We start from the raw sequence: 50,698 nt of genomic DNA on the forward strand, positions 1-50,698 counted from the left end.
TTCACATCAGCCGTGGTTGCAGTAGATTCAGTAGAAATCTGCTTAGCCACCTCTTCGGTAGTCAAAGTACCGTAACTAACAGGACGAACAGAATAAACAGTTTGACCCTTTTTCTCACCCATGGTAAGGGTACGAGGAAACACTTTGTAAGATTTACTCATAACTTAAAAATTTATTTAATTAATAATGTGTCATCAGTTCTTGGACTCTCTATGTCCTCGATTTCTGAATCACGATGCAAAGATACAACATCAGCTCAGGGGCATCTGTCGAAGTGTGTCGTTGAATGTCGTTCTTTAGAGCAACCTAACGATGCGCTTTTATGCACCTTAATGATGCGCATCATTAGCACTTATAAAAGCGCATCATTAGCATCTAACGATGCGCATCATGAGAGTTCATTAAAGCACATCTTCAATAGAGCATGCTGGTTCGCAGTCGGGGAAATACATCATCGCCAAGATACGGCGAGTATAAGTCGCTTTTAGCTTCATATACCTTATTATATTATATAGTAAAACATGTTTATCAGTCAACTGATTATGCTGCAAAGATATACTTCTTCGAAAATCACGTGATGCACCTATGAGTGCATCATTCTTAACTTCTGCTCACTGCTTTTAAAAGCTTTTAACAAAAACCATCGGAAAATCATACCCTCTGTTTTAGTCAGGACGCGATGTTCGATAATTCACGGTATGGAAGATGGAAAAGCAGGCGAATAGAGGGGCGAATAGGTGGATTGCCACCGCTGCCGAAGAAATTTGCCAGATAGAGAAGAGATGGGGTTTCACTTCCATCCGTCAGTTTTCCAAATTTCTACAGATGAATCCCCGTACTCTTTCGAAGTTACCCCATCACGATGGCACATTAACTTTGGAGAGCATTGCGAATATATACATGAGGCTCATACTATTACGGAATTTGAAATTTGTGGGCAACGAGCTAAAGGAAGAGGAGCAACTCTTAAAAGACTCCCTGTTACGCATCATGGCGAGTGCAGCCACAGTCCCTCAAACCCTGAGAGACGATGTAGTGGATGAACTTGAAAATCAGCTATAGCGCCCCTGCGTCCCATCCCCGCATAATCATTTTATAAGTATTCCCCCCTGCGGGTTCATCCCCGCTAAAACAATCCTGGCGAGGGCTCTGATGCCCCGCCAACCTTGGAGCGCAGCGGTTAAGAGCGACGGGGAGGAGCGGTTACATCCCTTGCCCTTTTGGAAAGGGCGAGGGCTTGGGAGTGGGTTAAGGACCCCCTCTTCGCAAGAGGGGGACAGGGGAGTCGAAAAATTTATGATAACAACCAGAATAGAACCACCATTACTGACCGAATCATTTAATACGGTCGTAACAGTAGATACAAAAGCAAACATGTTAATGGCAGCCAATATCTGGGGGTATGATTTGCCTAAGAGTTGGCGCAAGGACGAAATCGCACGTTCCATGACATACGGACATCTGTAAGCATCCCATCTATTTTTAGTGGCTTGAATGAAATATACTGATATACCAAACTCAGTGATAAATAGTTAGGACGCTGTATTGGTGATATACAGTATTTTCAAATAGAAAGATTTAAATTTATATAAATATAAAAACAAAAGAAACAGAAATACAAGGAAAAGTAGTATATTTGCAAAAATGAACATTTCATATCATAATTATGTGTCAGACAGCATTTATATCGCAAAGTATAGTAAGGTTGGGAACCAGATCTTACAGACATAGTTTGGAAGCTTTGGCTCCAAACGAATATGGAGTGTCACAACTCCGCCGTTTGAATCGAGATTTGGATGCTTTCTATAAGTTTCTTTATAGCCAGTGCAACACTGTTACAGAGCAGGACTATAATGTTTTCGGTCAGCAACTCACCTCAATGCTTAATACACTCAAAAATCTTTATATTTCATGTAAGCGAATGATTAAAGATTGTGGAGCAAGTGTAGAAGTGGAGAAACTGAAGATGAACTATAACGCTCTTTCAGAATTGAACAACGATATTAAGAATTATCGCATCAAGGCTTCCAAGGATGCAGAGTGGTCTTTACTATTGTCGGAAGCTAGTTTGGCTTTAAAGAAGATTGCAGCACATGATTAGTTTCAAGACCATTAGTTCGTTCCGTTCTCGCTTGTCCAGCTTGTTGAGTGTCAGGCGCAAGGTTTATGTCAATGTAGAGAATGAAATCAAGCGAGAATTTGCTGGCAAACCGATTGAGCAAATTCGCCAAAACAACGATATGATTTTGCTGGAGGGTGATTTGATTATTATCAAACTGCGCTTGCCAGACAAGAAACAGCATCTTTCTCGTAAGGATGGTTATCGTTTGATTTATTTGGTTTCTAAAACTGATGAGATTGTTGTCTTCTTGGATATTTATCCCAAGAATGGTCCACTTCAACAGTTAGATATTGCTGATGCTGAGTTGAAATTCTTGGTTAAGCAGTTCATCGATGAAGCTCAGTTGGACATCTTAGAGGATTATTTGTTGTAATTTTGCAAGTGAAGCACCGAAATTGATGATGGAATAAGCCTATAGTCATGCGTTCCCTTCCCGCACAACCTGGCGAGACCTCTGATGCCCCGCTTTCAGCAAGGCGGTCCCATCCCGCATAAGAAACCTGGCGAGGGCTCTGATGCCCCGCCAACCTTAAAGCGTAGCGGTTAAGAGCGACGAGTAGGAGCGGTTACATCCCTTGCCCCTTTGGAAAGGGCGAGGGCTTGGGAGTGAGTTAAGGCCCCCCTCTTCGCAAGAGGGGGACAGGGGAGTCGAAAAATTTATGATAACAACAAGAATAGAACCACCATTACTGACCGAATCATTTGATACGGTCGTAACAGTAGATACAAAAGCAAACATGTTAATGGCAGCCAATATCTGGGGGTATGATTTGCCTAAGAGTTGGCGCAAGGACGAAATCGCACGTTCCATGGCATACGGACTCAAACACGAGCCACAGTATATCTGGGACAATCTTGGTCAGGAAGCAATAGACCAGATAAGTGAGATTGTTTCGGCAGGAAAAGGAAGGAGCATAACAGTTCCACATAATCCAGAGAAGTTCAGTCGCTTGCAGAAATCCCTTCTTGTCATTTGTTCCGAACCGAAGAATGGCAAGTGCGATCTCTATATGCTGGATGAGGTATATGACATTTTCAAAAAACTGACAGATGGTCATTTGGAGATGCTGACAAATATAACAGAGCAATATGCAAAGGACAGACTGAAAGAGATGGAGGAGGCAAGCAAGGCTTCAGAAGCCAAATTACCACTCAATCTTCTTCCAGCTTTGACAAGCAATCCGCCAGAAATGCCACTTGAAGGCTCACAGGTAGCCTTCAAGTTAATCCGTTCGAGAGTTATGGAGCTAACCCTTCGCTTGTCTGCCAACCGCTATATGGTATGCTACTTCTTCATGCAAGAAGGCTATATTCATGCTGTATGCAATTGGGGAAATATCCTCGATTTTGTGTGGAATGGAGTGGAAGTCCCTTATCCTGGTGCAGACTACCATGAGGTAAAACGCCCATTCCGTAAGAAATATCCAACGATAGCAAGCGCTTTTGGACAAAAAACGGATGAATACGGCAAATGTCTTTCAGAACCCTATATTACGACCATAGGTTGGGAGGGACAACCAAAGACTTGGTTCATCAGTTATAAGATCTATGGCTTGGACTTCGCAGACTTAGTCATGATTGGTCCGATGGTAAATAATGAATATGCCACAGCCATAGGCAATTTCCGAGACCTCAGTATCAAGTTCTTCAAGGAAATTATGCGCAGTGATGCTAAGAGTCCGAAAGCAAGAATGAAGGAGTATTTCGGTTTCGATACATTGCCAGTTGATGAAGATTTCGAAGGTTTCGGTCTCATGCCTGATTCAGAAGAATGGGAGGATGGTGAAGACCAAGCCAATCCTTTACCCGAAGGAGTGGATATGGATAAGATAAAAGACATTATCTCCGAGCTCTATAAAAAGGGCTTGTAAAATGATGTATAATCTATAAGCATTCCAACCTATTTTTAGTGGCTTGAATGAAATATATTGGTATGCCTAACCCATTGATAAAAAGTTAGGACGCTGTATTGGTGATATACAGTCGAAGGGTCGCATACTCATTACCATCCAAACGGCGGATGGTTTATTTGTTAAGAAGGGTGGGCTTGACTATGCCGGCATGAAGGACTTTGTGTATAGATTGGAGGGATTATGACAGGAGAAGAACTACATAACTTTTGTAAATTCTTGTATTCTCAGATTCAGTCCAAGGATGAGGAGATAAGCCGCCTTACCGCCAATATTAAAGAGTTGACGGATGAAGTTCGTTTGTCTCGTCTTCAACAGCAAACATACAATGATGAGAACAAGGCATTAAGTGCCACCCATTCTCAAAAGTTGGATGTTGTGCTTCAGCAATTGCAAGAAACCAAACAAGAGCTTACCGATACAAAGAGAAAGCTGGAAACTGCTGAGATCTTGTTGGCAGATGCCAATGAGAAAAACCTTCAGTTGGAAGCAGAGCGAAAGAAGAATGACAAGGAACGTAAGGACTTGGAGAATGAGATAGCTCTCCTTCGTTCTGATCTTTACAGTGGAACAAAGAGTCAGCAGTAACTATCTCCATAAGTTTTGGAAGCAAGTCTTCGCCTATCGAAACGATGGTGAATATTCCATAGATAACTTGGCTGCAGAACGAGCGATACGTCCCCAGACTATACAGCGCAAGGGCTCGTTATTCTTCGGTAGTGTACAGGGTGCATTGAGATCGGCAATGTACAATACCTTTATCCAGACTTGCAAGCAAGTCGGAGTCTCGTTCAGGCAATATTTCAAGGCTTTGCTCAAAGCCGTGAAATCTGGTAGAACGGACTACGAAAACCTGCTTCCAATGACAATCTGCTTGGATTAATGAAATTTTTAGTGAAAGAAATTTAAAAATGAAATTTGCGGGCTTTGTAAAAAGCCCGCAAATAGGGGCGTTGTGACATTTTTGGACGCTTACCCTAATTGGTAGCTCTGGCAATAACAATTAATAACATGTTTTTTTGAAAAATGTTGGATGTGCTAACTGCTGAAAATCAGTAGTTACGTTCTAACGGTGATTTACCCAAGTCCAAGCTGCATGAGTGGTATGACAAGGTTGCCGCATCAACTTTGAGGGAAGTAAAAGCCGCTAGAGATACCATCAAGCTGAAGGAAGACCAAGTCCTCAACTATTTTGTTGAAAGATCAACTAATGCATCCGCAGAATCATTTAACTCTAAAGTCAAAAACTTCAGGGCGCAACTGCATGGAGTACTTGATGTAAAATTCTTTATGTATAGGCTATGCTGCATCTGTGGATAACCTCATCCACGGAACTATGCAGGTACGCCTATTAATTAATAATTTAAACAATATTATTATGGCAAATCCAAAATTAGATTTTTTCCGATTTAAATTGAAGCATAAATCTAGTGAATACAAGACATTTAGAGATTTTATGTTAGAATCAGGAAAATGCAAAAAGCAAGACTCAGACTTTACTATCTTCAATAAGTTGTATGGATATTTCATGAATGAGCTAAATAATGATTTTGCCAAAAGTGATTCTATCAAGAAAGTTATGACTCTCATAAGCAATAAGGGAAAGCGAATCATTAATAAACATTGGGATGAGCGTCCACAACCAAATTGTGCTAAAAATATAATTGCGGGAGTTGTTAATGGAGGCACATACGGAAAAGAGCGTATTTTGACAGAGTTAGGTCATAAAGATAATGCAAACAATTTGAATGCAAATCAACCTGTATTGCAGTATTATTATGTATTTGTATATCTTCCTCTGGACCACAACGAAGGTTTTGTGATGCTACATACAGATAGTGCCGAGGAATCGATTTCAAATTTTGCTAGAAAATATGTCGCGCAATTATTTACCCTTGGTGATTACCAGAAGCCAACAATGCAAATATTTGCTCCCAAATGTTTTCAAGATGAATATCGAAAAGGAGCCGTTTTGAAGAGTATGTCATTTCAGACGACATTTGTTGATTCTCAAATAGAGGAGGATAATCCAATAAAAGATGTTATGAGTGATTATGACGTTAAGATTAGTATAACTCCAAAAGGGGAAGGAGATAAAAGCTTACGTAGAATGGGAAACATTCGAAATTATCTTATGGAACGTGCTTTTGGAGTGGAAACATATAAAAAGGGTTTGGGTGAATTTGACAGATGTACAGTTAATACTATAAATAGAAATACGAAATCGAGTAAGACTTTTGAATGGGATATGAGAGATGCTGCATTAACACCAGTTGTTTATCTAAAAGATAAAGTAACACTCAATAGTGACGGTACAGTTAATCTTGTAGCATTGGATATATATTGCAAGGATTTGTTTGATAGCCAAGTATTAAAGGAGTTAAGACCAGATAAGTATGTTGACTGAATGGTTCAAAGCAATGGCGATATTTGTCAGAAAAGGATATCAAGTCATAACGAAGAACGTGAATAACGAACCTTATTCTCAAAAATCAATATGGTTATATCACATTTTCTTTGTGGTTATATCTTTGGTGTGTGTAATCTTGTTGCCTAAGGGAATAAATGATGATTTTATAGACTACATTAAGGATATTTTTGCTATATTTGTGGGATTCTTTGTGACAGCTTTGACTATGATTTATGACAAGTTAGATGTAACTAATGTTCCTTCGCAAGAAGAAAAAGATAGAATGCCAGCTGATAAAAGACCATCGGCTAAAGATATTCTAAGAATAAAACAAGAACATAATTATGTTGTTCGTTTCTTTTATTCAATAGGCTTCAATATCCTTTTTGCAACACTAACATTGATTTTGTTGATTCCTTTCATTTTTTGGAAAGACTTTTACACATTAGATATATTTGATAGTTGCATTATAAAGCAATTGTCTAGTTTGAGCGTAGAAACAATTTTGCTAGGAGGACATGTAGCTCTTATATTTCTGCATAGACTGTTTGTCATATATCTGATTGTCAATGTGTTCTTTTACACAGCCTATATGATAACAAGCCTTTTGCAAGTATTAATTTCAAAGAAAAAAATATAATATGGATTTTAAAGAAGCATATATAGATAAGATGATTTGTCATAGATTCAGCTTGGACAAGCAGAAAAGTTTGATAAATCATAAGGATATGGACATGAATAAGTTGGATCAGTCTTTTTTGAAAGACTTCTTTGTTAAGCCTTTTTCTCGTGAAAAGGTTCAGTATTCATTTGTTCATTCAATAGATTTGAAATACAATATAGTATATAATACTGTTGTAGATATTTTTCAAGGAGGCAACTTTGTGGAAAACTCCATATCTATATTTAAGTATTTAGATAGTGTTTCTACATTGCCGACCATAAAGGATGGTGACATCTTTATTGTAAAAATAGAAGATGTGCTAGATGGCGATAAATATTGTGATGCAGTTGGGATATTCAAAATCGAGACCAAGAATGAATTTATTGAAACTTCCATTGATTCTTATGGAAACATGGATGTTGCAGTAAAATCAGGTTATACTTCACAGAAAATAGACAAGGCTTGTTTGATAGTGTTTACAGAAGACATGCCAGCGGGTTTCATTATTGACAAATCAAAAGATTCTAAATTCTGGCGACAGAACTTTCTGGGAATGGAAACTAAGTCAACTCCTTACAGCCAGTCTAAAGCTCTTGTCGGCTTAATGGAAGGCTTTGTAAAGGATAAGTTGGCAAAGGAATCTGTTGTGTCAAAGTCGGAACAAGTCAATATTGTAAACAACTTTACAACTTTAATCTCAAAATCCGAAAAATTGGATATTTCTGAGTTACAATCAGAAGTCTTTCAAGATAAGAAAGTTTTGGATATGTTTGAGGATTACAGAAAAATCTACGAAGAGCGTGAGAATATAAACTTTGGTTCACATTTTGAAGTTGATAAAACTGCCTTGAATGTCTCTCGAAAGTTACGTAAAATTAAATTAGATGATACTGTGGAGTTGTGTTTGATGAAGACTGGTAATTTCATAGAGCGTGGCTATGATGAGCGTCGAGGACAAAATTATTATAAGATATATTTTACTAAAGAGAAATAAAGAACTTCTACGGAGTATTTGTCTTTAATAATATTTATTATGTCAGAAAATAAAAGTTTAATACAACAATTGTCTCATTGTGAGAAGTATGAATTTGATGAGGTAGTTAAATCTTATTTGAAAGAGATTTATAAACTCACAAATATCGTGTTTACTGATGGAAAAAACGATGGTGGAATTGATGTGAAAGTCTTGGACATTACAAAGGCTAAACTTCAATTTCAATTAACTGTCCAAAAATCTTCGACTTCAGCTGAGAAAAATGGATTAAGAAAAAAAATATTAGAAGATGTTCAAAAAGCTGAGCGAAACTTTCGAATTTATGGATATAGTCAGAGATTGGAATTCTTTTATTCTTATCCGCTAACGGAAACGTTTATTGATGATGTTCAGCAAACGGCTTTTGTTGATTTTGGGATAAGTTTAGTTGTTATTGATGCTAAACGTATTGCAGGTTGTGCACATAACTATCCTAATCTCTACAAAACTATCCTTCAACAAAGTGGCTATAACAAAATTATATTGAAAAATAGTACTATATCGGAAAAAGATAAATTGTTTTATGATTTAGTTGGGTTTGGTGAGGCTGCAGATGTTAAATTAAGAATTGTTGAAGCTTTTTTACTCCAATGTCTTTTTGACAATGGAAGTATGGAGAAAGAAGAACTCGTCCAACTTTGTATTAGTAAATTTAAATCATCAGAGAATACGCATTTCTATGATAAGATGTTAAGCAGAATGTACTCTCGTGAAGAAAGACTGACTTACAATAAAGAAACTAAGGAGTATTCTTTGGCTGAAAAAGAAAGAGAAAAAATAGCGAAAGCAACCCAAAATATAGAAGTTGATGAAAATTTATTTTATAGCAGGGTTAAATGTGTTTTGGATAATTATAATGAAGGGGATAATCTTTCTGAATATGTAAATTTGTTATATAAATTGTATATTAATAACATTCAGCAACGCATAGGGCAGCAAGGTTCTTGTGGCATTGAGGATACAAATAAAATACTTAGTTTTGCCATTCAAAATTTGAATAGTGAAGACTGTGCAAAGAAACTTGTTGAAGACTTGGTGAAAATTTGTGATGAGAACAAATATATCCAAAAGAATTGTGCAGGTAAAGTTTTTGGATCCACAATAGATATTGATATCTTGCAAAACTATGCTAATAGTGAAAAGAGAGTTTTTATAGATACAACTCTGGCTTTACATATGTTGTGCTATTATAACTATGAAACAAAGGGATATAATAATTACTATTATATTTTGTCTTGTTCTTTGCATGATTTCTGTAGAAAAAATAACATTCGTCTCTATTTGACTAGACCTTATTTTCAAGAAGTTCGTCAGCATATTTTGGAAGCTATGAATTTAAAGGCTTATATGAAGATTCCTGGTATTGAAAAATTGGGAGGTTCGAAGAACGTGTTTTACAATTATTATTGGTTTTTAAAAAAGAAGGGATTAGTTGGTGGATATGATGCATATTTAGATACCATGAAGTTTCGATTTTATCCAATAGATGAGACACTGATTCAAGAAATAGAAGTGCAATTGAACAATATGGGAGTAGAATTGGTCGACTTGAAGAAAACTTACAATACTAATGATGTAAAGCGCTTGATAGAAACAGAGTTAATTAATAAGAATAGAAATAAATCCTCTTTTGGTCTCAATCATGATTCTTTGATGATTTGTTATTTGGGTGATAAGGATGTTGAAGTCCATCCTGTTGATCCGATTTTTCTAACGTGGGACAGAACTTTATTCTCTGTAATGGAAGCTTATTTTAAAACTTTTCCAAAAGCACAGAGATGGATGCAATTTACTCCAAGCCAATTTATTGATAGGTATTCATTGTTGTCGTTTTCTGTTAATGAAGAAACGATTTCTAAGGAAATGCTTGCAATGCTGTCAGGTGATATAGAAGAAAAAACCAGTTCGTTGTTAGACTCACTTACATTGATATTAAACCCTGAGGACAAAACGGGTCGTCAATATATTGATAAGTTTACAAAAATGAAAGACGGTAGCATTTATATGACTGGAAGAAAGTCTGATGCGCCACAAGACGACTTACAAGATGATTCGTTAGATAGTTTAATTTTAGATTTAACAAAATATTATAAAAAGCAAGAAGGTGGATTACGAAAACTTCGTCAATTATTTGGCCGCTCTGAACTTGTTGATGAAGTTGTTGAGCTAATTTCTAAAAATTTAAGAAACTATATTGCTCATAATTGCTTCTTGGATGATATGATTCCAAATTTTGATAATTTGATAAATGCATAAGCGTTTTCATCTTTATGCAAAGAATTCTTCGTTCATTGTATATACCAATTGATTATAGCGAAGATTGCGGCACCAAAGTTCTTGGACCCACGCAGCAAGTATGCCTTGTTTTCGGGATGTAGCCTTCCTGAAAGTACAAAGAACAAAAAGACTCAAAATGTTTATATGCTTGAATGTGTCAGTAAGGGCTATTACCTATTGTGCAATGGACATATAGATGAACAGGAGTTTGGTAAGTTAGTGAAGAAATCGAGCATGACACGGAGAATATTAGAAGAGATTACTGATGGCTCTTGGGGGATATGTTTCTCTCACTATATATGACAGCATATATTAAGGCTAAAGGATTGTTGGAAGATAATGAAAATGTATAAGTAATTATTCCTTTTATTACAGAATATTATAGGAAGAAAAATTTATGTAGAAATATGGCACAATTTACTGATGAATTAATAAATAAAATATGGGAAAAGGGTCGTAAGGATCCTAAGTATCATCCTGATTTTGTCCGCAAGGATGCTTGTGGAGCTTGGATAATAAAGGGCAAATATAATGATCGAGACAGTATCTATGGCTGGGAAGTTGATCACATTTATCCAGAATCTAAGCTTAAGGAATTAGGCGTTCCGCAAGAATTAATTGATAATATTGCTAATTTACGCCCTCTGAATTGGAAAAACAATGTTTCGAAAAGTGTCGATTACCCCCATTATCAAGCAAAAATGAAAGCAGATGTTGTTAATGATAGTGAGGGAAAAGCAGAAGATTTTAATGTGGAGTGTGCAGATGAGAAAGAAATCAATGCTAACGTGCAACATCGTATAGAAGAATTGTTTAAAGGTTATCGCTTATGATTTCGGATTTCAGTTCTTTTGTCGAATTCTTTGCGGCTATTTATGTGACGATGGCTGTAAATAACGATTTCTGTAGTAATTTTTGGACTCCAAAATACTACGAAGAGATGAAATCGTTGCTGAATGTCTATAAATTTAATGGTAGTAGCTCTATACATGACAAGCTCTTAGCGCAAATCAAAGAGAAATATAATATAGTACAGAATAATGCACATCATCGAGGATTCATATTGTTGGTGCTATGTGTGTTTTATTTGATATTTATGGGCTTTGAGAATGAAAAGAATAGCCTTGATGTCGCTCACTATGTGCCGATTGTGTATTGTACATTGTTTGTAGGTATCATATTGACCATATCAAACTTTGTCTTTAAAAATTGGAGATGCGTAATTTTGTTTGTGATATTGTGTGTTGCTACGTATATTACTCTAAAATTACTAAATTCAGATGCAATCAGTCAACATCCAATAAGTCTTTTTCTTTATGAATATAAAAGGCATATAATGATAGGAATAATCATTTTTCCTATCGTGTATCAGATTTATGTGTATTGGCTCTATTCCAATATATATAAGGGATATTTGAAAGAGAAAGTTGCTGTGGAGTATGAACGTTTTCATACATCGATGAATGGCATTGAAAACAAAGAAAAAAGTAAGGTAGATAAAATTTATCTTGATATTTGGACAGATACTAAATTTAATTCTGGAGAAGATACAACTCTGACTCCATTCTATGAAGAATTGAATAAGCAACTACTTTTAGTGGCTTCTCCAACTCATTGGCAATTAGTAATCTCATGGCTAAATCATCATCGAAAGAATTTTGTTCATAAATGTCAGCATAATGATATAAATGAAGCAAATATAGTTCTTGATACGATTATACCAAATCAGTTGAAGCAGTATAAAACGCAAGAAACGAATAAGTTGGACTTTCAAAAAGAGTATGATGACTATTGCATTTGGAAAAAAACTGCAGGAAAAAACTCAGGTATAAGAGCTTATTGTGCTGCAAAGAATTTACCTGTTAAGGATTTTGTAGCTTGGTTGAGAGTCAATAAGCCGAAAAAGAAATAGTATGAGTCAAAAGTTAAATGGACAAAGACTATCGTAGAAATTAAAAGAGCAAAAATAAAATTATGATACGTGTATTTCAGACATTTTTAGATAAAAGAAATATTCCATCGTCATTTGTTGATGAGCAGAGAACGATGCTTCATTTCACTATAGATAATATTAATTATCTGTTTAGTTATAATTTTAATGAAGATCCTGTGTATGTAAGAATTATCATTCCAAATGCAGGGGAGGTAGATTTGGATAAACCAGAAGCTGTTCGTATGTTATATGACCTTACTAATACTTATAAGGTAGGGAAGGCATATGCAGCAAATGGACAAGTTTGGTTTTCTACTGAGGCTTTTATATATATAAAAGAGGAAGTAGATCCTCTTTTTCAGAGAATGATTCAGGTACTTCATGATATGTTAAACCAATATAGACTTAAATATAATGGCAGTAAATCTAAATAATCAATCTCCAACCAACATGGTTGATAGTATAAAAATGAAAGAGTCCTTAGCCAAAGGCTCTAAATGGCCAACAAATGCCAAATGGATAATTTCTTTGTTGGTATTGGCTGTGATTTGTCTTTTGGTCTTTATCTTGGAAAACTTCGTTATGCAAGGTGATAACTTATTGTCCGCATTAACTAATTTTTCAACGATACTTTCAATATTTCTTTCTGTTTCATCAATAGCTTTTGCAGGTTATACTTCGATAGAGACAGGGCGTCAATTTCATTATATGTCTCGAGCAGTTGAGGAAATCCGAACCTCAAATCGTATTATGTCTGAGAATTATAAAAACTTGTTGGAGCATTATCATGATACAGTTAATACTTTCTCGAAAATATTTGAGCAGAAGACTCATACTTCAAATACGACTGGAACTAATAGTGTGGATGTCGGAAGCATAAGTAATGCTCCTTCTGCTTAGGCACTATACTTATAGGAGAAAAGAACATATAATTATTATGTCAACTCAAACAGCAGAAAATAATAAACGAATCGCAAAGAACACATTATATCTATATTTGCAAATGTTGGTATTCTTGTTCTTAGGCTTATTTACAGCACGTGTAACAATCAATACTTTAGACTATAGTTCAAGCTAAGAATTTAAAAAAGAACGATTAACCTATGAAACCAAAAACAACAATGAATATAACTCTTGATAGCAAGGATGGATATTCTGCTGTTCAAGAGATAATAAAGTATGTAAGTGGTCTTATATCTGATAGAAATGGAAAAAAAGATGATATTTTTCCTCAGTACATCTATCGAGGTATAACTCGCTATGATAAGAGCTTTGAGAATGGTACCAAAGACATAAGTGAATGGACTATTCGGTCAGGCTTGGCCATACGAATGAGTGAGTCATATTCCGAGGGATTTAGCAAAAATGATTTTGTTTCAGCGTTAATTGATTTGACGCAAAGAGCACGCAAAGAATTTCCAATTGATTATGCTGACTATTCTGATTTGGAGATATTGGCAGATATTCAACATAATGGAGGAGCGACATGCCTTGTGGATTTCAGCAAGAATCTGCTCACAGCCTTGTGGTTTGCCTGTTCTAATGAGAAAGATGATAAAAAGGATGGCTTTCTTTTTTGTTATAACATCATTGAAGACATAAAAAAACATAGTCTTGAATATTTGAATCCAACGACAGAGAATGAACAGATAAAGACGGTCTTGTTGAATACTTATCGCTATACCAATTACAACTATGAGAAAGTTGAAAGATTTTGTTTATGGGAACCGACAAATATAAATGGTCGTATTGTTCGGCAAGATAGTGTTTTCTTGTTTGGTACGGAAAGTTTTGTAATTGGGGAGCATGATATATTTACTGTTCGTATTCCAAGAAAATTAAAAAAGGTGATAAGAGAATGTTTGTCAGTCCTCTTTAATATATCTTCTGAAAACATGTATAAAGATAGTGTTGGCTTGGCGACATCCAATGCAAAGAGTATCTTGATGCCTGTTAGTTTATGCTTTAAAAAGAATATTTCTGATAGGAAAAAGCGATTACGTTTATATAAATACCATCTTTCGGAAGCTCTTGCCTATATTAATAAGGGCAGTTATCAAAGTGCTTTGTCGCAGTTGAAAAGTTGCGAGAAATATTTAGGTGAGGTTGAAAGCATGAATGACCATCACTTTTTTGATGGCACTGAAAATGAACGAAAAATAAATGTTTATTTTTATTTAGGTTCATGTTATATGAAACTCAATTATTTAGATAATGCTATCGTTGAGTTTGAAAAGGTGAAGAGTTTATCTTTGAAAGTGCTTGATAAAAGAAATAAGAAGCAAAAAGATATTGAATGTTATTTAAAGAAATGTCTTGAGGCTTATGATCTTCTTATAGATATTTCGTATGACAGGCAACTTTATGACAGGGCGTTTAAATATTGCAATGAATTGGTGAAAATGGATTTCTGCTCGCTAAACGGGCATGATACAAGAATCTCGGAACTTTCAATGCTGGAATTATGTGTGTTGTCAAATTTAATGCAGAAACATGAAATAAGCGATAGTATCTTTTCAATTGCCGATAATCTCATAAAGTCAGAAAATGAGGATTCCTACATATACTATTTAGCTTTATATTATCAATCAGTTCTCTCCTTGTTAAGTAAGGAAAATAATTCACAAGAGTATAAAAACGAACTGAAAATGTTAAAGCAACGGAGTAATAGAATTCTTCATTCCAAGGCCCCTTTAAGAGGCTACATAGAATGGAATTTTATGGATATTCAAAACGCTATAAAGGAAATGCCAAAGGAGACTACTATTGAGCAAGACAAATATCAAATCATGTGCGAGATGCTTGCGATAGTCGTTTCTGTGAGGGATTTGTTCCAATACTTAAATGATAAAGCGAGAAATTGAGTTTGGCAGTATGCAACATCTCGCCTAATAGGGCAAGGTTTCTTAACTGCGTATTGTTTTTACGACTTTTAGATAATATAAAATTAAGCAATGAGAGATAAAAATATCATTAATGTACCAGTTTACAGAACAAATCCTATTGTCATAGAAAATAATCTCTTTCCTCCAACGAAGATAGATATGATAACTGAGGTCATTAAAAAGTTTGATGACTTCAACTGTTTCGCTAAAAAAAATATTTCAGTAACCCGTTGGCGGAATTAATTTAGCGCATACTTAACCCTGCCAATCGGTCTGTTGTTTACATAATTAATATATTGCAAGACTGTAAATGCGCTGATTTTCCCGATGATTCGGGTAAACAGTCCTGGTGTTTGCTTAGCATAGTTTCGGAAGAGCATGAAGTGATCACAAAGTTGAGAGAAATTTGTCTCGATTCTCTTCCTCGCCTTAGCATAAGGCTTAAATGTTGGTCGCCAATTCTTCATGTTCAAGCGATATGGAACTTCCAACTTGATGCATACAGAAGAAAACAAGTCTTGCTGTAGTTCCGCACTGAGGTAAGCACGATCGCCAAGGATGCAACAGTCATGGAATTGAAACTTTACATCTTTAAGAAAATGAATGTCATGAACATTAGCTGGACTCAGGTCATACGAGTGGTTAACTCCACTTAACCCACAGACAGCGTGAAGTTTATACCCAAAGTAGTATATCTTCTGAGTAGCGCAATAGCCAAATGCAGGAGAGTTTGTTACGTCTGTTCCTTTCATCTTGCAACGCAAGCCTCTGGACAAGCGACACACCTCTATTGGTTTGGAATCTATGCAGAAATATTCTTCTGCACCATCCATCTTTGACGCTATGCGCTTACGAATCTTCTCACATAGTTCCGCAGTGAACTTTCGCCTGTCATTGAACTGGCGTCGAGAAATCAGATTTGGCATATCAGCCTTATACTCCTTCAGCCTATCGAACAAGTTGTTTTCACTGTCGATACTAAGATGCTCGGCTGTCAAGCTCAAAACAACAACTTCGAGGTCTGAAAAACGTGGTACGACTCCTGGGCGAGGAATATTTCCTAGCTCATTAACTAAATTTTTGGAGAAATCCTTGCATATCTCAAGAATTTTTACGAAATTTGCATACAAGTTGTGCATAGCGTGAAATATATAACTTTATAATTGGACACTACAAAGTTACTTAAAATCAACGAGATGCACAACTTTTTTCTCCATAAAAATATACTAATTTTCAGGCGGTTTTTTAATTCCGCCAACAGGTTATAGAAAACATTGCATTAAGGCGGTCCCATCCCGCACAACATGGCGAAGACCGCTTTGGTCCGCCAACCTTATAGCGTAGCGGTTCCGAGCACCGGAGGGTAGTTACATCCTCTCGTCCCTGAGGGAAGAGAGGCTTGGTGAGAAAGGTGGAGCTCCCTTTGGCTAAAGGGAGACGGAGGGATTCGAAAAAAACATTTCCTTTAAGGAGACTAAGAGGTAAAAATAACAAGATTTATGCACGATATACAAGTCATAATCATGGCCGGCGGCGTAGGCAGCCGCTTCTGGCCTATGTCAACCCCCGATTACCCAAAGCAGTTTATCGATGTGATGGGTGTCGGCCGTTCCCTCATACAATTGACAGTAGATAGATTGAAGCCAATCTGTCCTGTCGAGAACATGTGGGTAGTGACAAACGAGAAATATATCAGCATTGTCAAGGAGCAAATCCCTGACATGCCAGTAGATAACATATTATCAGAGCCGGAGGCTCGCAATACCGCACCATGTATCGCTTATGCCTGCTGGAAGATCCAGAAGAAGCATCCTGATGCCAACATTGTGGTGACACCATCCGATGCCCTCGTCATTAATACCTCAGAGTATCAGCGAGTGCTCAGCAAGGCATTGAGCTATACTTCCGATAAGAACGCCATCGTTACCATCGGTATTAAGCCAAGCCGCCCGGAAACAGGCTATGGCTATATCGCCGCAGCAGAGCCAACATCCGTAGATGAAATCTACAAGGTTGAGGCTTTCGAGGAAAAGCCAAACCTGGAGACTGCCGAGCAATACCTTGTCGCTGGCAATTACTATTGGAATGCCGGAATCTTCGTATGGAACATCGATACCATCAGCAAGGCAATCCGTACCTTCCAGCCAAATCTTGCCAGCATCATGGATGAGATGGCACCTTCTTTCTATACCGAACAGGAGAAAGAGGTGGTCGGCAAACTCTTCCCAACCTGCGAGAAGATCAGTATCGACTATGCTGTAATGGAGAAGTCGAAGGAAATCTATACCTTGCCAGCCGAGTTCGGCTGGAGCGACTTAGGCAGCTGGGGTAGCCTCCGTACCTTGCTTCCACAGGATGAGGCTGGCAATGCCAAGGTAGGCAAGGACATCCGCTTGTATGAATGCAAGAACTGCGTGGTACATGCAGCCGATGAAAGCAAAGTAGTAGTTCAAGGCTTGGATGGCTATATCGTAGCCGAGAAGAATGGACAACTGCTTGTCTGCTCTTTGAAAGAAGAACAGAGGATTAAGGAGTTTGGTAAGTAAGTTGGAAAAACTTATAAAATAAAATCTATATATAATAGCGATAAAATGAAAGAATTTAAAGATATTAAAGTAGCAGTTGCCGGTACAGGCTACGTTGGTCTGAGCATAGCCACGCTATTGTCTCAGCACCATCATGTAACAGCAGTAGATGTAATCCCAGAAAAGGTAGAGAAACTCAACAATAGAGTTTCTCCAATACAAGATGATTACATTGAGAAGTATCTGGCAGAGAAGAAGCTGAACCTGGCAGCAACCCTTGATGGCAAATCAGCTTATGCCGATGCTGATTTCGTGGTGATTGCAGCACCAACCAATTATGACCCTGTAAAGAACTACTTCGATACAACCCATGTCGAAGAAGTGATTGATCTGGTATTAGAGGTGAACCCAGATGCTGTGATGGTTATCAAGAGTACTATCCCTGTAGGTTATACCCGCAGTCTTTACCTAAAGTATGCCAAGAAAGGAGTCAAGAATTTCAATCTTCTTTTCTCCCCAGAGTTCCTTCGTGAAAGCAAGGCGCTCTATGATAATCTTTATCCAAGCCGTATTATCGTAGGTTATCCTAAGATTATCGATAGACCTGAGTTTGCTGAGGAGAATGAGGCTATCAGGCAGGTAACAGATGTTGAGAAGTTGAAAGAAGCAGCAAAGACTTTTGCTGCACTCTTGCAGGAAGGTGCCATCAAGGAGAATATCGATACACTGTTTATGGGCATGAAAGAGGCAGAAGCGGTGAAGCTCTTTGCCAATACCTATCTGGCTTTGCGTGTAAGCTACTTCAACGAGCTTGATACATACGCTGAGGTCAAAGGTCTTGATACTAAGGCTATCATAGAAGGTGTAGGTCTTGATCCACGAATTGGTACTCATTACAATAACCCAAGCTTCGGCTATGGTGGTTATTGCTTGCCAAAGGATACCAAGCAGCTCTTGGCAAACTATGCCGATGTTCCAGAGAACCTGATTGAGGCAATCGTTGAGAGTAACCGTACTCGAAAGGACTATATCGCAGATGCCGTACTCCAGAAGGCAGGCTATTACAGCTATGCCGATGCCAATAGTTATGATGCCAGCAAGGAGCACAACTGTGTGATTGGTGTCTATCGCTTGACCATGAAATCTAACAGTGATAACTTCCGCCAGTCTGCCATCCAGGGCATCATGAAACGTATCAAGGCAAAGGGTGCAGAGGTTATCATCTATGAGCCAACCTTGGAAGAAGGCAGTACCTTCTTCGGTAGTAGAGTAGAGAATAACCTCGAAGCCTTCAAGGCACAGAGCCATGCCATCATCGCCAACCGTTACGATGCTTGTTTGGATGACGTAAAGGATAAGGTATATACTAGAGATCTATTTCGTAGAGATTAGGATATATTGTCTTTTTGATAAACAATTATGCACCAACGATTAGTTTATATAGATCAACTGAAGGGGTTTGCAATCTTGATGGTAGTAATGGGGCATGTATTGCAGTTTTGTTTTAAGGAGGTTGAGCCTTCCTTGACATCTCAAGTGATAGTCTCTTTCCACATGCCACTATTTGCTTTCTTGTCTGGCTTGGTGTTTACTACTATTTGTGATTTCAAACAAATTGTGAGAAAATATGCAAAGCAATCGCATAAATTGTTATTGCCTTTTCTTTCATTCTTGCTTATTTATGCATATACAATACGACCCGAAGAGAATATGATTGCACATCCTTTCAAATTGGGATTGTGGTATCTGCTGTTTTTATGGCAATGCTATTTGTTTACACATCTATATGATGTGTTATTCTTAAAAAAGGTAGTTGATAGGAATAAAAGGTTGTGTTTGTTCATAGATGCAGTTTGGCTGGTGTGTACTTATTTGGGATTTAAGATTGCATTCTCATATTTACCTCAAAACGCAGCTGGAGCTTTAGGAGTGATACATCTATATAAACTATATCCATTTTTCTTCACTGGATGTTTGATTAAAAGAAATTCGCTGTTTAGTATGTTGTTTGGCGGTCGTAAGGCATATTCGGATATTTCATTTATTTTATGGATTTTTCTGTTAGTCATTTCAATAAAAGTATATTCTTCTCAAACAATAGTCTTGATATTAGGCGCTTTGTCTGTGTATCCGATAGTGTTATGGTTTTACAGAATGGGGGGGTAAATACAAAAATTAGAAGAATGTTGAATTTGTTCGGACGATATAGTTTGGATATATATATCCTTCATAGATTTATGACCTCTACATGCGATTTGGAAATGTTCGGTAAATATATTTTCGAAACGGGCAGTATTACTATAGAAATATTAATGGCATTGTGCCTTTCGTTATTGTTTGCCTATATTTCTGCTTATATATCCCGTTTTATCCGACTTAATAAAATACTCTCTATAATTTTACTTGGAGATAAAAAATAAAAGATATGTTGTCGAAAATTATTTTGTACTTATCTAAGATTAGAAGTTATGCTTTCTGTTTCAAGCATCTTCCTTATCGACAAGCCAAGCTATGCCCAATATTGTTGCATTGGCGAACAAAAGTATATGTATCAAAAGATGCTGAAATCGTGATAGCTCATCCTCGTAAGTGTGGCATTCGTATTGGAATATGGGGGGATGATGATCATGTTTGGATTGGTGCCCACTCAACTATCTTGAAAGGTGTAGAACTTGCAAACAATACGATAATTCCTTATGGTAGTGTTATTCATAAAAGTAATCAAGAAGAGAATGTTGTCTTTTTGAATAGGGTTTTGAAAACAGATATTCATTGGGAAGATTAATATTTAATAGAAAAAATACATTTTTATGGTAAACTCAAATTCTCGCATAGGTAAAAGCTTGCTAAATGCGAGGGTCAATCTTATATTTTATTTTCTTTCTCTTTTATTGTCTTTTTTCTCGCGCAAGATTTTCTTAGACTATCTTGGTGTAGAATTTATTGGACTTACAACAACACTTCAGAACCTGTTGGGGTTTCTTAACCTTGCCGATTTAGGTATCGGAGCCTCTATTGGTTATGTCTTATACAAGCCGTTGTTTGATAAAGATGAGAAGAAGATAAACGAAATCATATCTGTATTAGGATACCTATACAGTAGAATAGGATTTGTTATATTAAGTGCAGGAGTAGTCTTGTCGTGCTTCCTGCCGATGATTTTCCACGATACCAATATAAGCCTTGGCGTTATATACGCTGTCTATTATGGCTTTCTGGCATCATCTTTAATAGGCTATTTCATCAACTATCGGCAGACCCTCCTTGGTGTCGATCAGCGTAACTATATTGTTACAGGCTATTTTCAGACAGCAACAATCGTAAAGACTATCATTCAGATGGTTGTAGCTATCTATTGGTGTAATTTTTACGTTTGGATAGTTATAGAGTTGGGCTTTAATATCTTGTATGCCTTTGTCTTGAATTACAAGATAGACAAACAATATCCTTGGTTAAAAAGCACAGTTGCTTTAGGCAAGAAACATTATGGTGAATATAAAATCATCATCACCAAAGCCAAACAGATGTTTGTGCATGTGCTTGCAGGAATGGGAAGAAATCAACTTTTGCCCTTCTTGGTGTATGCTTTTGGAAACCTCACCATCGTAGCTTACTATGGTAATTATACTATTGTTACTCAAAAAGTTCAGACTCTGTTTGATCAGTTTTTGAACAGTACAGGAGCAGGTGTGGGCAATCTGATAGCAGAAGGTAACAAGCAGAAGACTATGGAAATATACTGGGAGTTACTGTTTGTCCGCTTTGCTGTAGCGGCCTTCATAGTTTTCTCATTATATGTATTGATTGATCCTTTCATATCTATTTGGTTGGGATCTAAATATCTCTTACCGAAGTATATTATATGCATTCTTCTGCTAAACGTTTTCCTTGGACAAACCCGTGGTACAACTGAGCAGTTTGTTTATGGATATGGATTGTTCCATGATGTGTGGGCACCAATAGCAACCCTCGTCATAACAGTTGGTGTAGGTCTTATTGGTGGCTATTTCTTTGGCTTGGCTGGAGTTATCATGGGCGATTGCTCAAGCAGTCTGCTTATATTACATGTATGGAAACCATATTTCTTGTTTACGCAAGGTTTTAAGGAACCGGTACGACTATATATACAGAATATACTTCATATATTAGCGATAATTGTTCTTTCCTTTGCCTTGTCTCTTTTAATATTGAAAATGATAGGTGCTAATACAGCACAGGGATACTTGCAATGGGCTTTGTATAGTTTGTTGTCAGTCACCATATATCTCATTATTTTCTTATCACTATCTTATTTTATGTATCCACCGATGCGTAAATTTGTTAAACGTATCACAAAGTCATTCAGATGAAGCATATTCCTTCTGTAAGTATCTTGATTCCGTTATACAACGCCGAAGCTTACATTGCTGACACAATAGAACGTTGTCTGAATCAATCATACGAAGACATTGAAATTATTATCGTTGATGACCATTCCACGGACAAATCTCTTTCTGTAGCTCAACAATTTGAATGTAATAACATTCATATATATGAGAATCCAAAGAAAGGGGGAAATTCAGCCCGCAACTATGCCTTTCAGATGTCTAAGGGCGAGTATGTGAAGTTTCTTGATGCTGATGATTACTTCTCGTCTGAAATGTTGAAGAAGCAAGTGGAGCGGTTGATGAAAGACGGTACAGACAACAGCGTTGTTTTCTCACCTGTTAGAATGCTTTATGAGGATGGTCATTGGCTTAACCCTCCTCGAAGCATCGATTTTGATCACGAGCCAGGAATAGAATTATTGCTTGATATATGGCGTGGTAAAGGTTGGCATTGTCCACATTGCCATCTGATGCATCGCAAACTTGTAGAGAAAGTAGGACTGTGGAACGAGAATGTTATCAAGAACCAAGACGGCGAGTTCTTTGCGAGAGTATATGCCGCTGCTGATAAAACACTGGCTGTTCCTGATGAATATGCGGTCTGGCGGCAATTCAACACAGGTGTTCATGCTGTGATGAGACCTGAAGCCATAAAGAGTGCGCTATATACCCAACTGACTATAGGTAAACTGATTCTTGATTATCAAGATAATGTAGAAACAAGAGCAATGATAGGTAGAAGCATCGGCTTCTTTGTTTATGGAAATTGGCCACATATTAAGCCTTTTCTCCAAGATGTTCATGCTATCTGCTCAGAACTGAAAATTAAAATGTTGTTGCCAGAGCGTAAAAAACTGAAATTACTGATATTGCTCTTTGGTTGGAAAAGAGCATTAGACATTATGATGAAATAAATGTATGGAAAATCGCGATTTAACTATTGATATAGGTAAAGGTATTGCTATTATCTTGATGTGTGTTGGACACAGCTATGTATGCACATTTCTTGATACCTTCATATACCTTTTCCACATGGCGTTCTTCTTTTTGATGAGTGGCTACTTTTTCAGAAAAAAGAATCTGGCTGCTCCAAGAACATTTTTATGGAAGAGGATAAAAGGCTTGTACTTTCCTTTCGTAAAGTGGGGTTTTATCTTTGTTGCTTTGCATAACGTGTTCACTACGTTAGGGATAAATACGAGAGAAGCCGGCTTTTATAGCATAAAGGATATGGCATATAAAGCATTTTCGACAAACACTCGTTTCATCCCTACTGAGGAATGTATGGGGCCATACTGGTTCTTCTCGTGTCTGTTCTTTGTGTCCTTGCTATCATTTGCTGTGTTTTATGTAAACAGAAAAGCAAAATACAAGACTTTTACAACGGCAGCTTCCTTTGTAGGTCTATATGCCTTAGGTTTTGTCTTGCTTTATTTGAACATAGATAGAGGATGGATGCAAACTCTAATTCTCACATCTATAGTATCATTTATATTTTATATAGGATATTTATTAGGCACACGATTCAAAAATAGAATCAATTATCAAAATCCGATTTTAATTCTTGGTTCTTTCGTTGTGCTATGTATTGGAGTAACTTGGGGGGGCAGGATTTCTACACCCCAATTAGAGTTTACTAATCCAATATGTTATCCCATCTTTAGTCTTGCCGGATGCTTTCTCATTTTAGGTATTTCGAGTTATATACACAAAAATCAAACTCTGGCTAAAACTTTTGCATTTGTAGGAGAACATTCTTTGTCGATTTTGCTTGTCAATATGCTTCTTCGCAGAATCTATCTACTGTTTTTGTTTAAAATAGAATACGGGGGAATAGAATTTTATAATTTGGATTTGCAACAGACTTTGAATTGGTGGGATAGCTTGGGATGTACAGTATTTATGGTAATTGTACCAGTGGGGTGCATCTTAATAAAAAGAAACATAACAAAATCTATAAACATTCTAAAGTATAATTAATAAAGTTGTAAATTATGAAACATTTCGCTTTATGTCTTAATGACAAATATGTTCCATACGCTTGCGTAACAATACAGTCTATCTTGATGCATCATAGAAAAGAAAATGTTACTTTTCATCTTGTAACAGATGGCTTTACAGAAAAAAGTACTCAATTGCTTTATCGGTTAGTTGGGGGGGGGAAAATCTGAATATATATCAAGTTACAGATGACACAAAACTTGATGGCTTAAATATGGCATGGAGTAAATTTGGGTGGTATAGGCTATTTCTGCCAGAATATCTTCCTTCCGCTATAGACAAAGTATTGTATTTAGATTGTGATGTCTGTGTAACAGATAAGTTGGATGAACTGTTTGATATGGATATGGAAGAACGAGCAATTGCTGGTGCTATGGATCCAGAGTCTTATTCCAGTTCAGTATATGACCGATTAGGAATAGTTCCAAAGAAAGGATACGTCTGTTCTGGCGTATTGATGCTTAATCTTGATTACTGGAGAAAGTATAATATAGCTGAGCAAGTTTTGGATTATGGCAAAAAATATCCGGAAAAGACATTATTTCCAGACCAGGATGCTATCAATGTGATATGCCAAGATGCCAAAGTCATATTGTCTCCAAAATATTCTCCTTTCCTGCATATAGCCAAATTATTAAATAAAGAAGAGTGGAATGAATATATTTCACATCCAGCAATCATCCATTATGCAGGTTGTGCTCCATGGAAGGGAAATCCTAACAATCATCCATTTCACTATTATTGGTGGAAGGCTTTCAATGCCATGCCGTTTAATTTTTGGAATGTAAGGTATGGCTTTTGGAAATGCCAGATGAAATTCTTAATAAAAAAATGGTTGCATCGTCTATAAAATATGCAGTAGAAAGAATGAAAAAAGAAAGAAACTCAACGGTAGAATTTCTCCGCATATTATCAATGTCTCTCATTGTCTGGTTTCATTTATGTGGCAGAGGGTTAGGGCTTTTTAGCGAGGAAATTCCAAATGGGGGGAACTTGTTGCCTCTCATAGTGATGCAAGCATTAGGAAAAACAGGGGGTGCCTATTTTCATGTTTATTTCCGGCTATTATGGTGTAAGGTTCAAATGGAATAGGCTGAAAGACATTCTTATTCAAGTTGTCTTGTACACAATAGCATTTTATTCTATAGCCTGTTTGTTTCTTCCGATTTTCCAATTCCGTGTCTTTGTTTTGCAAGTGTTTGGAGTGTCGGGTATATGGTTTGTTAATTGTTATATAGTGCTTTATATCTTGTCGGATGGCATAAATGCGGTGCTTGATAAACTAAATTTTAAAGCATTCTCTTTAGTTGTATTGATACTGCTCTATATAGCAGTTGGCAAATGGATAGGAAAAGAGGGTGGTTGTAATTTGTTTACCATGATAGAATATTACATTATTTCAAGATACGTGAGAAAATATGTTGGTAGCTACAAGAGAATTATAAAATGGATGATGATACCGTCTGTTGTGTTGTTTGTGCTACCAATCTATTATGGATATTGTTGTGGATATTATTCTGCAGCCTATCCTTATGTATTTAGCTATTATAATCCATTGCTTATACTTGTGGCTATGTCTATGGTTGTGTCTGCGGATGACTTCAAAACATATAACAAGACAATAAACTATGTGGCAGGTTCTGTCCTTGCTGTATATATGTTACACGAGAATTGCTATACACCAGAAATAGTTGCTCCATTCTTTCATTTTGACAATTTTAGTGCTCTAAACGCAGCTTTTGTTGTATTGACAGTTTTTGCTATGGCTGTTCTTATTGATAAGCTCAGAATAAAATTCTGTTCTTTTTTGATGAAATAAATAATAGATATGATACCAAAAAAAATTCATTATTGTTGGTTCGGTCGAGGACCGATGCCAAAGGTTGTAACATGGTGCATTGAAAGTTGGAAACGAAAGTGTCCTGACTATGAGATAAAGCTCTGGAATGAGGATAATTTCGATGTAAACTCGGTACCATTTATCAAGCAGGCTTATGAACTGAAGAAGTATGCTTTCGTTGCCGACTATGTACGCATGTATGCCCTCTACTATGAGGGTGGTATATATATGGATTCAGACGAGTATGCCCTTCGTAGCTTTGATGATTTGCTCGACAACTGTGTGGTGAGTTGTCATGAGTTTTACCCAGGAATGTTCGCACAGAACCTGTCAAAACTAGACAAAGAGACTTGGTTGCCTGAAGGTGAGGAGAAGTGGATGCAATATAGTGGTTTGGGAATCTGTGCCAATCCTTTATTGGCAGAACCTCATCATCCGTTAATAAAAGATTGTTTGGATTATTACAATACGCATGATTTTATGTATCGTGATAATGATTTCTACAACGACGAGCAAATAGTTGGTGCAGTGTTAACAAGAGCCGCTATGAAATATGGTTATCGGTATAATGCTGGTGTTCAACACTTGGATGAAGGAATTTTGATTTTAGGTCCAGAGCAGTTCATCCTTAATTCTTTGTTCTATTCCTTCACGAAGAGTAGAGTAGTTCACATGGCATTGGGAAGCTGGACAAAAGTAGATAACTCTAAGTTTTTGCGTAAGTTGATGTTGAATCATCCTTCTATAGCATTGATGCATTTGCAATTTAAATGTCTTATGAGGAAAATCAAGCATTTGTTTATGAGTAAGCAAGAGTCTCGATTACGCAATGGTAATTTTTGGAAATTATAAAAATATGTTATGACCATCATATTCATATTATTGGTTTTATATGTTTTTCGCGACTATATTGCGTTCATATTTTTAGCCTTCCCTCTTCGTGTGTTTAATTCTCGAATGCGAATACAGGGAAAACAGGAGATTCAAATAGGTGGGGGGACGAATGAACAAAGTGTTGAGATGCCCAATCTATCCTTTGGTCAAAAGATAAAAAATCAGATTTTTATCTTCTTCATAGGTTATGAGCGTTATCTCATCCACCGCATCAAGATGTTTCCTTCTCATGCAGTGCGCAACTGGGTATATCGTTATATCTATCTTGTAGATAAACATAAGACGAGCGTTATATATTTTGGTTGCGAGATACGTAGTGGAGTAAATCTTCACATTGGCAAGGGAAGCATTATAGGGGATAATTGCATCCTTGACGCAAGGCAAGGAATCTATATAGGAGAGAATGTGAATCTCAGCTCTGAGGTTCATCTATGGACTGAGGCGCATGATGTCAATGATCCTTATTTTCGCAGCATGCCTTGTAACCATGGACCGATTCATATAGGCAACAGAGCATGGTTGGGATCAAATGTCACAGTGCTTGACAATGTCTGCATAGGCGAAGGAGCTGTTGTCTGTTCCGGTGCTGTAGTAACCAAAGACGTAGAACCTTATACCATAGTTGCAGGAATTCCGGCAAGGAAGATCGGTGAGAGAAGCAGAGATTTGAGATATGAATTTACAGGTGGTCACACCTTGTTTTATTGAGAGATATGACAAAAAGTAAAATAATAGTTTGTGCACATAAACAAGATTTTATGGCACAGAATGATGTATATATGCCTTTACAGGTTGGTAAAGCATTATCAAATGTTGATCTTGGAGTTCAAGGCGATGACGAGGGTGATAATATCAGCATAAAAAACCCTAATTATTGTGAACTTACAGGCTTATATTGGGCTTGGAAGAATTTAAGAGATGTTGATTATATCGGACTCGCTCATTATAGAAGATATTTCAATTTGAAAGGGACTTCTGTAAGTGTATATAGCGTTGATGACTTTAAAAATAGTGGAATTCTTGATATAAATCCTGTTGATTGCTTGCATGGGTATGATATAATATTACCAAAGCCAACATATATGAACCAGTCTGTCGCAGATGCATATATTTATGCTCATGTGATAGAGGATTTTTATATCATGAACAGAGTAATATTAAAGCATTATCCTGAATACGAGCAAACAATAAAAGATTTTTTCTTTAGAGATAATCGTTGGATTGCCTTCAATATGTTCTTCACATCAAAAACAATATTCAATGATTATTGTGAATGGCTTTTCCCCATTCTTCATGAAATAGAAAACAATGTCAGGTTGAGTGGATATAAATTTCAAAAGCGCATATTTGGTTTCATGAGCGAGCTGCTCCTTCCGTTGTATTGTATTCACAATAATTTAAGAATCAAATTCATGCCTATATGCATGGTTGGAGATAAGACCGAAAAAACAGAAAAACTTCGAATGGCATTTTTTAAATATCGTAATAATTTCGAGTTTTCTATGATGCGTCCTAAATATAAAAATATAGATTGTTATGGCAAACTGTGTCATGTTGACAGTTATTTAAAAATGGATGGTATAAACATATAAAAGAAAAAATATGGATTTATTAAAATATGACTACCTAATCATCGGCTCTGGACTTTTCGGAGCAACGTTTGCGTATCATGCCAAACAGCAAGGCAAGAAATGTCTTGTTATAGACAAACGCTCACATCTTGGTGGCAATGTTTATTGTGAGAATATAGAAGGCATCAATGTGCATAAGTATGGTGCTCACATCTTCCACACCTCAAATAAAGAAGTGTGGGACTTCGTTAATTCGATAGTTGAATTTAATCGCTATACCAATTGCCCAGTTGCCAATTATAAAGGTAAGCTGTTTAACTTGCCTTTCAATATGAATACGTTCTACCAGATGTGGGGGGTAACCACACCAAAGGACGCAAAGGCTAAGATTAACGAACAGAAGGCTGAAGCTGTTGCAGCTCTTAATGGTCGTGAGCCCCAGAACTTGGAAGAACAGGCTCTTACATTAGTAGGTAAAGACATCTTTGAGAAACTGATAAAAGAGTATACCGAAAAGCAATGGGGTCGCAAATGCACAGATCTTCCTGCCTTTATTATCAAGCGTCTGCCTGTTCGTCTTGTGTTTGACAACAATTACTTCAATGACATGTATCAAGGCATCCCTGTTGGAGGATATAATAAGCTTATTGATGGTTTACTGGAAGGCATAGAATGTATAACAGATATCGACTACTTCAATTCTGAATACAAAGATTGGAGAAGATATGCCGTCAAGTTGGTTTACACTGGTCCTATTGACGAATATTTCAACTTTGTATATGGCAAGCTTGATTGGAGAACCGTAAGCTTCAAAACCCGTGTAGAGGATACAGAAAATTTCCAAGGCAATGCTGTTGTTAACTACACAAGTCATGACGTTCCTTTCACCCGTGTTATAGAGCATAAGCACTTTGAGATGTTTGGTCAAGAGATTTATGATTGTCCCAAAACTGTTGTTTCTGAAGAATATTCCACAGAATATAAAGAAGGCATGGAGCCTTACTATCCTGTTAACAACGATAGAAACGATCTGTTGGCCAATAAGTATCGCAAATTGGCTTCTAAAGAAAAGGATGTAATCTTTGGTGGCAGATTGGCAGAATATAAATACTATGATATGGCTCCTGTTATAGAAAAGGTTATCAAACTATTTGAATAACAGAAACATATAAAGGATGAAGTAATCAAAATATGAACATTCTTTTTATAACAAACACCCTACCTCCTGTTGTAGATGGGGTTGGCGATTACACCCTCAATTTAGCAAAGGAATTTGCTAAACATGGGCATAATGTTAGCATTGTGTGTAAACGCGATGATAGGGGTAAGACTGATTATGAGGACATAAAAGTGTTTCCTGTCGTTGAATTTTGGAACAAATCAGCTGCCGCTCCTGTTATTCGATTGATACAAGAGAAACATATTGATGTTGTATCGTTGCAATATGTTCCACATGGATATGAAAATAGAGGTTTGCCATTCTCTATTGCATACCTTGCCAAAGAGATAAAGAAGATAAACGTGCCATTATATACTTTCTTTCACGAAGTGTGTATTGGAAGAGGAAAATGGTATCAGTTTCACCGTAACATTGGTGCCTTTCTAATGGCCTCTATTGCAAAGCAAATGGCTTTAAATAGCACCTTTGTTGGAACAAGTATAGAGCATTACAAAAAAAGATTGAAAGCCCTAAATATAGAAAATGTTTCTTTAATGCCAATCCCCAGTAATGTTCCTATAATTTATGCCAATGACTCTGATAAGAAAAAATTGAAAGAATCTATCTCAGGCAAGGATGACACCATTATAACCCTGTTTGGCAATAGAGATTTTTCTGTTGTTGTTGATGCCATTAAATCCATTATAAAAAATGGAGCTAAAATAAAAGTGATTGCTTTAGGAAAAGCAAACTCAAGCATTCCTAAAGAAGATTTCATATATTTTACAGGACCAATGGAGATAGATTGTCTGGCTCTATATCTACAAATTACAGACATTCTCATCTTACCAGAAGATTCCTCGTCTGGCTGTTCCTTAAAGAGTGGTTCTTTAGCAGCAGCAATTCAATTTGGTATTCCAACAATCACAACCAAAGGTTTTATGACAGACAATAAGCTGTCTGACTTATTCCTTTTTGCGAGAGAAAATACTGTTAATGAATATATTTCTCTGATTAACAAGCTGATTGGTAATAATGATTTGTCAGATAAATTGAAAAATAGCAGTATGGATTTTGCCAAGCATTTGACATGGGAAGCTGTCTATAATAAATACATGAAGTCATTGTCAATACTGAAATTGTAAAAACTTATGCAAATAAGAAATGTTGTTAAGAACATTTGGCCTATTACCAAATCGGATAATATAAAACCATTTGATACAGATCCAATAATAGACAAGCCGATATATGGAATGTATCATGTGTTTTGTGTGAACAAATGGGTGAACTTGGTAAAAGAACAGTTAGGGGCATGTACGGATTCAGGCTTGCTTCACTTGACCACAAAGCTGTTTATATCCTGTATTTACACAACGGTTGGAGATATTGATAAGTTAAAAGAAACTCTGAGCCAATATGATGTTGATTTTGAGATTGTTATTTCATTGCCATTAAAAGAAAACCAATTTGAGTTTCCAGCATTGGAATATATACATAATCTTGCTCAAAGAGAAGAGTTTTATGTATATTATTTTCACACAAAAGGCGTTTCATATACTGTTCAATCGACAAGCAAATATCCCACCTCAAAGTTTGAACACCTGAAAGGCTGTAGTGAAGCATGGAGTAAGATGATGGAATATTTCATCTTTTACAAACATAATGTGGCTATCAATGTTTTGAAACAATACGATTCTTACGGTTGCAAATACGATGACCCAATAGTTCCACCATATCACTATAAATATTATGCAGGAAACTTTTGGTGGAGCAAATCATCTTACATCAAGACATTGCCAGCTATTTCTGATAAAGAAAAGCTAAACAGATATTGGGCCGAAAACTGGTTGCTTCTTAAAGCAGATAAGATATTTTCAGCCTTTAATACTCCAACAGAATTGTATGCAGTAAAAATCCCCCGATGTGTATATATACATAGGATTAAGAATTTCCAAGATATCTCTAAGTATATTTCATTCTTGGGGGGGCACTACATGTTTGTAATCAGCAAATTATTGAAAAGATGAAAATTTTAATATACACGCCATCTTTTTATCCAAGAGTAGGTGGTCTTGAAACTATCAATTATCTTATAGCTCAAGGGCTGTCAAAATATTTTAATATTACCGTCATTACGCCTGTGCTTGATGAAGACAATGAACATGAATACTCATTTAAAATAATAAGAACAACAAAAACATCATCCTTGATAAAGGAGTATATAAAATGTGACCTTTTTGTTCATTCTGTTCTTTCTTTAAAAGGAGTGTTGCCCGCTCTGCTTTTTCTGAAAAAATGGATTGTTATTCATCATACCTGCTATTTTAGAGTGTGGGATCAAAATGAGACGAAGGTCTCACGTTTGAAAAAAATCTTTTCTCATTTTGCTCACAACATTTGTGTAAGCGATGCTGTTGGAAAGAGTCTGGGATTAAAACGTTATTCTGTTATTCATAACTCCTACGACAACTCTCTTTTTAAAAACTATGGGTCTGAAAATCGAAAAGATTTCGTTTTCGTTGGGCGTTTAGTAACAGAAAAAGGAGTTGACTTTTTAATTAACGCCTATTTGAAATATTTATCTTTATCAGATATTAAACAGAATTTGTTCATCATCGGAGATGGACCAATGAAGAAAGACTGTCAAAAAATTGTTTCAAATAAGAAACTAGAAAATCAAGTAATCTTTAAAGGACAATTAAAAGGAAGGGCTCTTGTTGACGAGCTCAACAAACATAAATGTTTAGTTGTGCCAAGCGTATATAAAGAAGCATTTGGAATAGTAGCTCTTGAAGGTTTGGCAACAGGCTGCCAAGTTATAGGTTCTGATGGAGATGGTATTTCTGAGGCAATAGGCACATGTGGATTATTGTTTAAGAAAGAAGACATTGATAGTCTTACAAAAAGGATGTTAGAAATGGACAATACATCATCCTTAAATCAAGAAAGAGTAAATGAGCATTTAAAAATGTTCACACCAGATTTTATGGTTCAGAAATATGTAGATTACTTTAAATCATGGGAAAGAAAATAATCATATCTCATCCGACGGGGAATGAGAACACTCGCCATGCTGTTCTTGCATTATATAAGAAAGAGATGTTGGAGGCGTTTGTTACCTGTGTAGCTTGTTTGCCTGGAAATATATATGATAAGCTGTCAAAGCTGCCAGGACTTTCTGAATTTAAGAAACGTTCGTTTGACGCATGTTTAGGAAAGTTTATCAAAAGTTATCCGTTTAGAGAACTGCTACGACTTCTTAAAAGGAAGATAAAATTTATACCAACAGTTACTGTAGATGACGTTTATCATCATATAGATAAAAAAGTAAAAGAGTATATTAAAAGACACGATGTAGATGGCGTTTATGCATACGATGATGGAGCTCTTGAAACGTTCCGTTATGCAAAAGAAAAAGGAATAAAATGCTTCTTTGATTTACCGATTGTTCATTGGCGTTGCTATCAGTCTTTACTTGCAGATGAAGCTAAGAAAAATCCTGAATGGGCAGAAACCTTGGGGGTGTTTGGTGACAGCAAAGAGAAGCTAATAAGGAAAGATGAGGAATTAAAATTGGGTGATTGTATATTTGTAGCAAGTTCATTTACAAAAGAGTCAATTTTAAAATACTACCCTCACTCACTGTCATCACCAATAAAAGTTATTCCATACGGTTTTCCAAACGTATATGAAGAGCGAACTTATGAGAACAACAGTAACAGAAAATTGAGGTTTCTTTTTGTTGGCCGATTAAGCCAGAGTAAAGGACTAAGTTATCTGTTTGAGGCTGTCAAGCTTTTTGAAAACGAAATAGAACTTTCTATTATTGGTTTCAATAGTTATCCAAACTGTAAAGTGCTACAATCTAACTTGTCGAAGCATAATTACTTGGGACCGATGCCACATGATAATGTGCTACAAGAAATGAGAAAGGCTGATGTTTTTATATTTCCATCATTATTTGAAGGTTTCGGAATGGTTATAACAGAAGCCATGTCACAGGGAACACCTGTTATTGCGACAAACCGCACATGCGCAGTTGATATCATAAATAATGGAGAAAACGGTTGGGTTGTTGAAGCAGGTTCTGTTGAATCATTGACAAATGCTATTAGAGATGCGATAAGTAAAAGAAACCAACTTGAAAAGATAGGTAAAAACGCAATGGAAACAGCAAGACGACGTCCTTGGTGTTGTTATGAAAACGAAATAAGCGATGCAATTAATGAACAATTCAACACTCTATAATTTGAGTGAAAAGCGTACTGAAATAATGGGAGTGGCCATGCTTATGGTCATTGTGTATCATTTTGCCCTAAATTTCGGCTTTTATCATTCACCCATAATAGTTAGAGGAGATATTGGAGTAGACATTTTCTTTTTTCTTTCTGGCTTTGGATGTGGCTTTTCTGTAAGCAAGCACTCTCCAAAAGACTTTTATGCAAACCGAATTAAGAGAATTGTACCCATATATTTTATTATAGAAATTCTATCCATATTAGGAAATTATGTGTTTTTAGATCAACATGTTGGCGCTATAGACGTTTACCGCCTTTTATGCATTTCGTTTTTTACACATGGCGATTTAAGCGTATGGTATATACATGCCTCCATGTTGTTTTATCTGCTCACACCTTTTATAATGGCAATGATCAACAAACTTGGTTTTAAAACCTTTTATTTTTTGATGCCATGTGTTGTGCTTGCAATATTCTTCAGCACTTATCTACATCATTCCAACATAAACCTGATGCTTTACAGATTTGTGCCATATATTATAGGTCTTTTCTGTGCTCAAGCTGCGCTTGATAGGTCTATTGTCAAAACAAGAAAAATCATTGGGGGGGGTATTTTGTACCTCTTATTAATGTTAGTTTTGCAGATAGCGCTAAAGAAACAAGAACTGTTAATTCATAATCAGTTAAGATATACCATATATCCTTTATTAATGATAGTAATGGTGTATTCTTGTATTAATTATTTGCCTAAAAACAAGTATTTGTTTTGGATTGGTCTTTGTAGCTTGGAATGCTACTTAGCACATCAACCAATAATGAATTATTTATCAAATATCCAAAACAATATATTGTTCTTTGCATGTAGCATAATAGCGATAATTGTTAGCGTAATATTCTTCCACTATATAAACAAAAAAATGTCTATTTTTATCAATCACAAATGAGCAACAAAAGAGATACTACATGGGATGCAATTAAAGGAATAGGTATCATTTTAATGGTAGTTGGCCATAGCGGATGTCCTATATATATTCGAAATTTCATTTATCTGTTTCATATGGGCCTTTTCTTTTATGTAAGCGGAAAATTCTTGAAAGTCAATCGGGGGGGGCAAATAATTGACTTTTTAAAAAGAAAGGTAAAAGGATTATATAAACCATTTGTGACATGGGGTATAATATTTACTATCTTACATAACTTCTTTTATAAATTAGGATGGTATAATGATTTTTATTCCATAGAACAATTGTTCAAAAGCATTGTAAAAGTCTTTGCTTTTAAAGATGTTAGTGAGAATCTTATAGGTCCAATATGGTTCTTGAAAAGTCTTTTCTTTGGTTCTGTATTAACATACATTATTTGTTTGATTCCAAAGAGGAATGTACAATTGTTTGTTGTCGTTCTATTATATGTCGTCAGTTGGTGTTTAGGTGAACATTACTTGCCTTATCTTATAAACCGTGAGATAGGTATAGTCATTGCAATATACTTAGGCTTTTTATTAAAAGATTGGACACCTGTTAGTAACAAATTGCATCTCATCCTATTAATATTCACATTGACTATCTCTGCTTTTTTCGTAAAGATTGATGTCGTAGGATGTAACTGGGGGCCTTTTGCAGCCTTTCCGATATTGACATTTATAGGAGTGGTGTTTATGTTCAACATTGTAGCTTTTATAAAAAACAAATCTGATATTGCTTTTAAGAGCTTATCATATTTAGGCAAACAATCCATATACATATTAATCTTGCATTGGACGGCATTTCATATTTTGAGTAGTATTCTTGTTTCATGTGGTATAGGATGTGCGAGTAGCTTAACAAATACGACTGTCCTGTCTGATTTAAATACAAATATATGGTTCTTGCCATATTCCTTAGTGGGAATATTGATACCATTAATTTATTCTGTTTTAAAAAATAAAATAACAACAATTATAAATAATTACAATTCATGATTTTATCAAAAAAAATACACGATAAGTATGTAAAATGGGTATGGGCATATCTCCTCTTATTCATTTTTGAAGGAGCCTTAAGAAAATGGATTGCTCCAGGTTTGTCGACCCCTCTTTTAATGGTCAGAACTCCAATTGTCATCTATATGTTTTTCATTGCATATAGACATAATTGGATAGATAATCCGTATGCTAAAGGATTGATGGTGTTATCAATAATATGCTTCTTTACAGCATTATTGTTCGGACATCACAATTTGTTTATTGCGGCTTTTGGTTGGCATAACTACTTTCTGCATTTTCCTTTTATCGTTATTGCGGCAAAGATTTTAAACAGAGAAGACGTTATCAAAATGGGGATATGGATATTATATATATCTGTTCCTATGACTCTTTTAATTATAGAACAGTTTTATTCTCCACAAACAGCATGGGTTAATGTAGGAGTTGGTGGAGAAGGAAGTTCTGGATTTGGAGGTGCAATGGGGTATTATAGACCTTCTGGTACTTTTGCTTTTACCAGTGGTTATACGGCTTTTGAATCGTTAGTGTGTGCATTTTTGATTTTCTTCTTTATGGATAATTCGAATCTCCCTAAGCCGTTAAAAATAAAAAAAATATATCTCTATGCTATTGCGTTCTGCTACATTTTGTGTCTACCATATTCGATGTCACGTTCTATGGTTTTCAACACAGTGATTATTTTTACCTTTGTTTTGCTATGCTCTACAAGAAACATGAAATCATTAAAGAAAATAATCATTGCTTCAATAGCTTTGAGCGTGGTTGCTTACGTTGTATTAAAATCAGGATATTTAGGTGATAGCTTGGCTGCTATTTCAGAGCGTTTTGATCAAGCAGATCAAGTTGAGGGCGGCTTTGAAGGAACATTTTGGGATCGATACATAGGTGGATTTTTCAATAGCTTGTTAATGAATGTTCCTGTGTTTGGATATGGACTTGGTATTGGAACAAATGTAGGTGCCAAATTTATAAATGGCGATATGTTTACAATCTTTAACGCTGAGTCTGGTTTCGGTATGACTATTGGTGAAACAGGTTTATTCTTGGGTTTATTCTTTATTTATTTCCGTTTTGCTTGGGCCATAAACTTATTTAAAAATGGTTTGCGCCAAAGAAACAACACATTAGCAGTGTGTTTATTGCCTATCATGTGCCTTACCCTTGCTACAGGTGGTATCGGTGCTGTTCCAATGATGGGTTATCTTGTTTGCGTTTGTTTTTTAGGTAGTGCAGCATTAAAAAAATATTAAAGATATGATAATACATTATTTTAAACCAAATGGTGGACATTCCATAAAAAATGTTTTTATTCCAATAATTAAAAGAATTTCACAAAACAACATGGTCTTAGAAGATGAAATGCCATCTTCTTTTGCAGGAATAAAGGACATCTTAAAAAACGGTCTGTTTGCTCGACGAAAACAATGTACTAAAGAGATCAACCATATCACAGGTGCAGACCATTTTCTTCTTCTATTCCTTGATGGCAAACGAACGGTGGTTACTGTTCATGATATCATGCACTATTTCGATTTGCATGGGATAAAAAAGTTTATGTGGAAGCTGCTTTACATTTATCCTCTAAAACGGGCGGCAAAGGTTGTTTTCATCTCTGAGTTTGCTAAAGAACAAACATTAAAAGAGGTGCATCTAAAAGACTATTGCATAATAGAAAATCCGCTGTTGGGTGGTTTCAAATACACTCCTAAACCTTTTAACCACAACAAGCCTGTCATAATGCACATAGGAACAGTTGACAGAAAGAACCTGTCGAGAAGCATTGTTGCATTGAAGGGCTTAAATTGTCATCTACGGATTATAGGAGAAATATCTGAAAAGAACAGGAAGCTGTTAGAAGAAAACCATATTGACTTTTCTAACGCTGTAAACATCACTAACGATGAAGTACGCAAGGAATATGAAAACTGTGATATCGTGAATTTTCCTTCTACGTTTGAAGGGTTTGGCATGCCTATAATAGAAGGTCAAAAGGTAGGACGCATCGTGTTGACATCTAACATTTTACCAATGAAAGACGTGGCGGCTGATGGTGCTGTTTTGGTAGATCCGTTTGATGTGGACAGCATAAGAGATGGTTATATGAAGATTTTTAACATGTCTGAGACAGAACGCCAAGAATTGATTGACAGAGGACAGAAAAACTGTGAGCGTTTCGATGCTGAGGAAATAGCTAAGAAATATATGAATGTTTATAAAGAAATAAGACAAAATAATGAAGAAAGAAATTAATGTTGAAGAACTGAAACAAATTCAATTGGATATATTGAAATTTGTGGACAAGTTTTGCAAGGAGAACAATCTGAAATATTATCTTGCATACGGAACATTGTTAGGTGCTGTACGTCATAAAGGTTATATTCCTTGGGATGATGATATTGATATCATTATGTTTAGAGAGGATTATGAGAAATTTGTAACTTCTTTCAAAGATACAAACTACAAGGTGTTTGCTACAGAGGTTAACTCAAAATACCCATACCCTTTCGCTAAAGTGGGTGACACGAGAACCTACTTTGAAGAGGAGATAAAAGACGTTATCGACACTGGCGTAAATATCGACATCTTCCCTTTAGACTTTTTGCCCGAAGAGAAGGTAGAGAAAATATGCAAGAGAAGGGATCTTCTGCAAAAAATATGGATGATCAAACGTCTTCCTCGCTTAAAGCGTAGAGGGTTCTTGAAGAATTTTTTGTTAGCCATATCTCAGTGCTTGTTGGCACCAATCTCCGTTCATTATATAGTAAAGAAATTGGAAGATAATGCTAAGAAATGGAACCTGAAAGATTCTTCTATTTGTGGCAATATAGCCTACGGTTACGATCCTGATGTCTATCCATCTGGTGATTTTAAAAAGCAGATAGAGCTAAAATTTGAAGACACAAGCTTCCCTTGTCCTATAGATTATGATAATGTTTTGAAGGTTATGTATGGTGATTATATGAAATTGCCTCCTGTAGAAAAACAAGTTAGTCATCATCATTTTATAGCTTATTGGAAATGAAAAAATTAGTTATAATAGCCTTTCTAACAGGCTTATGTTCTTGCTTGTTTGCAAATGATAGTACAAAGGTTGCTTCTCCTTTCTCAGCGTCTTTGGAGTTAAGTACCAAGTACATGTGGAGAGGTATAGAATACGGTACTGCTCCTACGGTATTCCCGATGATCGGCTATGGCTACAAGGGGTTTAATGCCTTTGCTATGGGTGCTTATGCTATCAACGGCAGCCATCAGGAGGTGGATTTAGGTGTTTCTTATACCGTAAGTGAATTTACCATTGGCGTGTCTGATTACTATTATCCTTCTTCAGTAGGTGAGAAGGATGAATACTTCAAGTTGAGTAATCGTAGTACCGGGCATTGGGTAGAAGCATGCGCTACGTGGAATGGGACAAAGATTCCTCTGTGGATCACGGTTTCTACTTATATCTTCGGTGCTGATAAGAATGAAGAAGGAAAGCAGATGTATTCCTCATACGCAGAAGTAGGGTACACCTATTCCTTCAATGACAACAACAGCATGGCACTCTGCATCGGTGCCAACCTAAATAAGAGTTTTTATACTGACTACCAAAGTGGATTTAATGTAGTAAATATCAATGCTAAGTATAATACGGCATTCAAGTTTGGAAATTATAAATTGCCTGTAAGTGCCAGCTACATCCTTAATCCCTACAAGAATAAGTCATATTTCACCATGTCACTCTATTTCGGAATCTAATGAAAACAGCCGTAATTTTATCTGCAAGACAAGATAAGGATACATCTGTTCCTTATCCATTGAAAGCTTATCATGATAACGTGTGTTTGATGGACAGAACCATTGAAGCGTTGACAGCCCTCGACTATACCAACATCTATCTCATAGTAGGGGGGCAAGCTCCTTTATATCAGAAGTATGCTTCGGATCATGTTCATCTCGTTTTGAATCCTGATTATAAGTTTACTTCCTCCATGGGCTCCTTAGCTTGTGCTGCTCCTTATATCCAGAATGATTTCCTGCTGGTAGAGGGTGATACCTTCTATGAATATAAGGTGCTGAAAGCTTTGTCGGAGACCGATAATGAAAACTGCTTTGCCATCACTGAAGAGTCGGGTAGCGGAGATGAAGCCTTTGTTGAAACCAAGAAGGGATATATCACAAAGGTAAGCAAGGACCGTCATCAGATTTGTAACTTCGAGGGTGAACTTTTAGGTATTGCAAAAATATCTAAGCCTACCTTCGACAGGATGATGTTGAAATGGAAGCACAGCAATAATCCTTATCTCAATTATGAATATCTGTTGCTGGATTCAACGGATGTATTGGAACGTCCTTATATCCGATTTACCAATCTGATTTGGGGTGATGTGGATTGTGAGGATGATTTCAATAAGCTTTGCAATTACATCTATCCAAAGTTAAGAAGAAAGGAAAATCCTTTTGACTATGATAATCTTGTGGCCTATCTCAGTGAAATTTTCCCTCATGACCAGATCAGAAATGAGGTGAAGATTACACAAATTGGAGGTATGTCCAACAAGAACTTCAAGGTGGTAAAAGGTATTCATGAGTATGTTCTTCGTGTGCCAGGTAATGGTTCTGAAGGTATGGTGGTGCGCAGTAATGAGGAACAGAATTCCATGCAGGCGTGCAAGATGGGTATCAATCCTCCAGTCAGATACTTCAATGCAACTACTGGTATCAAGTTGGCTGATTATGTGAAGAATGCCGAAACACTGAATGGTGCTACTATCCAGCGTCCTTCCAATATGCAGAAGATAGCTACTATCTTTAAAACCCTTCATCACTCACACGTCCGTTTTGGCAATGAGTTTAATGTATTCAAGGAAATTCTCAACTATGAGAATCTCCTGAAAATGACAGACGGAAAGATGTATGATGGTTATGAACCTGTCAGGGAAAAGGTATTTAAATTGGAAGATTACCTCAACCAGTTGGGCGTTTCTATCAAACCGTGTCATGATGACCTTGTGGCAGAGAACTTCCTGAAGGCTGAGGATGGTACCATCTATCTCATCGACTGGGAGTACTCGGGCATGAATGACCCTATGTGGGATATTGCAGCCTTGTTCCTGGAAAATAACTTTACCGATGAGAATCAAGATTATTTCCTCAACCATTACTTTGAAGGTAAGGAACCAGAAAATGCAAGAAGAAAAATTTTGGTTTACCAAATACTGATGGACTATCTTTGGGCCGTATGGACGGTTATCAAGGAAGCACAGGGGGATGACTTTGGTACATACGGAAGAGATAGATATAATCGAGCAATAGAAAACTTAAAGAAAATAGAATTATAATGAAAGCAAACACATCTGCGCTGATGCGCAAAGGTTATTCTACGGGAGTTCTCTCTGGTATGACATGGGGCTTGGACACGGTTTTGATTGGTGTGGCTATGGCAATGGCTCCTTTTGTAGAAAACCCGGTTCTTCTGATTGGTGGAACTTTTATCTGCAGTATGCTCCATGATGCCTTTGCAGCTTTATGGATGTTGATCATCATGGGATGTAAAGGCCGACTGAAAGAACTGTGGCCAGCATTTAAATCAAAAGACGGATTGTTCTGTGCTTTGGGAGCTTTGTTTGGCGGCCCTCTCGCCATGACGTTCTATATGTTGGCAATTGCCAAGGGTGGTGCTGCCTTGACCGCTACGGTGACGGCTTGTTACCCTCTTTTAGGTTCGGCTATGGCGATGGTTATACTGAAAGAGAAAGTGCGTATTCGCGGGTGGCTCGGATTGCTGATATGTATCTTGGGCATTATCTACATTGGTTATACACCTGCTGGTGATACCGATGTCAACATTGTCGGGGGCATTATGCTGGCGGCCCTCGCTGCCATTGGCTGGGCTACAGAAGGTGTGGTCTGCGGCTATGGCATGAAGGCGGGCAATGTGGATCCTCAGATGGCTTTGCTTATCCGAGAGTTGACTTCTGGTATTGTCTATATCTTATTGGTAGCACCTATCATGGTGGGTGGATACGGAAATTTAGTGACGGGTACAAGTGCTGTGTTCTCTGATACCGCTTGCTGGCTGACTCTGTTCTTTACAGCACTGATAGGTATGATTTCATTCTTCTGCTGGTACACAGCCATTGACCTGATAGGTGCAGCCAAGGCTCTCTGCCTAAATGTAACCTATTCGTTCTGGGCTGTGGTGTTTACCTTCATCATAGTAGGCAGTACATTATCTGTGAATATTATCGTTGGTTCCATCTTAGTGGTTGCAGGTGTAGCTGTGGCTACTTTGGTATCTCGAAAGAAAAAATAATCTGAATATGAATGCAATTATATTGGCTGCAGGCATGGGAACACGCCTGCGCCCTTTAACAAACGACCGTCCGAAGTGTCTGGTGGCGGTGAATGGTGTTCCGATGGTGGAACGACAGGTCCTGTTCTTGAAAGAAAAGGGCATTGATGACATCACTCTGATTTCAGGTTATAAAGCAGAAGCTTTGGATTTTCTGAAAGACAAGTATGGTGTTGACATTGTCTTTAATGACAGATACGACACTTGCAACAACATCAATTCTCTCTATATTGTGAAAGAACGTTTCCATGGCACCTACGTCTTGGAGGGTGATGTGTTTATGGATAAAAACGTTCTCCTTTCGGACGTCTCCCAATCAACATATTTCGCGCGTAAAAAGAAATATGACAATGAATGGGGGTTGGAAGTGGATGAAAGCAACCGACTTGTGAAAATCAACATCGGTGCTGGCGACGGCTTTCTGATGAGCGGCATTTCATATTGGAAAAAAGAGGATTGCCAGAAAATTATTTCTCACATGGAGGATGTGTATGCAACCAAGGATTATACCAATCTTTATTGGGACAACATGGTGCTTGATATTTACCCGACGTTGGACATTCATGTGAGAGAAATAGAGGGTATCTATGAGATTGATACACCAGAAGAATTAAAGGAAGTAGAAAATAGATTGAACTACATGACGAAAAAATGAATCTGACAAATCTTTCTAAATATCGTTCGGAGTTGATGGGGTTTGCAATGTTGATGGTAGTGTTTCATCATTTGCCATTTGAAATTAATAATCCGATCTTCCATTATGTGAAACAAAATGCAGGTTTTGGAGTTGACATTTTTCTGTTATTGAGTGGTATTGGTTTGTATTACTCTATATCTAAGGAAAATACCACATTGTTGGATTATTACTTGCATAGAGCCATACGAATATTTCCAATTTATGCCTTAGTGATTCTTGCAGTATCGATAATTAAAGGAAATTTTAATCTAGTAGCATACTTATTAAAGGTTTCTACTATAGGATGGTGGACGACTGGGGAATGTTATGATTGGTTTATTCCCACTATCGTAATGCTGTATGCAATATTTCCTGTTTCCTACCACTTTATTCTTAGACAAAATGAAATGAAAGCGGGTATGTGGGGGGGTATTTAAGTGTTGCTATTATTTACTTGATTATAATTGTATTCGTTCCGTATAATAGTGATTTTCAAATGTTGCTGCGCTTCCCGGTGTTCTTTCTTGGAACCGTGTTTGGCAAGTTAATTAAAGAGCAACCAGCCATGTGTTCAAATAGATTTTTCACCTTTATATTATTAATCATGTTTGTTTTTGGTCTTTCGCTATCCATATATGCGTTTATATTTTGCAATGCACCATGTGGCTTCACTGAAATTCCAGAAATAAAAAAAACAGGATGGCTCTTTGTGCCATATGTTTTTATGGTGCCATTTTTCTGCCTTTCATTGTGCTCTGTTTTTTGTTTAAAAACTACTTCATTGATGTGCAGACTATTGAAAAATGTAGGCATAATGAGTATTGAAGTCTATTTACTCCATAGTCAATTCATAAATTTAACGAGATATTGGACTAATGAATATGGTTGGAGTAAACCTTTGGTTGGGGGAGTAATGGTTATATTATGTTTTATAGTATCGTGGTATGTTCATAAACTAAATAACTGGATTACAAACATGATAAGAGGCGCTATTTGAAATCGTATAAATAAAACGTAGAAATTATGAAGATAATTCATTATATTCCGAGTATCGACCGGACATGGGGTGGTACTTCTACTTATATGCAGGTGCTGGCAAAGCCATTGGGCGAACTGGCTGAAGTGCATATCCTGACTCATACATCTGATAATCCATTGCCTATGGAGAACTGCAAGGTGCATGATATTCCTCGTTTTCGTCCGTTCTCTGGCACTTGGAAGAAAACGGTTGTCGGCTTGCTGAATAGCATTAAACCTGATGTCGTGCATATCAACTGTTGCTGGACTCCTGACTGTGCTATGATTCAACGTTTGGCGCAGAAACGGGGGTATAAGGTGGTGCTGACTCCGCATGGTATGCTGGAACCTTGGATTATTCAAAGGCATTACTGGACTCGCAAGGTTCCAGCATTATGGCTCTACCAAAGAGCTGCGGTGCAAAAGGCCGACTGCATTCAAGCTACGGCTGAAAGTGAGCAAGATAATCTCTTGAAGTTAGGTTATAACTCTAATATCAAGGTGGTAAAACTCGGTATTGATGCTGACGGCATTGAAATGAAGAAGTCTTGGAAGAAGACTCGCCAGATATTATTCCTTTCTCGTGTGCATGTTAAGAAGGGTATCAACTTCCTCATTGAGGCTGCTGCTGAACTTCGCTCTGAATTGCAGGGCTATAAGATTATAGTAGCAGGTGAGGGTGATGCAGCCTATGTCGCGGAGATGAAACAGATGATTTCTGATCGTGGTCTGCAGGACATCGTGCAGCTTATCGGTGGTGTGTATGGTGATGAGAAATGGCGTCTGTTCCAGACTTCCGATTTCTTTGTATTGCCTACTCATTCTGAGAATTTCGGCCTTGCCATTGCTGAGAGCCTTGCTTCTGGTACTCCTGTCATTACCACTGTGGGTACTCCATGGAATGATCTCAACTCATCCCATGCTGGTGCGTGGATAGAAATAGGTACTCAGCCATTAGTAGAAACATTGAGAAGATTTCTCTTATTTTCTGATGAGGAATTGGAAACTATGGGTCGTAATGGCCGGAAACTCATTGAAACCAAATACTCGGCTAAGGTTATGGCAGAGGAAATGATGGAAGTGTATCAATCAATAGTTTAATTTTTTTTTAGCTATGAACAAACTTAATACAACACTGGGTAGTTATATGCCAGCTTTCTTTCGGATGGGAGTTTCATTTCCTTTTTCTTCAGAGAATTTGAAAGCGCCTTTTGACGAGAAGTGGATTTCTATTTTCACGCATAAGTATATTCATTTCCTACAGGATATATCTACTTATGTGGGATTAAATAACGCTTATGTTTATAGTGAGCATGTTCATGGATTGGTAAATTGTATATATCAGCACCCTAAAGGGAATCTGTCTGTTCCTGTATCTATGCCTCGTAATTATGCAAATGTAGAACTAAACCAATTTGTCAATACTGAAGGTTGGGGTACATTGGGGGAGATGAATGAGTTTTTCTTAGTTAAGATTGAGAAGAAGCAGAAGAAAGTTCCTTTCCAAAATGATTTGGTAAAGGAACTGACCAATGTCATTTTAAAGTCCGCAAAAGGAGATAAGGTGGTATTTGGTTCCAGAGCTATTATGGAGAGTATGGCTTATATGATGGAGAGAATGATAACACGTGGAAGTGTGCCAGCACCAGATTATCCATATAATGCAGCAGAAATGGTAGTGGATAATATTTATCCAGAATTTGGAAAGGATAAATTGAACATTATAGCCTTATGTGACGCATGTATGCAGTTCTCTGAACCAGGCAAAATTTTTGTTCAGACTTTGGAAGTATTTAAATCACTGAAGTTTATACCGGATAATGCAAATCAAGTGATAGACCATTTCTATTCTACTCCTTGTATTCAAATAGGTAAATCTGTTAGTATGGCTCAAGGATTAATATCTATGGGTATGATAGTTGGGAATAGGTTGAAGCTTTATTTAAAGGGGAAAGATTTTAAGCCTTTTCATAATGTGATTCACAAGTTACTTGGCTTTGGTATGAATGAACGAATCAAGAATCGCTATTTTATGCTTGATATTGTTCGTAAAGGTTATGTGTTGGATAATCCTCTTATGAAAAGGTATATTGCGTCTGTTGATACACCAATTATCAAAGATTGTAATGATGAATATTGGTTAGTTCCGCCATTTGGAAAATCTTTGGCAGATTATTGGATTGATTACTTTCCTGCTATGGGAGAAGTTTATAAATGTCTGGCAATGGGGCATACTATATGTGATATGATTCCTTGGTGTGAAAAATCTCCCAAAGTAAATGTAGATGAGCGTTGCTACATGGAACCTTGGAGCCGTGTAAAGGATACTTACTTGTGCCCTTATGCTATGTTTTGGAAGAACTGGAATCTGGAGGGATATATACCAACAGAATAATAATTTTTGCTATGTATTTATCAAAATTACGTATTTGGAATTTCCGCCGTTTTTCTATGGTTGGAGAATCTTTTGAATCAGCACTACCAGGTGTAGAAGTATGCTTTAAAGATGGGCTTAATGTATTGGTTGGTGAAAATGATACTGGTAAAACAGCCATCGTTGATGCCATCAGATATGTTCTTCGTACACAAAGTGCAGAGTATTTTACCTTGGATGAAAAAGATTTTTTTAAGTCCAGCGAGGCAGGCTCCAAGCGAACGACAGAACTGAAGATAGAATGTGAATTTGAAAATCTATCAGAAGCGGAAGCTGGTACTTTTTTGGAGTGGTGTGATTATCGTAGAGATACACACAAACAATATCTTCAGGTTCGTTTGTATGCAAAGAGAGTTGATGGCCGTATCATTCAACGGTTTGGAGTTGGTGAAAATGCTTCTTATCAAATGGATTGGGAGGCAAGAGAGAAACTTCAGGTAGTTTATCTGAAACCATTACGTGATGCATTGACCGACATGACTCATGGGTACAAATCTAGGTTGGCTCAAATATTGAGTGCTTTGCCTGCTTTTCGAGTCAATAAAAAAGGCGGCGATAGACATAAGCTAGAAGAGGATTACGAAAGGTTGAAAGCTGAAGTAGATAGTTATTTCTCTAAAACTACAGAAGATGGTGCAAGCATATTGAAGGATTTGAATGAAATTCTGACTGGGCATTTCTTGAGAGAAGGGGAAAATCGTCAAGCAAATATACAATTGACAGGAAGTGAGCTACCTGAAATTCTACGCCAGCTAGACTTGGTATTGGAAGCAAATAAGTCTGGTCTCGGTTCTTTGAATTTATTGTGTATTGCTGCTGAATTGCTGCTATATAAAGAGCATCAACATCATGGTTTGAAACTAACTCTTATTGAGGAGTTGGAAGCTCATCTGCATCCTCAGTACCAGTTGAGTCTCATCAACTATATTAAAGAGCAAACGGGTATGGGGCAGTTTATATTGACTACGCATAGTACCGTTTTAGGCTCAACGATTCCTCTGGATAAGCTAATTGTTGTAAAGGACAATTATGTATTCCCGATGGGGAGTGAGCATACAAAGCTTTCTTTTTCTTCTTATCAGTTTCTTGAGAGATTTATGGAGGCAACCCGAGCGAATTTGTTCTTTGCAAAGGGTGTAATCATTGTTGAAGGTGATGCTGAGAATCTTTTAATACCTACCATCGCTGAAATTATTGGGAGGCCCTTGCATAGATATGGAGTCTCTATCGTAAATGTAGGAAGTACTGCTTTCAAACGTTATGCTGATATATTCAAACGAAAGGACGGTTCTGATTTTGGTGTGCCTGTTTCTATTATATCAGATTTGGATGTAAGGGCTTTGGAGTACTATACAACAAAAGGTAAAGATTATCCAGATGAAATAGCTGATGCAAGTGATTTGGAAAAAGTTAGAGCCGATAAAAAGAAAGCGATTGAAGATGCAAATAATGAAGGGAAAATCCATATCTATTTGCCTAATCAGTGGACTTTGGAGTATGAAATAGCTTGTAGTAAACTTCAAAAGTATTTATTCTGTGCAATTTATGTTGCAGAACATGAAGGGAATAAGACTTTTCAATATGAGGAAGCTTTGTCTGAGGCTGATAAAGAGTGGGCAAAACAGTATGGGGGAAAAACAAAAGAGGATGCCAAGCAAAGAGCTTACGATATCTTTTCTAAATTAAATGATAAAAAAGCTTCAAAAGCTGCTACGGCACAATATCTTGCAGATTTGCTAAGTAAGCAGCATCAGAAAGAGATAGGAGACAATTCTGAAAATACAATAAAATATATATTGGAGCATGAACCGTATCTACAATATATTATAGATGCTATAAAACATGTGACAAAAAAATAGGGTTATGAGTGAATTTGCAAATGAAGATAGCTTGCGGAAAGTATTCAAACTTCTAACTGGGAAGGATGGTATCTTTGATGAGGATAAGCAGAAGGTTATAAATTGTACAGAATCTGCACATATTCAAGCTTGTCCGGGTAGTGGTAAAACGACTACATTGTTAGCCAAGCTGGTTCTGTTGGCAGAACAGATGCCTCTTAAAAACGGAAAGGGTATCTGTGTGTTAACATATACTAATGTGGCTATTGATGAAATCAAGTCAAAACTAGGACATAAAGCTGATATACTTTTCTCATATCCTAATTTTTTCGGTACAATTCAATCTTTTGTGGATGATTTTTTTGCAAGTGCAGCATTGCAATATTATTATGGCTCCCGAATCTCTTTGATTGATGATGAAAAGGCAAATGATGAATTATTAAAAGCTTATAGGGCAAAAGGATATTGTCAATTAGATAGATTTCTCTATGGGTATAATTATGGTTCTCAATCTATTTTGACTCAAGAAGAAATAGATAGCTGTGGAGGTGTTGACTATTTATTAAGTATCAAAGCCATAAAAAAGGACGGAAGAAAGAATAAATATCAGTTCCTTTGGAAAAAGAAGGAAGTTCTTAATCATAAAACTTCTCTTCGGAGCGAAGTTATACCAAAGCTTTTAAATATTGCAAAGCGAATCTCTCACTCTCTCAATAAAAAGAATGCAGAAGATTATGTCAAGTTTATAGTATCTTCGAAAGTTGACTTTCTCAATGAGCATTTGATAACTGAAATTCTGAAATTCAAATCATTTCAATCACCTACAGTTCAGGAATTTGTTGATGTTAAGAGACAACAATTAAAAAAAGGTAATCTAAAGTTCTTTGATTCGTTTAATCTCGCTTTACGATTAATCTCTGAATTTCCAGATATAAAGAATGAATTGTCTGAACGTTTTGAATATCTGTTTGTTGATGAAATGCAAGATACAGGTGAGACAGAAATGGCATTTCTTAAAAGTGCTTTTGATAAATCTAAAATCAAAATTCAATATTTTGGGGATGTAGATCAATCGATTTTTCAAGATGGTACGAATGAAGAATGTATTTGGAAACCTACTGCACCTTTATTAATAAGAACAAGTAAACGATTTGGAGAAGAAATAGCAAAAGTAATTAATCCTTTTAGATTGAATAATTCCTGTTCGATAAAAGGAAATGAAAATATAAATTCGATAAAGCCGGTTATGCTTGTGTATGATGATCCATTAAAAGTCTTGCCATCTTTTGCCTATTTGTTGGAGAATACCATGATAGATGTTGGTGGAGAAAACTATTCAATAAAAGATTATTCATTGAAGTTGAGAAATAAAGATTCTTTGCATAGGATAAATATTAAAGCTGTAGGTTGGTCTGGTTCGGATAAGAATGATGGAAAAATTAAGATTCAGTCTTATTTTCCAGAATATTATAGAAAGAAAAAAGATGTGGTTGAAAAATCTTGTACGTTAGAAGATATTTTGTCTAAAAGAATAAATACCTATCAAGATGCCATAAAAATACTTTATGAAGTCTTTTTAGAGTTTATGCGTTTTGCTCATATTAAGGGAGAGGATAATCGGTATTTTACCAGAAATTCTTTGTTAGATGAATTAGAAAAGCATGAAGGGGCTATTGATGGTTTTAAAAATACTCTTTCTAAATGTGCATCTTATCTAATAGAAAAGAAATTTATAAACTGTGAAAATACAATTAATAAATATCTAAAAAAAGAATTTCTGAAAGTTTTCGAATATAATCAAACTCTTGTGTCATTTTTTTGTAAGCACAAAGAATCTTCTGGTACTTCAGGAAAGAAAGATATTTCTGATATCAACATTTATCATGATTCTGGTATTGATATAGAAGTTGGTACTGTTCATTCTGTCAAGGGAGAAACTCACGTTGCGACGTTATATATGGAGACTTTTTATCAGACTGGTTGTGAAGGTAAAATGTTGTGGAATCAATTTTTAGGGATGCCTTATCAAAGGAGAAAATCTGATTCCGTTGTTAGGAAAGCTTTGAAAATGGCTTATGTTGCGATGAGTCGTCCTCGTTATTTCTTGTGTGTTGCAATTGCAAAAGAGCACTATCAAGAAAGTGATGAAATAAATAATATTTGGGATGTAATTACTGTATAAACATTATGGTTGATGTGAAATTAGCAGCTTTTGATGGCTCTGGCTTTGATAAAGGTGCTGGATTTATAAAGGCTACCTTATGGTATTTTGTGAACGCTCTGATAGTTAGGGCTTCATGGAATCCATTTATGGGTATCAAGATTGCTATGCTTCGTTTGTTCGGAGCAAAGATTGGTAAAGGTCTGGTGATTAAAAACGAGGTAAGAATCAAATCACCTTGGAATTTGGTTGTTGGTGATGAATGCTGGTTAGGAGAGAACTGCTGGATAGACAATTTAGATAAAGTTACCCGTTGGCGGAATTAATTTAGCGCATACTTAACCCTGCCAACCGGTCTGTTGTTTACATAATTAATATATTGCAAGACTGTAAATGCGCTGATTTTCCCGATGATTCGGGTAAAC

At 36.6% G+C, this 50,698-nt stretch carries 51 protein-coding genes and 3 pseudogenes; 50 read left to right on the forward strand and 4 right to left on the reverse strand.

The window, feature by feature from the left end:
* Positions 1–401: 401 nt before the first annotated feature.
* Positions 402–494 carry a DUF4248 domain-containing protein gene (locus EXN75_RS18030; RefSeq protein ID WP_167639493.1) on the reverse strand — a complete coding sequence of 31 codons (93 nt, stop codon included), beginning with the start codon at positions 492–494 and terminating at the stop codon, positions 402–404.
* 211 nt (positions 495–705) lie between these two features.
* On the opposite strand from EXN75_RS18030, the gene EXN75_RS10350 reads away from it, so the two are divergent.
* The 17 genes and pseudogenes from EXN75_RS10350 (at position 706) to EXN75_RS10425 (ending at position 15,213) form a co-directional block, all read left to right on the forward strand.
* Positions 706–1,062 carry a hypothetical protein gene (locus tag EXN75_RS10350; RefSeq protein ID WP_134843748.1) on the forward strand — a complete coding sequence of 119 codons (357 nt, stop codon included), beginning with the start codon at positions 706–708 and terminating at the stop codon, positions 1,060–1,062.
* A gap of 234 nt (positions 1,063–1,296) precedes the next feature.
* Positions 1,297–1,467, forward strand: coding sequence for a hypothetical protein (locus EXN75_RS17705; protein ID WP_167639494.1), 171 nt, complete (start codon positions 1,297–1,299; stop codon positions 1,465–1,467).
* Between the two features lie 274 nt (positions 1,468–1,741).
* Complete coding sequence (locus EXN75_RS10355) at positions 1,742–2,101, forward strand: hypothetical protein (protein ID WP_134843749.1); 360 nt, start codon at positions 1,742–1,744, stop codon at positions 2,099–2,101.
* Entirely contained in the window at positions 2,094–2,495 is a 402-nt protein-coding gene (locus tag EXN75_RS10360) for a hypothetical protein (RefSeq protein WP_134843750.1), read from the forward strand. The genes EXN75_RS10355 and EXN75_RS10360 overlap by 8 nt, the downstream gene beginning before the upstream one ends.
* 286 nt (positions 2,496–2,781) lie before the next feature.
* Positions 2,782–3,993, forward strand: a complete 1,212-nt coding sequence (locus tag EXN75_RS10365) for a hypothetical protein (protein ID WP_134843751.1) — start codon at positions 2,782–2,784, stop codon at positions 3,991–3,993.
* A gap of 222 nt (positions 3,994–4,215) precedes the next feature.
* A complete protein-coding gene (locus tag EXN75_RS10370; RefSeq protein ID WP_134843752.1) occupies positions 4,216–4,620 on the forward strand; it encodes a hypothetical protein in 405 nt (134 codons plus the stop codon).
* Positions 4,619–4,915: pseudogene (locus EXN75_RS10375) on the forward strand (IS66 family transposase); the annotation flags it as partial. The gene EXN75_RS10370 and the pseudogene EXN75_RS10375, both read left to right, overlap by 2 nt.
* 209 nt (positions 4,916–5,124) lie before the next feature.
* Positions 5,125–5,352, forward strand: coding sequence for a transposase (locus EXN75_RS10380; RefSeq protein ID WP_134843794.1), 228 nt, complete (start codon positions 5,125–5,127; stop codon positions 5,350–5,352).
* A 58-nt stretch (positions 5,353–5,410) separates the two neighbouring features.
* Positions 5,411–6,439: a hypothetical protein gene (locus EXN75_RS10385; protein ID WP_134843753.1), complete on the forward strand. Its 1,029-nt coding sequence runs from the start codon at positions 5,411–5,413 to the stop codon at positions 6,437–6,439.
* A 58-nt stretch (positions 6,440–6,497) separates the two neighbouring features.
* On the forward strand, positions 6,498–7,082 hold the full coding sequence (locus EXN75_RS10390; RefSeq protein WP_167639495.1) for a hypothetical protein: 585 nt from the start codon (positions 6,498–6,500) through the stop codon (positions 7,080–7,082).
* A gap of 1 nt (position 7,083) precedes the next feature.
* Positions 7,084–8,100: a nucleoid-associated protein gene (locus tag EXN75_RS10395; protein ID WP_134843755.1), complete on the forward strand. Its 1,017-nt coding sequence runs from the start codon at positions 7,084–7,086 to the stop codon at positions 8,098–8,100.
* A gap of 39 nt (positions 8,101–8,139) precedes the next feature.
* Complete coding sequence (locus EXN75_RS10400) at positions 8,140–10,395, forward strand: hypothetical protein (RefSeq protein WP_134843756.1); 2,256 nt, start codon at positions 8,140–8,142, stop codon at positions 10,393–10,395.
* A gap of 428 nt (positions 10,396–10,823) precedes the next feature.
* Complete coding sequence (locus EXN75_RS10405) at positions 10,824–11,249, forward strand: hypothetical protein (RefSeq protein WP_134843757.1); 426 nt, start codon at positions 10,824–10,826, stop codon at positions 11,247–11,249.
* 50 nt (positions 11,250–11,299) lie between these two features.
* Entirely contained in the window at positions 11,300–12,328 is a 1,029-nt protein-coding gene (locus EXN75_RS10410; protein WP_134843758.1) for a hypothetical protein, read from the forward strand.
* A 62-nt stretch (positions 12,329–12,390) separates the two neighbouring features.
* Complete coding sequence (locus EXN75_RS10415; RefSeq protein WP_134843759.1) at positions 12,391–12,783, forward strand: hypothetical protein; 393 nt, start codon at positions 12,391–12,393, stop codon at positions 12,781–12,783.
* Positions 12,764–13,249: a hypothetical protein gene (locus EXN75_RS10420; RefSeq protein WP_134843760.1), complete on the forward strand. Its 486-nt coding sequence runs from the start codon at positions 12,764–12,766 to the stop codon at positions 13,247–13,249. The genes EXN75_RS10415 and EXN75_RS10420 overlap by 20 nt, the downstream gene beginning before the upstream one ends.
* Positions 13,250–13,452: 203 nt before the next feature.
* Entirely contained in the window at positions 13,453–15,213 is a 1,761-nt protein-coding gene (locus tag EXN75_RS10425) for an FRG domain-containing protein (protein WP_134843761.1), read from the forward strand.
* Between the two features lie 260 nt (positions 15,214–15,473).
* Here EXN75_RS10425 and EXN75_RS10430 read toward each other — a convergent pair.
* A pseudogene (locus tag EXN75_RS10430) lies at positions 15,474–16,459 on the reverse strand (IS982 family transposase).
* A 274-nt stretch (positions 16,460–16,733) separates the two neighbouring features.
* On the opposite strand from EXN75_RS10430, the gene EXN75_RS10440 reads away from it, so the two are divergent.
* The 28 genes from EXN75_RS10440 (at position 16,734) to EXN75_RS10575 (ending at position 43,260) form a co-directional block, all read left to right on the forward strand.
* The gene (locus tag EXN75_RS10440) at positions 16,734–17,780 is read left to right on the forward strand and encodes a mannose-1-phosphate guanylyltransferase (protein WP_246031370.1); all 1,047 of its coding nucleotides are present in this window, start codon (positions 16,734–16,736) and stop codon (positions 17,778–17,780) included.
* A gap of 45 nt (positions 17,781–17,825) precedes the next feature.
* Positions 17,826–19,151 carry a UDP binding domain-containing protein gene (locus EXN75_RS10445; RefSeq protein ID WP_134843763.1) on the forward strand — a complete coding sequence of 442 codons (1,326 nt, stop codon included), beginning with the start codon at positions 17,826–17,828 and terminating at the stop codon, positions 19,149–19,151.
* Between the two features lie 27 nt (positions 19,152–19,178).
* The gene (locus EXN75_RS10450; RefSeq protein ID WP_134843764.1) at positions 19,179–19,925 is read left to right on the forward strand and encodes an acyltransferase family protein; all 747 of its coding nucleotides are present in this window, start codon (positions 19,179–19,181) and stop codon (positions 19,923–19,925) included.
* Between the two features lie 259 nt (positions 19,926–20,184).
* Positions 20,185–20,544, forward strand: a complete 360-nt coding sequence (locus EXN75_RS10455; protein ID WP_134843765.1) for an LbetaH domain-containing protein — start codon at positions 20,185–20,187, stop codon at positions 20,542–20,544.
* Between the two features lie 25 nt (positions 20,545–20,569).
* Positions 20,570–22,108 (forward strand): lipopolysaccharide biosynthesis protein, encoded by a 1,539-nt coding sequence (locus EXN75_RS10460; protein ID WP_134843766.1) that lies wholly within the window; start codon positions 20,570–20,572, stop codon positions 22,106–22,108.
* Positions 22,105–23,040 (forward strand): glycosyltransferase family 2 protein, encoded by a 936-nt coding sequence (locus tag EXN75_RS10465; RefSeq protein WP_134843767.1) that lies wholly within the window; start codon positions 22,105–22,107, stop codon positions 23,038–23,040. Before EXN75_RS10460 ends, EXN75_RS10465 begins: the two co-directional genes overlap by 4 nt.
* Positions 23,041–23,044: 4 nt before the next feature.
* Positions 23,045–24,106 (forward strand): acyltransferase family protein, encoded by a 1,062-nt coding sequence (locus EXN75_RS10470; protein WP_134843768.1) that lies wholly within the window; start codon positions 23,045–23,047, stop codon positions 24,104–24,106.
* Positions 24,107–24,120: 14 nt separating this feature from the next.
* Complete coding sequence (locus EXN75_RS18660) at positions 24,121–24,297, forward strand: glycosyltransferase (RefSeq protein ID WP_134843769.1); 177 nt, start codon at positions 24,121–24,123, stop codon at positions 24,295–24,297.
* A 44-nt stretch (positions 24,298–24,341) separates the two neighbouring features.
* Complete coding sequence (locus EXN75_RS10480; RefSeq protein WP_134843770.1) at positions 24,342–24,977, forward strand: glycosyltransferase family 8 protein; 636 nt, start codon at positions 24,342–24,344, stop codon at positions 24,975–24,977.
* Between the two features lie 186 nt (positions 24,978–25,163).
* Positions 25,164–25,946: an acyltransferase family protein gene (locus tag EXN75_RS10485; RefSeq protein WP_342776607.1), complete on the forward strand. Its 783-nt coding sequence runs from the start codon at positions 25,164–25,166 to the stop codon at positions 25,944–25,946.
* A gap of 9 nt (positions 25,947–25,955) precedes the next feature.
* Positions 25,956–26,819 carry a glycosyltransferase family 32 protein gene (locus EXN75_RS10490; protein WP_134843772.1) on the forward strand — a complete coding sequence of 288 codons (864 nt, stop codon included), beginning with the start codon at positions 25,956–25,958 and terminating at the stop codon, positions 26,817–26,819.
* Between the two features lie 168 nt (positions 26,820–26,987).
* On the forward strand, positions 26,988–27,569 hold the full coding sequence (locus EXN75_RS10495) for an acyltransferase (RefSeq protein WP_246031371.1): 582 nt from the start codon (positions 26,988–26,990) through the stop codon (positions 27,567–27,569).
* A gap of 5 nt (positions 27,570–27,574) precedes the next feature.
* Entirely contained in the window at positions 27,575–28,453 is an 879-nt protein-coding gene (locus EXN75_RS10500; protein WP_134843774.1) for a DUF4422 domain-containing protein, read from the forward strand.
* Between the two features lie 10 nt (positions 28,454–28,463).
* On the forward strand, positions 28,464–29,591 hold the full coding sequence (gene glf / locus EXN75_RS10505) for a UDP-galactopyranose mutase (protein WP_134843775.1): 1,128 nt from the start codon (positions 28,464–28,466) through the stop codon (positions 29,589–29,591).
* A gap of 32 nt (positions 29,592–29,623) precedes the next feature.
* Complete coding sequence (locus EXN75_RS10510) at positions 29,624–30,736, forward strand: glycosyltransferase family 4 protein (protein ID WP_134843776.1); 1,113 nt, start codon at positions 29,624–29,626, stop codon at positions 30,734–30,736.
* Between the two features lie 6 nt (positions 30,737–30,742).
* On the forward strand, positions 30,743–31,618 hold the full coding sequence (locus EXN75_RS10515; RefSeq protein WP_134843777.1) for a hypothetical protein: 876 nt from the start codon (positions 30,743–30,745) through the stop codon (positions 31,616–31,618).
* Positions 31,615–32,625 (forward strand): glycosyltransferase family 4 protein, encoded by a 1,011-nt coding sequence (locus EXN75_RS10520; RefSeq protein WP_134843778.1) that lies wholly within the window; start codon positions 31,615–31,617, stop codon positions 32,623–32,625. The genes EXN75_RS10515 and EXN75_RS10520 overlap by 4 nt, the downstream gene beginning before the upstream one ends.
* Positions 32,610–33,839 carry a glycosyltransferase family 4 protein gene (locus EXN75_RS10525; RefSeq protein WP_134843779.1) on the forward strand — a complete coding sequence of 410 codons (1,230 nt, stop codon included), beginning with the start codon at positions 32,610–32,612 and terminating at the stop codon, positions 33,837–33,839. Before EXN75_RS10520 ends, EXN75_RS10525 begins: the two co-directional genes overlap by 16 nt.
* Entirely contained in the window at positions 33,817–34,773 is a 957-nt protein-coding gene (locus EXN75_RS10530) for an acyltransferase family protein (RefSeq protein ID WP_167639497.1), read from the forward strand. The genes EXN75_RS10525 and EXN75_RS10530 overlap by 23 nt, the downstream gene beginning before the upstream one ends.
* The gene (locus tag EXN75_RS10535) at positions 34,770–35,789 is read left to right on the forward strand and encodes an acyltransferase family protein (RefSeq protein ID WP_134843781.1); all 1,020 of its coding nucleotides are present in this window, start codon (positions 34,770–34,772) and stop codon (positions 35,787–35,789) included. The genes EXN75_RS10530 and EXN75_RS10535 overlap by 4 nt, the downstream gene beginning before the upstream one ends.
* On the forward strand, positions 35,786–37,063 hold the full coding sequence (locus EXN75_RS10540) for a hypothetical protein (protein WP_134843782.1): 1,278 nt from the start codon (positions 35,786–35,788) through the stop codon (positions 37,061–37,063). Before EXN75_RS10535 ends, EXN75_RS10540 begins: the two co-directional genes overlap by 4 nt.
* Before the next feature lie 4 nt (positions 37,064–37,067).
* Complete coding sequence (locus tag EXN75_RS10545; protein ID WP_134843783.1) at positions 37,068–38,063, forward strand: glycosyltransferase; 996 nt, start codon at positions 37,068–37,070, stop codon at positions 38,061–38,063.
* A complete protein-coding gene (locus tag EXN75_RS10550; RefSeq protein ID WP_134843784.1) occupies positions 38,047–38,835 on the forward strand; it encodes a LicD family protein in 789 nt (262 codons plus the stop codon). The genes EXN75_RS10545 and EXN75_RS10550 overlap by 17 nt, the downstream gene beginning before the upstream one ends.
* The gene (locus EXN75_RS10555; protein ID WP_134843785.1) at positions 38,832–39,551 is read left to right on the forward strand and encodes a hypothetical protein; all 720 of its coding nucleotides are present in this window, start codon (positions 38,832–38,834) and stop codon (positions 39,549–39,551) included. The genes EXN75_RS10550 and EXN75_RS10555 overlap by 4 nt, the downstream gene beginning before the upstream one ends.
* Entirely contained in the window at positions 39,551–41,134 is a 1,584-nt protein-coding gene (locus EXN75_RS10560) for a phosphotransferase (RefSeq protein ID WP_134843786.1), read from the forward strand. The genes EXN75_RS10555 and EXN75_RS10560 overlap by 1 nt, the downstream gene beginning before the upstream one ends.
* A complete protein-coding gene (locus tag EXN75_RS10565; RefSeq protein WP_134843787.1) occupies positions 41,134–42,108 on the forward strand; it encodes a DMT family transporter in 975 nt (324 codons plus the stop codon). The genes EXN75_RS10560 and EXN75_RS10565 overlap by 1 nt, the downstream gene beginning before the upstream one ends.
* A gap of 7 nt (positions 42,109–42,115) precedes the next feature.
* Entirely contained in the window at positions 42,116–42,802 is a 687-nt protein-coding gene (locus EXN75_RS10570) for a sugar phosphate nucleotidyltransferase (protein ID WP_134843788.1), read from the forward strand.
* Complete coding sequence (locus EXN75_RS10575) at positions 42,799–43,260, forward strand: acyltransferase family protein (RefSeq protein WP_134843789.1); 462 nt, start codon at positions 42,799–42,801, stop codon at positions 43,258–43,260. The genes EXN75_RS10570 and EXN75_RS10575 overlap by 4 nt, the downstream gene beginning before the upstream one ends.
* 55 nt (positions 43,261–43,315) lie before the next feature.
* Here EXN75_RS10575 and EXN75_RS10580 read toward each other — a convergent pair whose 3' ends face one another.
* Positions 43,316–43,636 carry a hypothetical protein gene (locus EXN75_RS10580; protein ID WP_134843790.1) on the reverse strand — a complete coding sequence of 107 codons (321 nt, stop codon included), beginning with the start codon at positions 43,634–43,636 and terminating at the stop codon, positions 43,316–43,318.
* Between the two features lie 210 nt (positions 43,637–43,846).
* Here EXN75_RS10580 and EXN75_RS10585 point away from each other — a divergent pair, with 210 nt between their 5' ends.
* Genes EXN75_RS10585 through EXN75_RS10605 form a run of 5 tightly spaced genes read left to right on the forward strand, consistent with a single transcriptional unit; the run spans position 43,847 to position 50,599 of the window.
* Positions 43,847–44,941: a glycosyltransferase gene (locus EXN75_RS10585; RefSeq protein ID WP_134843791.1), complete on the forward strand. Its 1,095-nt coding sequence runs from the start codon at positions 43,847–43,849 to the stop codon at positions 44,939–44,941.
* Positions 44,942–44,954: 13 nt separating this feature from the next.
* Positions 44,955–46,235 carry a hypothetical protein gene (locus tag EXN75_RS10590; RefSeq protein WP_134843792.1) on the forward strand — a complete coding sequence of 427 codons (1,281 nt, stop codon included), beginning with the start codon at positions 44,955–44,957 and terminating at the stop codon, positions 46,233–46,235.
* Positions 46,193–48,133 (forward strand): ATP-dependent nuclease, encoded by a 1,941-nt coding sequence (locus EXN75_RS10595; RefSeq protein WP_246031372.1) that lies wholly within the window; start codon positions 46,193–46,195, stop codon positions 48,131–48,133. Before EXN75_RS10590 ends, EXN75_RS10595 begins: the two co-directional genes overlap by 43 nt.
* 4 nt (positions 48,134–48,137) lie before the next feature.
* Complete coding sequence (locus EXN75_RS10600; protein ID WP_134843793.1) at positions 48,138–50,294, forward strand: UvrD-helicase domain-containing protein; 2,157 nt, start codon at positions 48,138–48,140, stop codon at positions 50,292–50,294.
* A 5-nt stretch (positions 50,295–50,299) separates the two neighbouring features.
* On the forward strand, positions 50,300–50,599 hold the full coding sequence (locus EXN75_RS10605; protein WP_187349086.1) for an LbetaH domain-containing protein: 300 nt from the start codon (positions 50,300–50,302) through the stop codon (positions 50,597–50,599).
* Here EXN75_RS10605 and EXN75_RS10610 read toward each other — a convergent pair.
* Positions 50,596–50,698: pseudogene (locus tag EXN75_RS10610) on the reverse strand (IS982 family transposase); the annotation flags it as partial. The gene EXN75_RS10605 and the pseudogene EXN75_RS10610 overlap by 4 nt on opposite strands.

The organism is Segatella hominis, from assembly GCF_004535825.1.
Classification (GTDB): Bacteria; Bacteroidota; Bacteroidia; order Bacteroidales; family Bacteroidaceae; genus Prevotella; species Prevotella hominis.

Bases quoted from the DNA above. Each gene is read 5' to 3' on its own strand.
- EXN75_RS18030 (WP_167639493.1), bottom strand. From the start codon at position 494: ATGAAGCTAAAAGCGACTTATACTCGCCGTATCTTGGCGATGATGTAT.
- EXN75_RS10350 (WP_134843748.1), top strand. From the start codon at position 706: ATGGAAAAGCAGGCGAATAGAGGGGCGAATAGGTGGATTGCCACCGCT.
- EXN75_RS17705 (WP_167639494.1), top strand. From the start codon at position 1,297: ATGATAACAACCAGAATAGAACCACCATTACTGACCGAATCATTTAAT.
- EXN75_RS10360 (WP_134843750.1), top strand. From the start codon at position 2,094: ATGATTAGTTTCAAGACCATTAGTTCGTTCCGTTCTCGCTTGTCCAGC.
- EXN75_RS10365 (WP_134843751.1), top strand. From the start codon at position 2,782: ATGATAACAACAAGAATAGAACCACCATTACTGACCGAATCATTTGAT.
- EXN75_RS10370 (WP_134843752.1), top strand. From the start codon at position 4,216: ATGACAGGAGAAGAACTACATAACTTTTGTAAATTCTTGTATTCTCAG.
- EXN75_RS10385 (WP_134843753.1), top strand. From the start codon at position 5,411: ATGGCAAATCCAAAATTAGATTTTTTCCGATTTAAATTGAAGCATAAA.
- EXN75_RS10395 (WP_134843755.1), top strand. From the start codon at position 7,084: ATGGATTTTAAAGAAGCATATATAGATAAGATGATTTGTCATAGATTC.
- EXN75_RS10400 (WP_134843756.1), top strand. From the start codon at position 8,140: ATGTCAGAAAATAAAAGTTTAATACAACAATTGTCTCATTGTGAGAAG.
- EXN75_RS10405 (WP_134843757.1), top strand. From the start codon at position 10,824: ATGGCACAATTTACTGATGAATTAATAAATAAAATATGGGAAAAGGGT.
- EXN75_RS10410 (WP_134843758.1), top strand. From the start codon at position 11,300: ATGGCTGTAAATAACGATTTCTGTAGTAATTTTTGGACTCCAAAATAC.
- EXN75_RS10415 (WP_134843759.1), top strand. From the start codon at position 12,391: ATGATACGTGTATTTCAGACATTTTTAGATAAAAGAAATATTCCATCG.
- EXN75_RS10420 (WP_134843760.1), top strand. From the start codon at position 12,764: ATGGCAGTAAATCTAAATAATCAATCTCCAACCAACATGGTTGATAGT.
- EXN75_RS10425 (WP_134843761.1), top strand. From the start codon at position 13,453: ATGAAACCAAAAACAACAATGAATATAACTCTTGATAGCAAGGATGGA.
- EXN75_RS10440 (WP_246031370.1), top strand. From the start codon at position 16,734: ATGCACGATATACAAGTCATAATCATGGCCGGCGGCGTAGGCAGCCGC.
- EXN75_RS10445 (WP_134843763.1), top strand. From the start codon at position 17,826: ATGAAAGAATTTAAAGATATTAAAGTAGCAGTTGCCGGTACAGGCTAC.
- EXN75_RS10450 (WP_134843764.1), top strand. From the start codon at position 19,179: ATGCACCAACGATTAGTTTATATAGATCAACTGAAGGGGTTTGCAATC.
- EXN75_RS10455 (WP_134843765.1), top strand. From the start codon at position 20,185: ATGTTGTCGAAAATTATTTTGTACTTATCTAAGATTAGAAGTTATGCT.
- EXN75_RS10460 (WP_134843766.1), top strand. From the start codon at position 20,570: ATGGTAAACTCAAATTCTCGCATAGGTAAAAGCTTGCTAAATGCGAGG.
- EXN75_RS10465 (WP_134843767.1), top strand. From the start codon at position 22,105: ATGAAGCATATTCCTTCTGTAAGTATCTTGATTCCGTTATACAACGCC.
- EXN75_RS10470 (WP_134843768.1), top strand. From the start codon at position 23,045: ATGGAAAATCGCGATTTAACTATTGATATAGGTAAAGGTATTGCTATT.
- EXN75_RS18660 (WP_134843769.1), top strand. From the start codon at position 24,121: ATGAAACATTTCGCTTTATGTCTTAATGACAAATATGTTCCATACGCT.
- EXN75_RS10480 (WP_134843770.1), top strand. From the start codon at position 24,342: ATGGCATGGAGTAAATTTGGGTGGTATAGGCTATTTCTGCCAGAATAT.
- EXN75_RS10490 (WP_134843772.1), top strand. From the start codon at position 25,956: ATGATACCAAAAAAAATTCATTATTGTTGGTTCGGTCGAGGACCGATG.
- EXN75_RS10495 (WP_246031371.1), top strand. From the start codon at position 26,988: ATGCCCAATCTATCCTTTGGTCAAAAGATAAAAAATCAGATTTTTATC.
- EXN75_RS10500 (WP_134843774.1), top strand. From the start codon at position 27,575: ATGACAAAAAGTAAAATAATAGTTTGTGCACATAAACAAGATTTTATG.
- glf (WP_134843775.1), top strand. From the start codon at position 28,464: ATGGATTTATTAAAATATGACTACCTAATCATCGGCTCTGGACTTTTC.
- EXN75_RS10510 (WP_134843776.1), top strand. From the start codon at position 29,624: ATGAACATTCTTTTTATAACAAACACCCTACCTCCTGTTGTAGATGGG.
- EXN75_RS10515 (WP_134843777.1), top strand. From the start codon at position 30,743: ATGCAAATAAGAAATGTTGTTAAGAACATTTGGCCTATTACCAAATCG.
- EXN75_RS10520 (WP_134843778.1), top strand. From the start codon at position 31,615: ATGAAAATTTTAATATACACGCCATCTTTTTATCCAAGAGTAGGTGGT.
- EXN75_RS10525 (WP_134843779.1), top strand. From the start codon at position 32,610: ATGGGAAAGAAAATAATCATATCTCATCCGACGGGGAATGAGAACACT.
- EXN75_RS10530 (WP_167639497.1), top strand. From the start codon at position 33,817: ATGAACAATTCAACACTCTATAATTTGAGTGAAAAGCGTACTGAAATA.
- EXN75_RS10535 (WP_134843781.1), top strand. From the start codon at position 34,770: ATGAGCAACAAAAGAGATACTACATGGGATGCAATTAAAGGAATAGGT.
- EXN75_RS10540 (WP_134843782.1), top strand. From the start codon at position 35,786: ATGATTTTATCAAAAAAAATACACGATAAGTATGTAAAATGGGTATGG.
- EXN75_RS10545 (WP_134843783.1), top strand. From the start codon at position 37,068: ATGATAATACATTATTTTAAACCAAATGGTGGACATTCCATAAAAAAT.
- EXN75_RS10550 (WP_134843784.1), top strand. From the start codon at position 38,047: ATGAAGAAAGAAATTAATGTTGAAGAACTGAAACAAATTCAATTGGAT.
- EXN75_RS10555 (WP_134843785.1), top strand. From the start codon at position 38,832: ATGAAAAAATTAGTTATAATAGCCTTTCTAACAGGCTTATGTTCTTGC.
- EXN75_RS10560 (WP_134843786.1), top strand. From the start codon at position 39,551: ATGAAAACAGCCGTAATTTTATCTGCAAGACAAGATAAGGATACATCT.
- EXN75_RS10565 (WP_134843787.1), top strand. From the start codon at position 41,134: ATGAAAGCAAACACATCTGCGCTGATGCGCAAAGGTTATTCTACGGGA.
- EXN75_RS10570 (WP_134843788.1), top strand. From the start codon at position 42,116: ATGAATGCAATTATATTGGCTGCAGGCATGGGAACACGCCTGCGCCCT.
- EXN75_RS10575 (WP_134843789.1), top strand. From the start codon at position 42,799: ATGAATCTGACAAATCTTTCTAAATATCGTTCGGAGTTGATGGGGTTT.
- EXN75_RS10580 (WP_134843790.1), bottom strand. From the start codon at position 43,636: ATGCCTACATTTTTCAATAGTCTGCACATCAATGAAGTAGTTTTTAAA.
- EXN75_RS10585 (WP_134843791.1), top strand. From the start codon at position 43,847: ATGAAGATAATTCATTATATTCCGAGTATCGACCGGACATGGGGTGGT.
- EXN75_RS10590 (WP_134843792.1), top strand. From the start codon at position 44,955: ATGAACAAACTTAATACAACACTGGGTAGTTATATGCCAGCTTTCTTT.
- EXN75_RS10600 (WP_134843793.1), top strand. From the start codon at position 48,138: ATGAGTGAATTTGCAAATGAAGATAGCTTGCGGAAAGTATTCAAACTT.
- EXN75_RS10605 (WP_187349086.1), top strand. From the start codon at position 50,300: ATGGTTGATGTGAAATTAGCAGCTTTTGATGGCTCTGGCTTTGATAAA.